General features: G+C 38.3%; 62 protein-coding genes and 1 tRNA gene (1 of these 63 running past the window's edge). 5 read left to right on the top strand and 58 right to left on the bottom strand.

Annotated features, from left to right (window positions below; genetic code table 11):
- Positions 1 to 36: 36 nt before the first annotated feature.
- The 27 genes from TH67_RS00005 to TH67_RS00135 all read right to left on the bottom strand — a co-directional run bounded on the left by TH67_RS00005 (position 37) and on the right by TH67_RS00135 (position 20,876).
- Positions 37 to 795: a tRNA 2-thiocytidine biosynthesis TtcA family protein gene (locus TH67_RS00005; RefSeq protein ID WP_021090654.1), complete on the bottom strand. Its 759-nt coding sequence runs from the start codon at positions 793 to 795 to the stop codon at positions 37 to 39.
- Positions 792 to 1,475 carry a 5'-methylthioadenosine/adenosylhomocysteine nucleosidase gene (locus TH67_RS00010; RefSeq protein WP_072593813.1) on the bottom strand — a complete coding sequence of 228 codons (684 nt, stop codon included), beginning with the start codon at positions 1,473 to 1,475 and terminating at the stop codon, positions 792 to 794. Before TH67_RS00010 ends, TH67_RS00005 begins: the two co-directional genes overlap by 4 nt.
- The gene (gene fabD / locus TH67_RS00015) at positions 1,472 to 2,401 is read right to left on the bottom strand and encodes an ACP S-malonyltransferase (RefSeq protein WP_072593814.1); all 930 of its coding nucleotides are present in this window, start codon (positions 2,399 to 2,401) and stop codon (positions 1,472 to 1,474) included. Before fabD ends, TH67_RS00010 begins: the two co-directional genes overlap by 4 nt.
- Positions 2,402 to 2,410: 9 nt before the next feature.
- Complete coding sequence (locus TH67_RS00020) at positions 2,411 to 3,001, bottom strand: FKBP-type peptidyl-prolyl cis-trans isomerase (protein ID WP_180371710.1); 591 nt, start codon at positions 2,999 to 3,001, stop codon at positions 2,411 to 2,413.
- A gap of 56 nt (positions 3,002 to 3,057) precedes the next feature.
- Positions 3,058 to 3,900 carry a tetratricopeptide repeat protein gene (locus TH67_RS00025; RefSeq protein ID WP_072593816.1) on the bottom strand — a complete coding sequence of 281 codons (843 nt, stop codon included), beginning with the start codon at positions 3,898 to 3,900 and terminating at the stop codon, positions 3,058 to 3,060.
- Between the two features lie 17 nt (positions 3,901 to 3,917).
- Positions 3,918 to 4,424 (bottom strand): OmpA family protein, encoded by a 507-nt coding sequence (locus TH67_RS00030; protein WP_021090913.1) that lies wholly within the window; start codon positions 4,422 to 4,424, stop codon positions 3,918 to 3,920.
- Between the two features lie 64 nt (positions 4,425 to 4,488).
- Positions 4,489 to 5,745 (bottom strand): Tol-Pal system protein TolB, encoded by a 1,257-nt coding sequence (gene tolB, locus TH67_RS00035; RefSeq protein ID WP_072593817.1) that lies wholly within the window; start codon positions 5,743 to 5,745, stop codon positions 4,489 to 4,491.
- 24 nt (positions 5,746 to 5,769) lie between these two features.
- Positions 5,770 to 6,717: a TonB C-terminal domain-containing protein gene (locus tag TH67_RS00040; RefSeq protein WP_072593818.1), complete on the bottom strand. Its 948-nt coding sequence runs from the start codon at positions 6,715 to 6,717 to the stop codon at positions 5,770 to 5,772.
- 1 nt (position 6,718) lies between these two features.
- The gene (locus TH67_RS00045) at positions 6,719 to 7,117 is read right to left on the bottom strand and encodes a biopolymer transporter ExbD (RefSeq protein WP_072593819.1); all 399 of its coding nucleotides are present in this window, start codon (positions 7,115 to 7,117) and stop codon (positions 6,719 to 6,721) included.
- Positions 7,118 to 7,702 (bottom strand): MotA/TolQ/ExbB proton channel family protein, encoded by a 585-nt coding sequence (locus TH67_RS00050; protein ID WP_051288435.1) that lies wholly within the window; start codon positions 7,700 to 7,702, stop codon positions 7,118 to 7,120. It abuts the gene before it with no gap.
- Complete coding sequence (gene atpC / locus TH67_RS00055; RefSeq protein WP_072593820.1) at positions 7,703 to 8,092, bottom strand: ATP synthase F1 subunit epsilon; 390 nt, start codon at positions 8,090 to 8,092, stop codon at positions 7,703 to 7,705.
- A gap of 18 nt (positions 8,093 to 8,110) precedes the next feature.
- A complete protein-coding gene (atpD, locus tag TH67_RS00060) occupies positions 8,111 to 9,508 on the bottom strand; it encodes a F0F1 ATP synthase subunit beta (protein WP_072593821.1) in 1,398 nt (465 codons plus the stop codon).
- Between the two features lie 11 nt (positions 9,509 to 9,519).
- The gene (gene atpG, locus TH67_RS00065) at positions 9,520 to 10,407 is read right to left on the bottom strand and encodes an ATP synthase F1 subunit gamma (RefSeq protein WP_072593822.1); all 888 of its coding nucleotides are present in this window, start codon (positions 10,405 to 10,407) and stop codon (positions 9,520 to 9,522) included.
- 9 nt (positions 10,408 to 10,416) lie between these two features.
- A complete protein-coding gene (gene atpA / locus TH67_RS00070) occupies positions 10,417 to 11,934 on the bottom strand; it encodes a F0F1 ATP synthase subunit alpha (RefSeq protein ID WP_072593823.1) in 1,518 nt (505 codons plus the stop codon).
- Between the two features lie 14 nt (positions 11,935 to 11,948).
- Positions 11,949 to 12,488: a F0F1 ATP synthase subunit delta gene (locus TH67_RS00075; protein WP_072593824.1), complete on the bottom strand. Its 540-nt coding sequence runs from the start codon at positions 12,486 to 12,488 to the stop codon at positions 11,949 to 11,951.
- A complete protein-coding gene (locus tag TH67_RS00080; RefSeq protein ID WP_072593825.1) occupies positions 12,488 to 13,000 on the bottom strand; it encodes a F0F1 ATP synthase subunit B in 513 nt (170 codons plus the stop codon). Before TH67_RS00080 ends, TH67_RS00075 begins: the two co-directional genes overlap by 1 nt.
- Before the next feature lie 9 nt (positions 13,001 to 13,009).
- Positions 13,010 to 13,432 (bottom strand): FoF1 ATP synthase subunit B', encoded by a 423-nt coding sequence (locus TH67_RS00085; protein ID WP_072593826.1) that lies wholly within the window; start codon positions 13,430 to 13,432, stop codon positions 13,010 to 13,012.
- Between the two features lie 95 nt (positions 13,433 to 13,527).
- Entirely contained in the window at positions 13,528 to 14,388 is an 861-nt protein-coding gene (locus tag TH67_RS00090) for a ParB/RepB/Spo0J family partition protein (protein ID WP_072593827.1), read from the bottom strand.
- Positions 14,389 to 14,403: 15 nt separating this feature from the next.
- Positions 14,404 to 15,186 (bottom strand): ParA family protein, encoded by a 783-nt coding sequence (locus tag TH67_RS00095; protein WP_021090449.1) that lies wholly within the window; start codon positions 15,184 to 15,186, stop codon positions 14,404 to 14,406.
- Entirely contained in the window at positions 15,183 to 15,818 is a 636-nt protein-coding gene (locus TH67_RS00100) for a biotin--[acetyl-CoA-carboxylase] ligase (protein WP_072593828.1), read from the bottom strand. Before TH67_RS00100 ends, TH67_RS00095 begins: the two co-directional genes overlap by 4 nt.
- Position 15,819: 1 nt before the next feature.
- A complete protein-coding gene (gene thiD / locus TH67_RS00105; RefSeq protein WP_072593829.1) occupies positions 15,820 to 16,608 on the bottom strand; it encodes a bifunctional hydroxymethylpyrimidine kinase/phosphomethylpyrimidine kinase in 789 nt (262 codons plus the stop codon).
- 24 nt (positions 16,609 to 16,632) lie between these two features.
- Complete coding sequence (gene fmt / locus TH67_RS00110; protein ID WP_072593830.1) at positions 16,633 to 17,538, bottom strand: methionyl-tRNA formyltransferase; 906 nt, start codon at positions 17,536 to 17,538, stop codon at positions 16,633 to 16,635.
- Positions 17,539 to 17,554: 16 nt separating this feature from the next.
- Complete coding sequence (locus TH67_RS00115; RefSeq protein WP_072593831.1) at positions 17,555 to 17,890, bottom strand: GDP-mannose dehydrogenase; 336 nt, start codon at positions 17,888 to 17,890, stop codon at positions 17,555 to 17,557.
- 46 nt (positions 17,891 to 17,936) lie between these two features.
- Positions 17,937 to 18,995 (bottom strand): GTPase ObgE, encoded by a 1,059-nt coding sequence (gene obgE / locus TH67_RS00120; RefSeq protein WP_072593832.1) that lies wholly within the window; start codon positions 18,993 to 18,995, stop codon positions 17,937 to 17,939.
- A gap of 225 nt (positions 18,996 to 19,220) precedes the next feature.
- On the bottom strand, positions 19,221 to 19,478 hold the full coding sequence (gene rpmA, locus TH67_RS00125) for a 50S ribosomal protein L27 (RefSeq protein ID WP_002942569.1): 258 nt from the start codon (positions 19,476 to 19,478) through the stop codon (positions 19,221 to 19,223).
- An 11-nt stretch (positions 19,479 to 19,489) separates the two neighbouring features.
- Positions 19,490 to 19,804 (bottom strand): 50S ribosomal protein L21, encoded by a 315-nt coding sequence (gene rplU, locus TH67_RS00130; protein ID WP_021090648.1) that lies wholly within the window; start codon positions 19,802 to 19,804, stop codon positions 19,490 to 19,492.
- Between the two features lie 109 nt (positions 19,805 to 19,913).
- Positions 19,914 to 20,876 (bottom strand): hypothetical protein, encoded by a 963-nt coding sequence (locus tag TH67_RS00135; RefSeq protein WP_072593833.1) that lies wholly within the window; start codon positions 20,874 to 20,876, stop codon positions 19,914 to 19,916.
- A gap of 132 nt (positions 20,877 to 21,008) precedes the next feature.
- Here TH67_RS00135 and flhB point away from each other — a divergent pair, with 132 nt between their 5' ends.
- On the top strand, positions 21,009 to 22,082 hold the full coding sequence (gene flhB, locus TH67_RS00140; protein ID WP_072594085.1) for a flagellar biosynthesis protein FlhB: 1,074 nt from the start codon (positions 21,009 to 21,011) through the stop codon (positions 22,080 to 22,082).
- 51 nt (positions 22,083 to 22,133) lie between these two features.
- Here flhB and TH67_RS00145 read toward each other — a convergent pair whose 3' ends face one another.
- From TH67_RS00145 to TH67_RS00175, 7 genes are all read right to left on the bottom strand, one after another.
- Positions 22,134 to 23,801, bottom strand: a complete 1,668-nt coding sequence (locus TH67_RS00145; protein WP_072593834.1) for an anaerobic C4-dicarboxylate transporter — start codon at positions 23,799 to 23,801, stop codon at positions 22,134 to 22,136.
- Between the two features lie 335 nt (positions 23,802 to 24,136).
- A tRNA-Phe gene (locus TH67_RS00150) sits at positions 24,137 to 24,212 on the bottom strand.
- A gap of 162 nt (positions 24,213 to 24,374) precedes the next feature.
- Entirely contained in the window at positions 24,375 to 25,151 is a 777-nt protein-coding gene (locus TH67_RS00155) for an energy transducer TonB (RefSeq protein WP_072593835.1), read from the bottom strand.
- Positions 25,126 to 25,509 carry a TonB system transport protein ExbD gene (exbD, locus tag TH67_RS00160; protein ID WP_072593836.1) on the bottom strand — a complete coding sequence of 128 codons (384 nt, stop codon included), beginning with the start codon at positions 25,507 to 25,509 and terminating at the stop codon, positions 25,126 to 25,128. Before exbD ends, TH67_RS00155 begins: the two co-directional genes overlap by 26 nt.
- Positions 25,496 to 25,924 carry a TonB-system energizer ExbB gene (gene exbB / locus TH67_RS00165; RefSeq protein WP_021090579.1) on the bottom strand — a complete coding sequence of 143 codons (429 nt, stop codon included), beginning with the start codon at positions 25,922 to 25,924 and terminating at the stop codon, positions 25,496 to 25,498. Before exbB ends, exbD begins: the two co-directional genes overlap by 14 nt.
- 135 nt (positions 25,925 to 26,059) lie before the next feature.
- A complete protein-coding gene (gene waaF / locus TH67_RS00170; protein ID WP_072593837.1) occupies positions 26,060 to 27,004 on the bottom strand; it encodes a lipopolysaccharide heptosyltransferase II in 945 nt (314 codons plus the stop codon).
- Positions 27,001 to 28,044, bottom strand: a complete 1,044-nt coding sequence (locus TH67_RS00175; protein WP_072593838.1) for a glycosyltransferase family 4 protein — start codon at positions 28,042 to 28,044, stop codon at positions 27,001 to 27,003. Before TH67_RS00175 ends, waaF begins: the two co-directional genes overlap by 4 nt.
- A 119-nt stretch (positions 28,045 to 28,163) precedes the next feature.
- Here TH67_RS00175 and polA point away from each other — a divergent pair, with 119 nt between their 5' ends.
- Entirely contained in the window at positions 28,164 to 30,800 is a 2,637-nt protein-coding gene (gene polA / locus TH67_RS00180) for a DNA polymerase I (RefSeq protein WP_072593839.1), read from the top strand.
- A gap of 76 nt (positions 30,801 to 30,876) precedes the next feature.
- Here polA and TH67_RS00185 read toward each other — a convergent pair whose 3' ends face one another.
- The 14 genes from TH67_RS00185 to ileS form a co-directional block, all read right to left on the bottom strand.
- Complete coding sequence (locus TH67_RS00185) at positions 30,877 to 31,176, bottom strand: ribosomal maturation YjgA family protein (RefSeq protein ID WP_257637992.1); 300 nt, start codon at positions 31,174 to 31,176, stop codon at positions 30,877 to 30,879.
- Between the two features lie 477 nt (positions 31,177 to 31,653).
- Positions 31,654 to 32,742 (bottom strand): succinyl-diaminopimelate desuccinylase, encoded by a 1,089-nt coding sequence (gene dapE / locus TH67_RS00190; protein ID WP_072593841.1) that lies wholly within the window; start codon positions 32,740 to 32,742, stop codon positions 31,654 to 31,656.
- A gap of 8 nt (positions 32,743 to 32,750) precedes the next feature.
- Entirely contained in the window at positions 32,751 to 34,490 is a 1,740-nt protein-coding gene (locus tag TH67_RS00195) for an EAL domain-containing protein (RefSeq protein WP_257637993.1), read from the bottom strand.
- A 249-nt stretch (positions 34,491 to 34,739) separates the two neighbouring features.
- Positions 34,740 to 36,944: an endonuclease MutS2 gene (locus tag TH67_RS00200; RefSeq protein WP_072593843.1), complete on the bottom strand. Its 2,205-nt coding sequence runs from the start codon at positions 36,942 to 36,944 to the stop codon at positions 34,740 to 34,742.
- Positions 36,941 to 37,285 (bottom strand): hypothetical protein, encoded by a 345-nt coding sequence (locus TH67_RS00205; protein ID WP_072593844.1) that lies wholly within the window; start codon positions 37,283 to 37,285, stop codon positions 36,941 to 36,943. The genes TH67_RS00200 and TH67_RS00205 overlap by 4 nt, the downstream gene beginning before the upstream one ends.
- On the bottom strand, positions 37,279 to 37,596 hold the full coding sequence (locus tag TH67_RS00210; protein WP_072593845.1) for a hypothetical protein: 318 nt from the start codon (positions 37,594 to 37,596) through the stop codon (positions 37,279 to 37,281). The genes TH67_RS00205 and TH67_RS00210 overlap by 7 nt, the downstream gene beginning before the upstream one ends.
- Positions 37,596 to 38,903: a UDP-N-acetylmuramate--L-alanine ligase gene (murC, locus tag TH67_RS00215; RefSeq protein ID WP_072594086.1), complete on the bottom strand. Its 1,308-nt coding sequence runs from the start codon at positions 38,901 to 38,903 to the stop codon at positions 37,596 to 37,598. Before murC ends, TH67_RS00210 begins: the two co-directional genes overlap by 1 nt.
- Before the next feature lie 87 nt (positions 38,904 to 38,990).
- Positions 38,991 to 39,344, bottom strand: a complete 354-nt coding sequence (locus tag TH67_RS00220; RefSeq protein WP_072593846.1) for an MmcQ/YjbR family DNA-binding protein — start codon at positions 39,342 to 39,344, stop codon at positions 38,991 to 38,993.
- 119 nt (positions 39,345 to 39,463) lie between these two features.
- On the bottom strand, positions 39,464 to 40,258 hold the full coding sequence (locus TH67_RS00225) for a carbon-nitrogen hydrolase family protein (protein WP_072594087.1): 795 nt from the start codon (positions 40,256 to 40,258) through the stop codon (positions 39,464 to 39,466).
- On the bottom strand, positions 40,251 to 40,442 hold the full coding sequence (gene xseB / locus TH67_RS00230; RefSeq protein ID WP_004317712.1) for an exodeoxyribonuclease VII small subunit: 192 nt from the start codon (positions 40,440 to 40,442) through the stop codon (positions 40,251 to 40,253). The genes TH67_RS00225 and xseB overlap by 8 nt, the downstream gene beginning before the upstream one ends.
- Before the next feature lie 3 nt (positions 40,443 to 40,445).
- Positions 40,446 to 41,552, bottom strand: coding sequence for a homoserine O-acetyltransferase MetX (metX, locus tag TH67_RS00235; RefSeq protein WP_072593847.1), 1,107 nt, complete (start codon positions 41,550 to 41,552; stop codon positions 40,446 to 40,448).
- The gene (guaB, locus tag TH67_RS00240; RefSeq protein WP_072593848.1) at positions 41,552 to 43,000 is read right to left on the bottom strand and encodes an IMP dehydrogenase; all 1,449 of its coding nucleotides are present in this window, start codon (positions 42,998 to 43,000) and stop codon (positions 41,552 to 41,554) included. The genes metX and guaB overlap by 1 nt, the downstream gene beginning before the upstream one ends.
- Positions 43,001 to 43,004: 4 nt before the next feature.
- On the bottom strand, positions 43,005 to 44,363 hold the full coding sequence (gatA, locus tag TH67_RS00245) for an Asp-tRNA(Asn)/Glu-tRNA(Gln) amidotransferase subunit GatA (protein WP_072593849.1): 1,359 nt from the start codon (positions 44,361 to 44,363) through the stop codon (positions 43,005 to 43,007).
- 99 nt (positions 44,364 to 44,462) lie between these two features.
- Positions 44,463 to 47,219 carry an isoleucine--tRNA ligase gene (gene ileS, locus TH67_RS00250; protein ID WP_072593850.1) on the bottom strand — a complete coding sequence of 919 codons (2,757 nt, stop codon included), beginning with the start codon at positions 47,217 to 47,219 and terminating at the stop codon, positions 44,463 to 44,465.
- A gap of 95 nt (positions 47,220 to 47,314) precedes the next feature.
- Here ileS and TH67_RS00255 point away from each other — a divergent pair, with 95 nt between their 5' ends.
- The 3 genes from TH67_RS00255 to TH67_RS10490 all read left to right on the top strand — a co-directional run bounded on the left by TH67_RS00255 (position 47,315) and on the right by TH67_RS10490 (position 48,867).
- Positions 47,315 to 48,412, top strand: coding sequence for a CinA family protein (locus TH67_RS00255; protein WP_072593851.1), 1,098 nt, complete (start codon positions 47,315 to 47,317; stop codon positions 48,410 to 48,412).
- 90 nt (positions 48,413 to 48,502) lie between these two features.
- Entirely contained in the window at positions 48,503 to 48,730 is a 228-nt protein-coding gene (locus TH67_RS10485) for a hypothetical protein (protein ID WP_234401513.1), read from the top strand.
- Positions 48,715 to 48,867 carry a hypothetical protein gene (locus TH67_RS10490; protein ID WP_257637994.1) on the top strand — a complete coding sequence of 51 codons (153 nt, stop codon included), beginning with the start codon at positions 48,715 to 48,717 and terminating at the stop codon, positions 48,865 to 48,867. Before TH67_RS10485 ends, TH67_RS10490 begins: the two co-directional genes overlap by 16 nt.
- Positions 48,868 to 49,088: 221 nt before the next feature.
- Here the strand turns inward: TH67_RS10490 and TH67_RS00265 are convergent, their stop codons facing one another.
- From TH67_RS00265 to TH67_RS00310, 10 genes are all read right to left on the bottom strand, one after another.
- Complete coding sequence (locus tag TH67_RS00265) at positions 49,089 to 51,317, bottom strand: hypothetical protein (RefSeq protein WP_072593852.1); 2,229 nt, start codon at positions 51,315 to 51,317, stop codon at positions 49,089 to 49,091.
- Positions 51,314 to 51,832 carry a LolA family protein gene (locus TH67_RS00270; protein WP_072593853.1) on the bottom strand — a complete coding sequence of 173 codons (519 nt, stop codon included), beginning with the start codon at positions 51,830 to 51,832 and terminating at the stop codon, positions 51,314 to 51,316. The genes TH67_RS00265 and TH67_RS00270 overlap by 4 nt, the downstream gene beginning before the upstream one ends.
- Positions 51,829 to 52,251, bottom strand: a complete 423-nt coding sequence (locus TH67_RS00275; RefSeq protein ID WP_072593854.1) for an acyl-CoA thioesterase — start codon at positions 52,249 to 52,251, stop codon at positions 51,829 to 51,831. Before TH67_RS00275 ends, TH67_RS00270 begins: the two co-directional genes overlap by 4 nt.
- Positions 52,252 to 52,253: 2 nt before the next feature.
- Positions 52,254 to 53,864 (bottom strand): glycosyltransferase family 2 protein, encoded by a 1,611-nt coding sequence (locus TH67_RS00280; RefSeq protein WP_072593855.1) that lies wholly within the window; start codon positions 53,862 to 53,864, stop codon positions 52,254 to 52,256.
- Entirely contained in the window at positions 53,861 to 55,417 is a 1,557-nt protein-coding gene (locus TH67_RS00285; protein WP_072593856.1) for an AMP-binding protein, read from the bottom strand. The genes TH67_RS00280 and TH67_RS00285 overlap by 4 nt, the downstream gene beginning before the upstream one ends.
- Positions 55,407 to 55,844: a DNA gyrase subunit B gene (locus TH67_RS00290; protein ID WP_257637995.1), complete on the bottom strand. Its 438-nt coding sequence runs from the start codon at positions 55,842 to 55,844 to the stop codon at positions 55,407 to 55,409. The genes TH67_RS00285 and TH67_RS00290 overlap by 11 nt, the downstream gene beginning before the upstream one ends.
- A 97-nt stretch (positions 55,845 to 55,941) precedes the next feature.
- Complete coding sequence (locus TH67_RS00295) at positions 55,942 to 56,187, bottom strand: acyl carrier protein (protein ID WP_021090641.1); 246 nt, start codon at positions 56,185 to 56,187, stop codon at positions 55,942 to 55,944.
- A gap of 2 nt (positions 56,188 to 56,189) precedes the next feature.
- A complete protein-coding gene (locus tag TH67_RS00300; protein ID WP_021090881.1) occupies positions 56,190 to 56,447 on the bottom strand; it encodes a phosphopantetheine-binding protein in 258 nt (85 codons plus the stop codon).
- The gene (locus tag TH67_RS00305; protein WP_072593858.1) at positions 56,431 to 57,177 is read right to left on the bottom strand and encodes a lysophospholipid acyltransferase family protein; all 747 of its coding nucleotides are present in this window, start codon (positions 57,175 to 57,177) and stop codon (positions 56,431 to 56,433) included. The genes TH67_RS00300 and TH67_RS00305 overlap by 17 nt, the downstream gene beginning before the upstream one ends.
- Positions 57,167 to 57,671, bottom strand: partial view of a beta-ketoacyl synthase chain length factor gene (locus TH67_RS00310; RefSeq protein ID WP_072593859.1) — the 3' portion only. The gene runs 164 nt beyond the window's last position; only the last 505 of its 669 coding nucleotides appear in the window; the start codon falls outside the window, past its right edge — the gene reads right to left on this strand; the stop codon is at positions 57,167 to 57,169. Before TH67_RS00310 ends, TH67_RS00305 begins: the two co-directional genes overlap by 11 nt.

Here is a 57,671-nt window from a genome sequence, read left to right on the forward strand (position 1 = left end):
GCTTTTTGGGACTAGTCCCAAAAAGCAAGTAAAATTTTACTCTTCACTACTGCTATTGAGAGCAAAAAAAGTATCAGTATGGATATTTTCAAATGCTGCTTTTAGCGAAGTAAAAAGCTTTGGATTTTCTTTTTCTAATGTTGCTAAAAGCTGTTTGGTTTCATATCTAGCATGCGGCATCTTCACGTCAAATCTCATTGCAGGGCATGCTTCATCGCCAATGACTCTTAATTCATTTTTGATAGCATTTTCGCGAAGCTGTCTCTCGCGAACGAAGATAAATGGCCTAATAACCGTGATTCCATTTTTTGCAGTATATTTTGGAGCAAGCGTCCTTAGTGCACCATTATATGTAAAGTTCATAAAAAAGCTCTCCGCTGCATCGTCTAAATGATGAGCAATCGCGAGTTTATTAAAACCATGTTTTAAGGCGTAAGTATAAAGATAACCTCTTCTCATACGAGAAAAGAAACTACAAAAACTGGAATTCTTACGGATTTTCTCTTTTGAAATCTCAAAGATTGAGCTATCTATCACTTCATGCTCTATTCCGTGCTCATTGCAATGCTTCGTAAGATAAGCGTAGTCCTCACCCATGCCGTAGCTTAGTGTTACTGCTTTAAACTCAAATTTCTCAGGTGTAACGTTTTGGATATGCTTTAGTACGTGAGCTAGTGCGAGGCTATCTTTACCACCGCTAAGACCAAGCAAGATCTTATCTCCGCCCTCTATCATCTTGTATCTGGCATTTGTCTGACCAACTTGCCTAAGAAGCCTTTTGCTAAGCTCTATCATAAATTTTCTACCATTTCAAGTATAAATTTTGCACTAACACTTGCTGAATCTTGCAAAAATTTATCAAAGTCAAACTCTGCTGCATCACCAGCTCCATCGCTGATAGCTCTTAGTATAAAAAATGGCACACCAAGTGTTTCGCAAACTAGTGCAACGCTAGCACCTTCCATCTCGGTAGCGCTCGCATTAAATATCTTTTTAATCCAAGCTTTCTTTTCATTATCGCAGATAAACTGATCTCCAGTCGCAATAATACCAGCACTTAAGCTCATATCTTTTTTATCGGCTATCTTTTTTGCCAGTTCGTTTAGTCCTTCATCGCTTTTGACAAATATACTTGTGCCTGGCACATAGCCATAAGGATGTCCAAAAGCCGTAATATCAAGATCATGCTGCACTAAGCTAGTAGCATAAAGCATATCGCCTATTTTTAGGCTCTCATCGAGTGAGCCAGCTACGCCAGTAAAGAGCAATTTTGAGGCCTTAAATTTTTCTATCATTAAAGTTGCTGTTATAGCTGCATTTACTTTGCCTATCTTTGAATAGGCAATGACTAGCTCTTTTCCTTTATAGTTTGCTAAGTAAAATTTATTATTTGCATATTGAACAGTTTTATATTCACCAACCATTTCAAGGATCGGTGTTATCTCCTCTTGCATAGCTCCAAGTATCGCTATCATCTCTTCTCCAAAATTTTCACAACTTCTTCAAGACTTGCCATATCAGTAATACTATAAGTTGGCTTTTCGGTAATTTTTTTATTGATACCCTTTAGCGTCGCAGCACCAAGCTCGATAAAACAATCAACATCATTTTCATGGTTTTTAATGCTTTGTTTATAGCAAACTGGTTTTATTAGCTGCTCTTTTAGCAGGACTAGCGCTTCACTTTTATCGGTATAAATTTTAGCATTTACATTTGAGACAACAGGAGAAAATTTGGCAGCCAAAGTACTCTCAAGCTCGCTTGCTAGTCTAACACTAGCTGGTTCAAGTATCGGACAATGGCTTGCTACTGACATATTTAAAAGCATTGCTCTTTTTGCGCCAGCTTCTTTAAATTTTGCTTCATAGCTAGCAAGATCGGCTCTTACACCAGCAACAACGATTTGTCCATCGCAGTTGTAGTTTGCAGCATAAATTTGTAAGCCTTCTTCTCTTGCTTTTTTACAAATTTCTTCAACCACTTCATCACTAAGTCCAAGAACTACCATCATGCCAGCATCTTTGCCAACGCAGGCTTCTTGCATAAATTTACCACGCAAATTTACAAGCCTAATCGCATCAATAAAATTAAATGCTCCACTAACTGCAAGAGCAGTAAATTCTCCAAGTGAGTGCCCAAGGCTAAATTCTGGTTTTTCTTTAATAAAATTTGAAAAAGCCAAATAAGTCATTAGTGAGTTTAAAACGATAGCTGGCTGAGTAAATTCTGTTTTATCCAACTTATCGTTTTGTGTAAATAAAAGCTCTTTGTAATCAATGCCAGTATCATTACAAGCATCATTTAAAAGTAATTTAGCAGTAGAAAAATTTTCGTAAAAGTCTTTTCCCATACCAATACTTTGCGAGCCTTGGCCCGCAAAAACAAAAGCAAATTTTTTCATTTTAGCTTCTTAGTGATGGTGATGTCCGTGTCCACCGCAACCGCAACCGCCATCCTCATGTCCGTATCCATGACCTCCGCAGCACTCATGTTCATGCTCATGATCGTGACCACCGCAACCGCAAGTATGAGCCCCAGCTACCATGCCTGTTGCTTTTTCATCTTCTGTCGCATCTCTAACTTCTAAAACTTCAACATTAAATAACAAATCTTTACCAGCATATGGGTGATTAAAATCAACTGTTACTTCGTCATCTTTGATCTCTTTAACAATAACACGAACGCTTGAGCCATCCTCATTTTGACCAAAAAGTTCCATTCCTTCATGTAAATCTATACCAGCAAACTGCTCTTTTGGTAACGACTGAATGGCTTCGTTATTATATTCACCACAACCCTCTGCTGCCTTTACGCTTATAGTTGCTCTTTCGCCTGATTTTAATTTGCTTACTTCTTTTTCAAGCTTTTCTATAATATGGCCATGCCCTGTTATAAACGAAATTTGGCCACCTTCTTGCATGTTTGACTCTAAAATTTCACCAGTATTGACATCTTTTAGTTCGTAAAACATAGTTATAACTTGATCTTTACTCACAATAATCTCCTTAGATTTGGTTTTTTGATTAATGTGGGATTATATCTAAAAAAGATTAAAATTTAGTTTCTATTGGGAGAGGCTTTGGCTTCTTTACTATCTGGATAACCGACTTTTAAAGCCTTATAAAATCTATTTGCACTTTGCGTGTCACCTATCTTATCAAAGCTTATAGCTGTGTGATATAGAAGTTTTGGTGTATAGTCAGCCTTATCTTCGTTCTGTATGCTTTTTTTATAGTATTGTATAGCTGTACTGTATGATTTTTGACTGTAAGCAACTTCACCTAAATAATAATTTGTTGCACCAGTTTTATAGCCTTTTTTATTTAAATATTCAAAATATTCAGCTGCTTCTGTGCTATTGCCAGAATTTAGAAGTTTAATGCCATCAGCCAAAATATCTTTATCGCTTTTTCCACTAAAATTTGAAGTTGGCTTACTTTGTTGTTTTGGATTTGCATTTTGCTTTGGTTGAGCAGCATTTTTATCCATTATTGCACCTAATTTATTTAAGGCAGCAGTAATATTTTTGTAGTTTTTGTCTTGTATATCTCTAGTTTCATCAACATAAGCCTTCAATGATGTCAAACTTACACCAGAATCACTTATGCCGCCATTTACCTTCGTTTCTATATCATTTATTCTTTGCTCAAGCTTATTCATTCTAGCACTCATGCTCTCAATCAAGCTTTGCAAACCTTGAAGTTGTTCTAAAACATTATTCATATTCTCTTCAATATTTTGAACGCTTCGCTTATTATTTAAGGTAACTTTTTCATTATCAGTTAGACCATATGGATTCGCACTATCCATATTGCCTGCATCAAAAGCTGAAATCTCTTGGCCAGAGGTAATGGAGATAGTGGCTCCAATCAGAGCCACTATAATTAATTTTTTGTTCATTATTATTTAATTATAAATTATGGAAGTACTTTGAAATCTGCACGTCTATTTTGAGCATCGCAAGCTTTTGTTTTATCTGTGCAAACTGGATTGCTTTCACCAAAGCTAACTACAGCGATTCTATCAGCACTAACGCCATTTCTTACAAGAGCATCTTTAGCGCTTTTAGCACGTTTTAAACCAAGAGCATAGTTATACTCATCTGTACCCCACTCATCGCAGTTACCTTCTACTTTTATAGAAAGAGCTTGAGCGTCAGCTTGGTTAAATACTGATGCATTTGAGCTAACAACGCCTTGTTGATCAGCTTTGATATTAAATTTATCAAAGTCAAAGTATACACTTTTAACTTGACTCTCGATGTTAGCAATAAGAGCTGCTAATCTATCAGCATCGCTCATGCTACCTGAATTGTCTGCAGATTGATTTGAATTTGAATTCATATCAACTTCAGGGTTTTTTGAGCTACAACCGCTCAACAATAAAGTTGCAACTGCAACACTTGCTAGAACTACTTTTTTCATTCCTTATCCTTTTTTAGAAATTTGGTCGAATTATATCACAAAAATCTTAAATTTTATCAGAATATTACCAATCTATAGATTGAATTTTTCCTACTTTTAAAGGAAACTGAAAACTTCTGTTTTCATTTAGCCTAACAACACCTAGTGAACTTTGACCGCCAAGCTCTTTTATAAAGACAACACTTTGCCCGTCGCTTGAGAATCTTGGATAGTTATTTTTACCATTTGCTGTAAGCTGACGTATAAAATCAGTCTGAGTTGAAATTAGATATATATTAAAGCTACCACTTGCTTCTCTACTTGAATAAACAACATAATTTTCAAATGTGCTTACAGAGTTATTATTTTTACCATGAAATACCATTTGTTCAACGCTTCCGCCAGAAATCGCAGGGGTTGCAAAAACATTAGGATAGCCAAGCCTATCTGAAACGAAAACTATCTTGCTGTCATTATCAACAAAATTTCCATTTACATCTATGCCTGGATAATTAGTAATCTGCGTCAAACTTTTACTATTTGTATTATAGATAAAGATATCTGGTTGATCTTTTGGTGCCATGGTTAATAGAATTTTACTTCCATCTTTACTAACATCTGAGGCTATAAGCATGCCAATGCTATCAATTATCTTTGTTTTTGTGCCAGAATTTAGATCATATCTAAATAAAGTTGGCTTATTGTTTACATAAGATGTATAGTAAAATTTACTTTGATCAGCTCCAGCCCATTTAGGGAAAATATTTAGCCCGCCACTTACTATAGTCTTTTGATATGTAAGTGTATAATCAGCAACTATGATAGAGCTTTGGCGAGCTGAAGTATATTTTGAAAGAATAATAAATTTTTCCATCCAGCCAACTGGTGGTAAATTTAGTTCATTAGTAAGCTCAACTATACTTTTATGCGCCAAAAACGGATACTTTGCGCCGTCTGGCATAGCATAAACCTTCTCATATCTTGTAGTTGCTGTCTTAGCGTTTATCAGTTTTACTCTCAAAGTAAGAGGAGAGCCCATAGAGCCTTCAAGAGCATATCTAAAGATAAGCTCGACGCCTTTATCACTCATTGTATTAGTAGTCGCATCTCCTTCATAGGTAGAAGGCACATGATCTTCGATTACTTCAAAATCGGAACTAACCTTTAGATCTCCTAGCATGATTTTAAAGAATTTATCTTTAAACCCCGCATCGCTAACAGCAGTTGTTGCATCTTGCAAAGCTATCTTTGGCAAAGCAACACCTTGGTTTACAACAGATATGGTCGCATCAGCAGCATAAAGCCCTAGAGCAACACATAAAAAAAGAAAAATTTTCTTCATCTCTACTCCATAATTTTATAAATTTTAGTTTATTTTATCTTCTAAATTTAAATTAAAAGTAGTGCTTTTGTCTGGATTGAATGGAAATTTCTCCGTTGTAAGTTTTTCTAAGCACTCTCTTACTTTTGCGTTAAATTCTTCATTATATGATAGCTCTAAAATTTCATAGCTAAAATTTCCGCTCTGATCTATCATAACTTTAACTTTAGCTAAATTTGCAGAATCAGCCTTATAACTTTGCCATCTTCTTTGAATTTGTTTTGTTATCGCACCCATTAGTGGATCGTAAGTACCGGTAGATTGTGATTTTGGAGCAGTTGGATTTTGATCTATCTTTAAACTCTTTATTATATCACTAGCTTCTTTTGCGGCTTTTGAACTAGAAGCTTCGCTTTTTTTACGGCTTTGCACTTTATTTTCGGCCTTTTTTATACCATCATCTTTTTTAAGTTTCGTAGAATCTATGTCACTAAAAAGGTCTTTTATATTTGGTTCTTTTGGTTTTGGCTTTTCAACTGGCTTTGGTGTAGGCTTAGGCTCAGGTTTTGGTTCTGGCTTAATATCTTCTTTAGGCTCTTCACTTGGTTTTAAAATTTCTGGTTTTGGTTCTGGTTTTTTAGGCTCAGGCTTTGGCTCTTCTTTTGGAGGAGTTGGCAAGCTTGGGGTAGGTAATGGTTCATCTGGTACAACAGGCTTATTTGTAGTCTCTTGTTTATCTTCTTCAGATTCCTTTTTAGGTTCAGGCTTTGTCTCTTTAACTACTTCATCTGCTTGTTTTGGGGCTTTAATGGTTTGATCAACCTCTCTATCAACCATAACCACATCCATAATAGCATCTTTATCATCAGTATATTTTTTAGGAGGTTCTGCAAAAAAAGTAAGCTTTATAAACAAAATAAGTATAATAATAACGTAAATACAAGACGCTACAAGAAACGAACTAAGCGTTGGGAATTTAACTTTATTTGACATTTTAACCGTTTGTCTCTAAAGCTACTTTATTAAAACCAGCACCTTTCAAAGTCTTTAATACAAACATAACATCATCGTATTTTAAATTTTTGTCAGCTTTTATATAGATAGGCGAGGTTTTATCGTATTTCGTACTCATTAATGCAATATTATCAGGAAACTCAGCAAGGCTCATAGTACTCTGATCAATTCTAACTTGTCCTTGCGAATTTATAGATACTATAAGGTCTTTTTGCTTAGATGTTGAAGTTTTCGCCTTTGAACCATCCGGAAGAGTAATATCCTCTTGATATGTTATAGTTGGCATAGTAACCATTAAAATGGCTAGTAAAACAAGCATAATATCAACAAGAGGAGTTATATTTAGCTCTGGTGTCTCATCGGTAAATTTAACGGCCATTTATAGTATCTCATCATCTTTTTTAAGTGCTATCATTACATCAGCCTGACGCTCGATAACGCTCATTAATTCATAAGCTTTTCTTTTTATGAGTAAGTTAAATGTATATGCTGGGATGGCAACAAAAATTCCACAACCAGTTGCAACAAGTGCCTCTGAAATAGCTGGAGCGATAATACCAAGTGATGAACCTCCACCATTTCCAAGCTGTGAAAATGTCTCTAAAATAGAAACAACGGTTCCAAAAAGACCAATAAAAGGCGAAGTAGATGCTATTACACTTAGCCACGTTAACCCACTTGTAGCATTTTTCTCGGCTATGCTTATACATACATTTAGTTTTTCTCTTGAGATTCTTCCATTTGCACATTTTCTCAAAGACGAATCATTTGGAATATTTTTAGCACCCATAAGCAGTGCTTCAAGTGCATTTTGCTCACGTTTTTGCCAAGCTCCAATACCAGCCATTCTTGAAAAAAGAATTGTGAAACTAACTATAAAATATATTGACAACCAAGTTAAAACAATAATTGTAATAAAACTACTTCTTTGAATGTAATTTAAAAATAAATCTATGCCGCCCACTTATCTAGTTCTCACTACATTTTCCATTTTAGATATAGTTGCTGCAAAAGCATTTGTATCACTACTCATGCTCTCTATCAAATTTCTAGCAGCTTCCAATGAATTTGCAAGCTCACTTTCACTATCGCCAGAGACGTAAACCGCGCCGTCAGCAAGTATTACTACCTTACCTTCGTCAATCTTTGCATAGCCCCAGTTAATCGCAACAACATCATGTTTTTTATTTTTATGTTCTATATCTATAATACCTGCTTTTAAAAGAGATATTAATGAGGCATGGCTTGGTAAAACACCAAACTCACCCTCGCTACCTGGAAGCACTACACTGCTCACGTCATCATTAAATATCTGACCTTGAGGAGTTACGATCTCTAAATGCAATTTATCCATTACGCTTCCTTTTTAAATTTAAGCCTTAAGTTTCTCAGCTTTAGCTAAAGCCTCATCTATATTTCCAACCATATAAAATGCTGCTTCTGGTAAATGATCATATTTACCATCTAAAATTCCCTTAAAGCCAGCTATATTTTCGTCAAGACTTACATATTTACCAGGGCTACCTGTAAATACTTCAGCAACGAAGAATGGCTGAGATAAAAATCTCTCTATTTTTCTTGCTCTATCAACTGTTAGCTTATCTTCTTCGCTAAGCTCGTCCATACCAAGGATCGCAATGATATCTTGAAGATCTTTATATTTTTGAAGCACAGCTTGAACGCCGCGAGCTACCTTATAGTGATCTGCTCCTAAAATTTGAGGATCGAGCATTCTTGATGTTGAATCAAGCGGATCAACAGCTGGATAGATACCTTTTTCTGCAATAGATCTATTAAGAACTGTCGTAGCATCAAGGTGCGCAAAAACGGTTGCAGGAGCTGGGTCTGTAAGGTCGTCAGCTGGAACGTAAACGGCTTGAACAGATGTGATTGAACCTTTTTTAGTTGATGTGATTCTCTCTTGGAATTTACCCATCTCACTTGCAAGAGTTGGCTGATAACCAACAGCTGATGGGATACGTCCAAGTAGAGCTGACATCTCTGCACCTGATTGAGAGAAACGGAAGATATTATCGATAAACATCAAAACATCAAGCCCCATCTCATCACGGAAGTACTCAGCCATTGTAAGACCAGTTAGTGCGATACGGTTTCTTGCTCCTGGTGGCTCATTCATTTGACCATAGCACAAGGCAACTTTATCCAAAACATTACTTTCTTTCATTTCATGATAAAGGTCGTTTCCTTCACGAGTTCTCTCTCCAACACCAGCAAATACAGAATAACCGCTGTGCTTAAACGCAACGTTGTGGATAAGCTCCATAATAATAACCGTTTTACCAACGCCAGCACCACCAAATAGGCCTACTTTACCACCCTTTGCGTAAGGAGCTAGAAGGTCGACTACCTTGATACCAGTTTCAAAAATTTCACTTTTTGTGCTTTGCTCTTCAAATGGAGGAGGATCGCGGTGGATAGACCAGTGCTTATCAAAATTTATACCCTCACCCTCGTCGATCAAATCGCCAACTACGTTAAAAATTCTACCCAAAACTTTTTCACCAACTGGCACACTAATAGGTGCACCAAGCGCTTTAGCTTCAAGGCCACGAGTCAAGCCCTCACTCATATCCATAGCAATAGTTCTGACTCTATTATCACCTAGGTGAGCAGCAACTTCTAATATTAGTTTATGTTTCTTGCCCTCAACCTCAAAGAAAACTTCGATAGCTTCATTGATCTTCGGCAAGTAGTCATTAAAGTCAACATCGACCACAGGGCCCATAACTTGACTAATAACACCCTTCATTCATACTCCTTTTATTTCATTGATTCAACACCACTGATGATCTCAATAAGCTCAGTGGTAATAGACTCTTGTCTTGCTTTATTGTAAGCAAGATTTAACTGTTTAACGCGTTGTTTAGCATTGTTTGTTGCATTATCCATAGCTTGCATTCTGGCGCTGTGCTCAGCCGCCAAAGAGTCAACCAAGGCATAATACATACTATACTCAAAATATTTATTGAGCAATTCATCCATAATCTTAGTATAGTTATCTTCTGGCTCAAATTCCATCAAAGAATTTGTCTCAACAGCAACTATCTTAGACGGCTCAATAGGCACAATATCATTTACTCTAATCTCTTGAGAAATCATATTTTTATAACCATTGTGTATTAACACGACTTTATCAGTTATACCATTTGTAAAGTCATCAATAGCGTCTTTTATGATATTTTGAGCTTTTTCATATGTAGGAGAAGAGCTAGCTCCGACATAAGTCTCAAGTAGTTCAACGCCTTGGAAATTGAAAAATTCTATACCTTTTTTACCAACAGCTCTTAGTCTGACTTTGATCTTTTTGGCTTTTAGCTCATCAATCATGCGCCTAACTGTCTTTATAGTTTGGACATTAAAGCCACCGCAAAGCCCTTTATCAGCGGTAACAAATATAATATCAACCTTTTCTACGCTCTTTGTTGTGTTAAAAAATTTACTCTCAGTCATAACTGAAGCGTATTGATTGATTTTATAAGCTATCTCTGATAAAACCTCATTGATCTTAAGTGCATAAACTCTAGAGTATCGAGCAGCCTCTTCAGCTTTGCGAAGCTTTGCTGTTGATACAAGCTTCATCGCACGCGTCGTCTTTTGAGTGTTCTGGACGCTCTTAATCTTTCGTTTTATATCTTTTAAATTTGACATATCTTAGCCCTAGTTAGCGGCAAAAGTCGCTTTAAAATCTTTCAACGCTTTATGTAAAATTTCTTCTACTTCTTTATCAAGAACCTTTTTAGTTCTGATTTGCTCAAAAATTTCAGGGTATTTTGCCTCAATATATGGATATAACTCAGCCTCAAATTTTGTTACATTTGCAGTTGCAACATCATCTAAATAACCCTTAGCACCAGCAAATATTATAACTACTTGATTCTCAACTGGAAGTGGAGAATATGGAGGTTGTTTTAGTACTTCAACCATCTTCTGACCACGCTCTAGTTGTCTTCTGGAGCTCTCATCAAGGTCGCTTGCAAATTGAGCAAACGCTTGTAGTTCGCGATACTGAGCAAGGTCTAGTCTTAGTGTACCAGAAACTTGTTTGATAGCTTTGATCTGAGCTGCACCACCAACACGAGAAACAGAAAGACCAACGTTGATCGCTGGGCGGATACCTGAGTTAAATAGGTCACTTTCAAGGAAAATTTGACCATCTGTAATAGAAATAACATTTGTTGGAATATAAGCTGAAACGTCGCCTGCTTGAGTTTCGATGATAGGTAGAGCTGTTAAAGATCCAGCACCTAGTGCGTCATTTAGCTTACTTGCTCTTTCTAGAAGTCTTGAGTGGAGATAGAAAACGTCGCCCGGATAAGCTTCACGGCCCGGTGGTCTTCTTAAGATCAAAGACATCTCACGGTAAGCAACCGCGTGTTTTGACAAGTCATCATAGATGATTAGCGCGTGGCGAGAGTTATCTCTAAAATATTCACCCATTGTTACACCAGCGTATGGGGCAAGGTATTGAAGCGCGGCTGCGTCACTAGCACCAGCATTTACAACTATTGTATAGTCCATAGCGCCATACTCTTCAAGTTTTTTAACGACTTGAGCAACAGTTGATTGTTTTTGACCGATAGCTACATAGATACAAATAACATCTTGACCTTTTTGGTTGATAATAGTATCGATAGCAACTGTTGTTTTTCCAGTTTGGCGGTCGCCGATGATTAGTTCTCTTTGTCCTCTACCGATTGGCACAAGTGCGTCAATCGCTTTGATACCTGTTTGAAGTGGCTCATGAACGCTCTTTCTAGCCATAATACCTTTTGCTTTTTCTTCAACAAAGCGAGATTCAGTAGCTTCAATTGGACCTTTTGCATCGATTGGCTCACCTAGTGAATTTACAACACGGCCGATCAATGCGTCGCCAACTGGTACACGTAGAAGTTTTTTTAGTCTTTTTACAGAGCTTCCTTCTGTGATACCACTAGTTTTTCCAAGGATAACTATACCAACACTGCTCTCTTCAAGGTTAAGAGCCATACCCTTTTCGCCGCTTTCAAATTCAACCATCTCACCTGCCATAACGTTTTTCAAACCATAAACGTTAGCAACGCCATCAGCGACTGAGATGACTTTACCGGTCTCTTCCACATCAACACTTAAATCAAAATTTTCAATACGCTCTTTGATTATCGTGCTAATTTCGTCAGCTTTAATTTTTGCACTCACGCTTTCACTCCTTTTTAAATTGCTTTTAATATATATTCACTCATTTGACTTTTTAGTCTGTCGATAGAGAAATTTACCTCGATACCCAAATCATCTAACTCAACTTTTACACCGTTGTATTCACTCTTTGAGCCATTAAGCTTGATCTTAGAGTCAAATTTCTTAGAGAAATTCTCTTCCAAAGCTTTAAGCTGCTCAGCGCTTAGGTCAAAATTTCCAATAACCTCGCCACGATATGTATTTTCAAGCAAAGATTGCTCTATCTTCATCTCGTTTAAGATCGCTGGGATAAGCTCCAGTCTTTTATTTGCGCCAAGAAGCTTAATAAAATTTGCAAATTTGACATCTTGACTTTTAACCAAAGATAGTACAAAATCAACCTTTTGTGAAGCCTTTAGTGTCGGCAAACTTATAATGCTTTTAAATTTATCGCTAGCAAAAGCTGCTGCCAGCTCTGATAAATTTTCAACAAACACATTAAGTTCATCTGATTTTACGTCTTTTACGTCGCTTAAGATCGCTTTTACGTATTTTTTAGCTACTACTTCATTCATTAGCTAACCTTTTTAAGTATTATATTTACAAGCTCTTTTTGATCGACTTTTAGGCTATCGCTTGAGAAAATATCGCTCAAAATTTCATTTACAACGCTTTTTGTCATCTTGCGCTCTTCAAATTCTTTTTGCTCTTTGTAGCTCTTTTGAAGATTTATTATATCATTTTGAGTATCACTTTTAACCTTAGCAGCTAAATTTAAAGCCTCTTTTTTAGCAGTTTCGACTAGGGAATTTGCATTTTGTTTAGATTCCTCAACACGTTTTAGAGCATCATCTTTTTTGGCCTTAGAATCACGGAGTTTTTCTTGTATACTTTCAAGCTTGTTTGCGATCCTGTCAATTCTACTTTGATAAAGAGCTTTTAGTGGTTTAGCTGCAAAATATACCAAAATAGCAAAGAAAAGTAAGAAGTTTAGCGTTCTCTCTACTATATCGTAATTTGTTCCGCCATGCCCACTAGCATAAGCTAGAAATGGAAGTGCTAGAAAAAATAAAATTTTTATCTTCATAAAATTCCTTTAAATTTTAGAGAGCTTGGCATTTAAAGCCGCTCTAAGTTCAGGTAGTTTAGCTGATAGATCTGCCTTTAAGTTATCTTTCTGGGAGCTTAGAGCATTTAAAAATTCATTGTAATCAGCTTCTAAACTAGTTTTTACAGCATTTACTTCTTTTAAAGACTCTTCTTTTGCCAAATTTAAGGCTTCATGCCTTATTTTATTGGCCTCAGTCCTTGCGTTTAATATAATCTCTTCAATCTCTTTTTCATGAACACTTAGATCACTTGCATTTTTACTAGTACTCTCTTCATCATTTTTTATAGAAGCATTTCTGTCATCTATAAATTTGAGCATTGGCTTATAAAGCAAGGAATTCAAAATAGCGATCAATACCAAGAAAACGACAGCCGTTAAAAGCATCAATGGCACATCTATTTCTAACATCCACTCTCCTTATTTTATCATTAAGTTTTATTTAATATTCAAATTAAAGTCTGATTTTACAATAAATTACTAAAAATAAAAATAAATTTGTAATTCTATTTTAGCCTAGCAATAAATTCTTCCACCTGTGAAATATTATTAAATTCTAAAACTAGATTGCTAGATTTTACTTTTGCTTTTATCTTTAAATTTTTAAAAATTTCTTGTAAATTTGATAGTTTTTTACTCATTTCCTCAGAAATTTTTGGCTTTTTGTCTTTTATCTCTTCCTTATTTTTTATCTTTTTCACCAAGATTTCCGTATCTCTGACACTTAGCTTTTGACCAATTATCGTATCAACAACCATCTTTTCTTCTTCAGTACTAAGTCCTACTATGACTTTAGCGTGGCCTTGTGTGAGCTTATCTTCTTGTAAAAGTTTTTGCGTATAGTCACTAAGAAGTAAAAGCCTCATCGTATTTGTTATCTGAGTTCTGCTCTTATGGATGATGTTTGCTAGGCCATCTTGTGTGATCTTATACTCATTTATGAGCTCTTTATACGACTTTGCAAGTTCGATCGGATTTAAATTTTCACGTTGAATATTTTCAATAAGCGCAAGCTCTCTTAAATTTTGAGACTTGATATCAGCGATGATTGCCTTTATCTTGCTTGCTCCAAGCATCTTTGTGGCGCGGTATCTGCGCTCACCAGCTATTAGCATATAGCCGTCATCTTTCTTGATGACGATTATTGGCTGGATCAGTCCATGCCTTTTAATACTGGCACTTAGCTCTTTTAAGGCCTCTTCATCAAAATGTGTTCTTGGCTGGTATGGGTTTGGTAAAATTTCATCTATATTTATCTCTTCGACTATCTCAGAGTCGTTTAAATTTGCGATCTCTTTACTGTAGGCTTGCTCTACATCTTCAAGTATCGCGCTAAGCCCTCGCCCTAATCCACCTTTTTTAGCCATTTTTTTCCTTATTTTTTAGTTTAAAATACAATATGCCAAATTTTGATATGCGATCGAGCCAGGCGATTTTATATCATAAAGTATGACTGGCTTGCCAAAACTTGGGCTTTCAGCAAGTTTTACGTTTCTTGGAACGACCACAAATTCCTCTTTGCTGTCCTTACTCTTAAAGAGCTTATTTTCAAAATGTTGCTTTAAATTTGCAATGGTCTCTTTTGAGAGATTATTTTGCGAACTAAACATAGTCGGTAAAAAGCCCTTTATGTTAAGCTTTGGATTTATTGTCTTCTTAATAATCTTAACCGTATTTAAAATTTGAGCCAAGCCTTCAAGTGCGTAAAATTCACATTGAATCGGGATGATAACACTATCACTTGCACTAAGAGCATTTATCGTGATGCTGCCAAGTGCTGGAGGACTATCAATTATAATAAAATCATAATCGTTTACAACTTCTGAAATTTTATTTTTAAGGATTAGTTTATAGTCCTTATTTTGGTCGTTAAATTCTTGCTCGATACCGACAAGTCCTATATTTGACGGGGCCAAAAAAAGTGTTGGGATCTCAGTTTTTAATACGATTTGCGAGAGTTTTTTTCTATCTGTTAAGACGTGATAGATGTTAAACTCATAGTCACTTCTGCTAAAACCAAGTCCGGTTGTCGCGTTTGCCTGCGGATCGATGTCTATTAATAATACTTTTTTTTCAGCAACCGCCAGTGATGCGGCTAAATTTACGGCTGTTGTGGTCTTGCCAACGCCGCCTTTTTGATTAGCTATTGTTATTATCTCGCTCATCTTAAAGAATATACCTTTTCCCCATTTAGTAAGATCGCTCCATCATCGCAAATTTCAGCATCCTGAAGCGAAATAGCTCTATTTGCAATATGCGTAATAAAACCTTTTGACTTGCAAAAGTCTATCCTAAATTTGCTAAAAATTGGCTTCCATAAAATCTTTTTATCAAGCATGCTAATAAAGCCCCGAACTAGCTCATCTACGCTAGTTTTTATATCCAAAATGCCCGCATTTTCAGGCGCGCTAGCTAAATTTATCCCCATGCCACAAATGTAAATTTCATCTACTTTATTTGTTAAAGTGCCACCTATCTTGCGCTCGTCCACATAAAAGTCATTTGGCCATTTTAACCAGCACTTTGAGCCAAGTTCGCTCAAGACTTCACGCATCAGCATAGAAAAATATATCGAGATCGAGGGCGGAGGTATGTCGCTTGGCAGCTCATCTTCACTTATACAAAACGACATAAATAAATTTCCACCAAGTCCCTCCCAGCTGTTGCCGCGGCTACCGACCCCTTTTGTTTGATTGTACGCCACGATCATGTGCGGAGGCTTTATCTCGCCGTTTTTTAGGGCGTCTATCAAAAATTCCTGTGTTGAAAGCAGACTTTGAAAAAACTCTACTTTCAAATCACACCTTAAATTTATAGAAGTGATTTACTGGATTTTGTCCACCACCGATGATGACCGCGTTTTTGATAGCGTTAAAGATATAATCATGCGCGTTTTTCACGCTTTCTTTTAGACTAAGCCCATTTGCTAAATTTGAAGCGATCGCGCTTGATAGCGAGCAGCCTGAGCCGTGAGTTGCGGTCGTTTTTATACGCTCATCGCTAAAAATTTCATATTCCTTGCCATCATAAAATATATCAAGCGACTTGCCTTCTATCTCGCCACACTTTAGATAGACGCTCTTTGTGCCAAATTTCAAAAGCTCCTTGCAAGCCTCTTTTAGCTCGCTCTCGCCTTTTAGCTCACGCTTTAAAATTTCGCGCGCCTCAAAGATATTTGGCGTGATCACGCTTGCAAGTGGGAAAAGCTCCTCCACGATCGCATCTTTTGCAGCGCCCTCTAGCCAGATGTCGCCGTTTTTACAGCTCATAACAGGATCAAGCACGACTGGCGGTAAATTTTTGATCTCTCTTAACGTTTTTGCGACACTTTCGATGATCTCAACGCTTGGGACAACGCCTATTTTTATCACATCAACTCTTATATCATCAAATATCGCCTTGATCTGATCCTCGATGAGCTTTGGCTCAACTAACTGCATGCCAAATATGCCCTTTGTATTTTGAGCAGTGACCGCTGTGATCGCTCCCATCGCATATACGCCGTGTGCTATAAATACCTTTATATCAGCTAAAACTCCAGCTCCGCCGCTTGGATCAACACCTGCTATACTTAGTGCATTTTTCATATTTTCTCCTATTAAATTTGATTATTACTCTATCTTGTCGCCAACACTAAGACGCTTACCATTTATATATGCTTTTGCGTTTGTTGGCTTTTTACTTGGCTCTTGAAGCTCGTAAATTTTGACCGCCCCACCCTTACAAGCAACCACAACGTGGTCCTTTTCTACGCTTAAAATTTCTCCGCTTTTGCCACTTTTTTCGCTTAGTTCAAGCGATAAAATTTTTAGCCCGCTTGCCAGATAAATCCCCGGCCAAGGTGTGAGCGCACGAAATTTATTATAAATTTGCCCCGCTTCTTCATCAAAGCTAAAAAGCCCGTCGCTCTTGCTTATCTTTTTGCAGTGCGAGGCCTTGCTCTCGTCTTGTTTTTGTGGCTTTAAATTTTCAAAATTTTTAAGCACTTTTACGATTAGCTCGCCGCCTAGCTCGCCTAGCTCACTAAAAAGCTCGCTTGACATCTTGCTCTCACAAGACGTGTAGATGAAGTCCAGCATATCGCCAGTATCAAGGCCAGCGTCCATTAGCATAGCTGTGACACCAGTTTGCTTCTCGCCAGCTAAGATCGCGCTTTGTATGGGGCTTGCACCTCTATATTTTGGCAAGATCGAAGCATGTAAATTTATACAAGTCGCCACATCAAGCACACGTTGTGGCAAAATTTTGCCGTAAGCTGCCACCACGATAAATTTAGGCTCAAACGCCTTTAGCTCGTTAACCACCGCCTCATCTTTTAGCGTATTTGGCGTAAAAACTGGCACGCCTACTAGCTCGTTTTGCGCGTAAATTTTGACCTCGCTTGGGGTTAAAATTTGCTTTCTGCCAACTGGCTTATCAGGCTGAGTAAAGACCGCTTTTATGTTAAAGCCAGCCTCTTTTAGGTGCCTAAGTATCCTAACGGCATAATCAGGCGTCCCCATAAAAACTACATTCATCACTTTCCTTTAAATTTCATCGACTTTTATTTTGATCTACGTTTTTACTGCCAGTCAGCCAAGAGGCGCATGGATCTTCTTGCCAGTCAATCTTTTGAAATATCAAACTTCCTAGCTCATTAATGCTAACTTTGCCACTACGATCAAGATCCAGCCTTTTAAATTCCTCACTAGTGCATAGATCTGGTGCTATTTTTAGTCCTGGTGGCACCTTGCAAGCCGTCCACTCATCTAAATTTAGCATGCCGTCACGATCTATGTCATTGTAATCCAAAAACATATACACCGGATCCGCTGGATCACAGCTATATGCGCTGAAGCAAAATAGCATAATGCAAAAAATTTTCTTCATTTTATACTCTCAGATTTCTAAGTTCAAAGCACTAAAAATTCGCAACTCAAAGCTCTTTTTTTAGCAGCTCAAGCAGTGCAAATTTAAGCTCGTCGATGTTCTCGTTTGTCGCTGAAGAGATCGACAAAACAAAGTATGGTTTTTTCGCGTCAAAGCTGTATAGGTCTTGCTTATAGATAAATTTACCAACTTCTTTTGGCTCTAAATTTATACTTTTCATAAATTCTTTTATATTTTCATCTAAATTTTCTGCCGCATCGACTCTGGTGATAGCGATAGCATAGTCCCTGCTAGCAAGCACACTTGAAAATTTAGCGACCTCCTCTTTTAACACGCTAAACTGCTCGCTCATGCTTCTGTAGTTTGCACTATCTATCATAAAAAGCAAAATTTTATTTCTCTCGATATGCTTTAAAAACTGCACGCCAAGGCCGCGTCCGTCGCTCGCTCCCTCGATGATACCAGGGATGTCAGCCATGACAAAGCCACTAAACTCATCGACTTCAACAAGTCCGAGCTTTGGCGTAAGCGTTGTAAATTCGTAGTTTGCTATCTGTGGTTTGGCGTTTGAAACGGCTGAGATGAGGGTTGATTTGCCGACATTTGGAAAGCCAACAAGTCCCACGTCAGCTATCAGCTTTAGCTCGAGCCTAACCTCTACGCTCTCTTCTGGCATGCCCTTTTGAGCGTACTCTGGGGCTTGGTTGATAGAGTTTTTAAAGTGAAAATTTCCAAGTCCGCCCTTACCACCTTTTAAAAATAGCGTCCTTTGCCCCTCTTCTACCATGTCGCAAAGTAGCTCGTTTGTCTGTGCGTCATAGACCGCCGTTCCTGGTGGTACGATAAGCTCTAGGCTCTCGCCCTTTTTGCCAGTCATTCTTTTGCCCATGCCTGCCTCGCCGTCGCTCGCTCTCATCGCCTTTTTGCCCTTGTAGTTTGCCAGTGTGTGGGTGTTGTTGTCGCAGACAAAATAGACATCTCCGCCGTCACCGCCGTCACCGCCGTCTGGGCCGCCTAAAATGACGTGTTTTTCACGGCGAAAACTCACAGCTCCAGCTCCACCATGCCCCGAACTTAGAGTCAATCTTGCACTATCTATAAACATTTTTTACCTTAAATTTTTTATTTGGATTATATCCAACTTTACTGAAATTAAATCGTGATATCTTGATTAAAATAAAGCAAATATAAGTACCATGAAGCTCGAAATATAGAGTTGTGATTGATTTTAAATTTCTCTCAAATAGCTATTTGAAAAATTCTAAACACTAAATAAAAATTTTGATTTTTGAATAATTTTAAGAAAGAAAAGGGGCGATTGCCCCTGGTATTATGCAGCTGGATAAACAGATACTTTTTTTCTGTTTTTATCAAGTCTTTCAAATTTTACAAAGCCATCGACTAATGCAAAAATAGTGTGATCTTTGCCAAGACCTACGTTATTTCCAGCGTGAGTTGCTGTTCCTCTTTGGCGGATGATTATATTTCCAGCACGAACGAACTCGCCACCAAATTTCTTAACACCTAATCGGCGTCCGATACTATCACGGTTATTTTGGGTTGAACCTTGACCTTTTTTGTGTGCCATATCTTATCTCCTTAAGCTGCGATACTTACGACTTTTACACGTGTAAATTGTCTTCTAAAGCCGCGTTTTAGTTTTGAGTCTTTACGTCTGCGTTTTTTGTAGATAACTACTTTTTTGTCTTTGCCTTCATTAACGACCTCAAGAACAACTTTTGCACCCTTCACAAATGGCGCACCTACCTTTACTTCGCCGTCATTTACAGCTAAAACTTCTGTAATCTCAACGGTTGATTTAGCTTCGGCACTAAAGTGATCTAGCTTAAGGTATTCGCCCTCGCTAACACGATACTGCTTACCACCATGCTTAAATATAGCGTATTTTGACATACTCTACCTTTCTAAATTTGGTAAGACCAAAAAGCGCTTTTGGATTTCAAAAGACTTGGGGAGCTTTGTTGGTTGTAAGATGTAAATATTAGCTAAAAGTTTATAAATTCTACTTTAATGCCCCTGATTTTATGATCTCGTCGGCTAAATTTCTTATCATAGAGCTATGATCCAGAAAAAATGTTTTGTCATTTGGTAAATAAGGCTGATATATCAGAGTTTTAGCTACTGGCGCACTTAAGATCACATTTATCAGTTCAAACTCAGGTGGAAAAGTAAAATAAAGTTTTGGCTTGGGAATTTCATTTTGAAAGAGCCTTTTAGCGTAAAATTTACTGAAATTTTCATTTTTTGGTAGCTTTATCTCTTTAAAGAGCTCAAGTGGCAAAAAGTAGTGCGCCAAAGCGTGAAGTCCGTGTGCGAAAATATAAAGCCTTTTTTCAAATTTAGGCGCATCTGTCCTGCCAAATGTAGAGCAAAATTTCTGCAAATGCTCACTCATAGCGGCCACATCTTTTTCATGCAAGGCAAGCACAAATTTAACTGCCTCTCTTTCGTTTGCTGGCTTTTTGGACTCTGCAAAAGCGCGTGCTTTTTCAAGAGCAGGGGTGAGTAAATTTTCATCTTGCCAAAGCATCGCCGTGAGCAAATCGTGCGTAACACATAGAAATTTATAGCCGTTTTTGCTAGGTGGTAGGCCTTTTGGAAAGATCCGTGTCATACCATCTGTGTCACCGCAAGCGATAGCAAAAAATGCCGGTATGAGCCTCTCGCACTGGTCATATCCACCGCTACATCCTGGGAGTAAATTTAGTTTAGCGTATTGAAAAATGAGATCATTTAGCCTCTCGGCATCGCCATCAGCTAGGCACTTTTCAAGGTAAATGTCGTAGCATCTAGCTCTTAAAAAAGAGAGTAATCGTATGAACTCACATAAAAAGTCGTATTCGTTTAAATTTTTCTCTTTTATTTGGCCGTAAATGCTTGCATACTCGTCTAAAAGTAGCTCTTCATCGCTTTTTGGTAGTTTTTTGGTTTTGAAAATGTTAAATAAGCCTTCTAAAAATGACATTTTGTGTCTCCTTATTTCTGCTAATTTTAGCCAAAAAGGCCTAATTTTCCACGTGCAAAAGGTAGCTTTAGTGGATAGTTTAACCGCATTTTGGCTATAATCGCCCCAAATTTAAGCAAGCTTAGGATAAAGATGGCAGGCGAAGATCAGGAAAAAACCGAAGAAGCGACCCCCAAAAAGATAGAGGATGCCAAAAAGGATGGTAACGTCCCCAAAAGTCAGGATCTAGCCGGGTTCGTGACCCTTGTCATCGCTATTGGCGTACTACTTGCAATGCTAAATTTTATGAAAGAACAGATCATCTCACTTTATATCTATTACTCAAAATTTATCGGTCAGCCACTTACCTTGCCAACTGTAAAAATGATCGTCGTAAATACCTTTGCAAGGTCGCTTCTTATGATACTTCCGGTTTGTATCTGTGTGGCGATCGCTGGTGTCATCGCAAATGTAATGCAGTTTGGATTTATCTTTACCACAAAACCTATAATGCCAAATTTTGGCAAGATAAACCCGCTAAAAGGGCTAAAAAATTTATTTTCGATGAAAAAAGTGATAGATAGCATTAAGATCGTGCTAAAAGTTAGCATCGTCTTTAGTGTTGGATTTTATTTTTTCTTGCAGTTTATAAAGGAGCTACCGCACACGCTCTTTTTTTCTATGTTTGATCAGCTTGCTTGGCTAAAAGAAAAGCTCATTATCCTAGTTAGCGTTATGCTTTTTATACTTTTCGTGATCGGACTTATCGACCTTCTCATCGTGCGTTTTCAATACTTTAAAGACCTTCGTATGAGCAAGCAAGAGATAAAAGATGAGTATAAGCAAATGGAAGGAGATCCTCAGGTAAAAGGCAGAATTCGTCAAGCGCAAATGCGTGCAGCCAAGCGTCGAATGATGCAAAATATCCCACAAGCTGACGTAGTCATCACAAACCCTACTCACTACGCAGTGGCAATAAGATATAATAAAAGTCGCGACGAGGCGCCGATAATACTTGCAAAAGGCGTTGATTTTTTAGCACTGCAAATCAAAAAAATAGCCGTTGAAAATGGTGTGCAAATTTATGAAAATCCACCACTCGCAAGAGAGCTTTATAAAATTTGTGAAGTCGATGATACGATACCAGCACATCTTTTTAGAGCCGTGGCCGAAGTGCTAAGCTTCGTTTATATGAGCAATAAACAAAAATTTAAAGATAAGCTTTGATAAATTCTACTCTTGCCACTAGAAATTACTAGCAGCAAGAGAATTTATCTATTATAGATATCCAAAAGCAGTTGCAAAAATATAGCCAAATATACAAGAGGATATAACGCCAATAAGACCTGGAATGATAAAGCTGTGATTGATAACAAATTTACCAATATGTGTCGTACCGCTTCTATCAAACTGGATAGCCGCAAGGTCGCTTGGATATGTTGGTAGGATGTAGTATCCGTAGCAAGCTGGCGCAAAAGCTAGAATGATAGCAGGATTAACATCGATATTTAAAGCTAATGGCACAAATGCAACCAAGGCTGCAGCTTGAGAATTTACAAATTTTGAGATAATCAAGAGCATAACCGCATAAGTCCAAGGGTGCTCTTTTACGATGCTTCCTAGCGCCTCTTTCATCATCGGAGTATGCACTGCAAACATAGTCTCAGCCATCCAAGAGATACCAAAAACTGCAACAAGAGCGATCATGCCTGATCTAAATATCTCGTTTTTACCGATCTTGCTAGCATCTGTTGGTGTAAAGATTAAAATGATAGCGCCTGTTAAAAGCATGAAAATTTGGATAACATGAACCATGCTTAGGCTTTTTGAAGATGCTTGTTTGTTACTTATATTGATGTAAGCACCTTGAAATTCTTCTTTTGCGCCTTTTTCATTTATATATGTTACTGCACCATCAGCTGTGCGAGTAAGAGTTTGATTTGCATCTTTACCGATGATTTTGACTGATTGAGCTTTTTGATTAGCATTTAGCTTATCGTTTGCTACTTTTAGCTCAGCCGCCTCTGTTTGGATGCTAGCATCTTTTATTTTTAAGGTTTTTAAGACTTTTTGCTCAGTTGGCAGATTGGCTATTACTTGAACGACTGTTGCATCTTTGTAAGTAGTCCAGCTTGGACGAAGATCTTTAAAATATCCAAGAAGCGCAACTACAAGAATAGAGCCTAAAAATATCCACATCGCAGCCCATTGATAGCCAGGAAGCTTTTTGCCTAAAAGTGTCGCACTATCGCCATAAACATATTTTTTAAACTCAGGATCTTGAAGCTTTGCTTGAAATACCTCGTCTTTGTCAAGATCTTTACCTCTAAACCAGCTAAAAATTCCTACCGCTAAAACACCGCAAAATGTTGATGGAATCGTAATCTTTAAAAGATCTAAATACCCATCAAAGCCAGCTAAGTGAGTTTTAGCATTAATAAGAAAGCTTGTAAGAGTTACAACAGCAACTGAAACTGGACTTGCTATGATACCCATTTGTGAAGCTATTGAGCTTGCTGCCATTGGTCGCTCTGGGCGGATACCATTTTTGATAGCGATATCATAAACGATAGGAAGCACGGTATAAACAACGTGTCCAGTACCGCATAAAATAGTAAGCGTACATGTTACAAATGGAGCCAAGATACTTACATATTTTGGATTTTTTCTAAGTATAGTTTCTGCTATTTGAAGCATAACATCAAGGCCACCGCTGGCTTGAAGCGTAGCACTTGCTACAACTACAGCGAGGATAGTTAGCATAACATCAATTGCTGGCTTACCAGGCTCGATATTAAATCCAAAAACGAGGACTATAAGACCGATACCGCCTAGCATACCAAGTGCGATACCGCCTTTTTTAGCTCCGTAGAACAAACAGATAAGGACGATGAGAAGCTGGATAGCAAACTGCATGCCTTCACTTAAATTCATGAGAAAATCCATGAAACCTCCTAAGTTAATATAAATTTAATCAAGATTATATCTCTTATGGATTTAGATTAAACTTATATTTTAAGGATAACTTGATATAAATATAATGTTTTGATTAAAAAGCTTATTTAGGATAAATTTTTACAAGATTGTATTTTACAAAAATTTTTATTTGATTTTGAAGATTTTATTTGTCTTAGAATATATAAAATGAAAATAGCATTGTTATATTTTAAATTTATTAATAATAAAAATTTATTTAAATTTTATAAATAACCTAGAAGTCTTGTAAATACGAAATTTAATAGAACCAAGAAAAAAATGATTGATGTTTAAGGAAAGGTTAATGGTGGTTAGAGGCAGAATCGAACTGCCGACACGCAGATTTTCAGTCTGCTGCTCTACCGACTGAGCTATCCAACCACTCGTTAAAGAAAGTCAGATTATACATGTTTAATATTTAAAACAAGTTTAAAATACACACTTTTTTAAATAAAATAAGTTATGTTTTTCTATTTTGACTTTAAATATAAAAGAAATTCTACAAAGCAGATAATAAATTACAAGCTTAAATAAGCTTGTAATTTATTTTAATGTATACGAAATAGGGAAACGAAGGTAACGATCTTGTTTAGGCTTTGGAAACTCAGAGCTTGCTCTTTGAATATTTTCTAAAGCACCATTATCAAGCGACTCAAAACCAGAGCTTTTACTAACTTTAAGTTCATCTATGCTGCCGTCTTGCTTAAGTAAAAACCTAACTTCTACAACTCCTTGATGTTTCATACGTCTAGCATTATTTGGGTAACTTTTATGCCTCTTAACTGCGATTATAACCTTCGTAAAATCTTCATCACCTTGTGAATTTGATAAATTTAGCTCAGGTGTTACATTTTGAACTGGAGCTGCAGCGATAGACTTGTTATTGGCTGGCAAATTTGTATTTGCACTAGCTGGCGGTACAATAGGCTGCACTGGCTGAGCAATTACCGGTTCAGGCTTAGGCTCTATTTTTTGCTCTTTTTTAGGCTCTACCTTTTTTATTTCACGCTTTGGTTTCTCCACCTTTTTAGGTTCAGGTTTTGGTTCTGGCTTTGGTTCAGGTTTTGGTGGCTCTGGTGGTGGCGGTGGAGCTGGTGGAGTTGGCTCTGGGATAAGCATTTGCTCCGCTATTTGAGGTGCTGAGACTTGTGGCACTGGAGTAAATGAATTAAGAGCTATTTTTATCGGTTTTTGCTCACCTATTTTTATCTCATCAAAATTATGTGAAAGCAAAAAATATACTGCTGCTCCATGCACTATAAGCGAAACAGCTAAGCCGCTGTAATTTGAAATTTTATTCAGAGATTGTTTGGATTGCAAAATTTTCGTGGCCCTTCTCTTTTAATATATCAATTACTTTAACAAAGCTATCAAATTTCGAATTTTTATCGCTTTTTAGTTCAATCAATGTCTTTATATCAACAGCATTTAGCTTATCTTTGAGTTCGTTCTCAGAAATTTCTACATCATCTATAAAAAATTTATTATCCTTATCAATTACTACGCTTACCTTTTTATCGTCCTCTTTGCTTTGCTCAGCACTGTTTGCACTTGGAAGATCAATAGCTATCTTGCCTTGAGCAATAAAAGTCGAAATGCTAAGCACGATAGCAAGCAAAACAAGCATAATATCAATAAATGGGACAATATTTAACCCATCTTTTTTATTTAGACGCATTTTCAGCCTTGTATCTATTTAGCATTACATCTACTTTTCTAACAAAGCCATTGTAGATCATAAGCGTTGGTATCGCCACAAGTAGTCCAAAAGCAGTTGCTTTTAGCGCAAGAGAGAGACCGACCATTATGCTTTTAGTATCGATTCCACCTGCCATACCCATATCATAAAATGTGATCATAATTCCAGCAACTGTACCAAGAAGTCCTACATATGGTGCATTTGAGTAGATAATGTAAAGCGTGGTTAAATTTTTGGTTAGTGCTTCTTCAAGCGCTTCGATACTTTTGTAGCCTTTTATATCAACGCGTGAATAAAAAATAATACGCTCAATCGTATACCAAAGTACAAAAAAACTCATAATGCCTAAAATCGCAATAATTACATGATCAATGTGATGTTTAATTAGCTCCATAATACCTTCTTAGTAAAAATTTTTGCGTGATTATAGCTATATTGATAACCAATGTCAAATATTTAGTAAAAATGTAATCAAATAAAAACTAAAATTTTTAATTTTGTATGTATATATTTAATTATGTTTAGAATTTCAAAAATTTAATTTTTTTCTTAGCAGCTCTATTTCAGTGATAACTATTTTTGGCGTAAGCTCCTTCATACAGGCATGTGTTTTTATAGGACACACTCGCTTCATACATGGCATACACTCTAAATTTAAATGCACTATCTTTGCACTTTCGTCTTGCCATGGACTAGTCTCTTTAAATTTAGTCGGTCCAAAAAGAGCCACAAGCGGCACTTTATAGGCAGCTGCGATATGCATAGGACCACTATCGTTTGTCAAAAAGATGCCATTTTTTATAGAGCCTATGACCTCGCAAAGCTCTTTTATGCTTGTTTTTCCAGCCAAATTTTCACATTTCATACCATTTTGTAAGAGTATTTGCTCTATTTCATTGCAAATCTCAAGCTCGGCTTTTGAGCCAGTGATCTTTACATCAAATTCATCTTTAAAGTGCAGTGCAACCTCTGCAAAATAGTGTGGATACCACCTTTTAGCACTTCCGTAGCTAGCACCTGGATTTAGTACGAGGAGCTTTTGCTCGCTTTTTTTAGCTTCATAATAAATTTTTAGTTCGTTTGAAATTTCTTTTAAATTTAGACTTTGCTTTATGAAATTTAGATATTTTTGCACCTGATGCAAGCTCTCGCTACTCTTTTTAAAGCAAAATTTTTGCGTTGCTTTTAGAAAAAATAGCAAAAATTTACTAGCAAACGAGCTTCTAAAACTAATAGCGATATCAAATTTTCCAAGCTTTCTAGCTGTTTTTATAAGGCTTAAATATCTTGAGTTTTGCTTTTTACTATTGTCAATAACTACTTTTTCGCACTTTGGATGTGATTTGTAAAGCTCACAGGCCACATAAGAGCCAAAAAATACAATATTTTTAGCATTTTTGCTTAAATTTTCTATCGCCGCACTCGCCATCACAGCGTCTCCAAGCCAAGTTGGAAGCTCTATAAACACTCTCACTTTTGCTCCAAATTTAGCACTTCGTTTATGATTTCAAGAGTTTTGCTTGCATTTTCTTCTATACTAAATTTTTGTGAAAGTAAAAATGACTTCTCTTGCAGCTCTCTCATCATCTCATTATCATTAAGCACCTGCTCCACTAGCTCCAGTATACTTTCATCATTTGGTTCACTCATGACAAAACGATTTTCTAAAATTTCAGCTGCCCCATTTTGAGCCGTTGTAAAGACAATATTTTTAAAGCTAAGTGCCTCTAGAACGACATTTGAAAATGGTTCGTAGTGCGTTGGAAATATAAAAATATCACTTGCTTCATAAAATTTTGCAGTCATTTTTTGCTCACCTGTAAAAAATGCCTTTATCTTTAGTTTTTTTGCTAGCTTCTTATATGAATTTAAATTTTTATCTTTGCCTACTATTAGCGCATTTACTGGCGTTTTTAGCTTTGAGACAAGAAGCAAAAAGTCCTTTGCTCCTTTTCTTTTAAAGCCGTTTCCAACAAAAAGCACAATTGGCAAATTGTAATCGAGTCCAAAATCTTCGCATACGCTAAGTTTTGCTTCTCCTTTTTCTACTTTTTGTGGCAAATTTATACCGTTGTAAATGGTAACGATCTTTGACTCATTGATACCGTAAGCTGAAATGATTTGCTCTTTTATGTAGTTTGAATTTGCGATTATCTTTTTAGAATTTTTAAAGCAACGTTTTTCTAGATATGGATAGACAAAATTTAGAGGATTAACCCACCAAAATGGCTTTGTGGCACGATAAATTTTATGCACGCCGTCCCCTGCTCTATAAATATCTGTGCAGCTCACTCGCTCCAAGCTAAAATATACCTCATCACTTTTTTTCTGACGTTTTACCTGTGCGTTAAATCTCAAAGCCTTTTTCCATGACGAGATCCTAGCCTCTCCTAGATATGAGCGTATAGATGTATCTATGCCTACGTCTTTTAGGGCTTTAGTAAGCCTTCTTAAATAGCGTTCGGCACCACCGACTGCATTTGGATTGATACGTAAAAAAACTATTTTTTTCATGACCTCAAAGCTTTTTGTTTTTGTGATTTTTTATTTGTAATGTCCGCCATAATATCAAAAAATTTTATAAATCAGCCTATTTTTTGCCTAAATTTCATAAAATTACACAAAGGATAAAAATGAAAACACTTACGATTATTGACACTTTTGGTTTCTTTTTTAGGCTCTACTACGCCATGAGCGGACTTAAAAACAGAGAAGGCAAGCCAAGCGGTATGATTAGTGGCTTTGCAAATTTTATAGCAAGCCTCAAGGATGAATACCAAAGCGACTACCTCATCTTCGCACTTGATAGCAAAGGCAAGACCTTACGTCACGAAATTTTAGGTGATTACAAAGCAAACAGGAGTGAGCCACCAGCTCAGCTAAAAGAACAGCTTCCAGTTTGCATAGATATGATAGAAAAAATGGGACTCTACAACCTTAGCCGCGAGGGCTACGAGGCCGATGACATCATCGCAAGTGCGGTTAAATTTTGCAAAGATAAAGATATATTTGTGCGAATAGTCACGCATGACAAGGACCTTTACCAGCTCATAGAGGACGGCAAAGTGAGCATCTACAGCCCACAAAGCAAGATCGATCATGATAGCGCAAGCTGCTTTGAAAAGTATGGAGTTTATCCGGCACAGGTAAGAGACTTTCTAGCGATCGCAGGCGATAGCTCGGATAACATCCCAGGAGTCAAAGGCATCGGTGCAGTGGGGGCTAAGAAGCTTTTGGCTGAGTATGGTAGCTTAGAGGGAATCTATGAAAATTTAGCCCTTCTTAGAAATGAGCGTACTAAAAATATGCTGGCAGCTGCAAAAGACGAAGCATTTTTGAGCAAAAAGCTAGCCACTCTATTTGATGACGCAGTTAGTTCATTTGATCTTGAGCACTCTAAATTTCCCGAGCAAAATCCTCTGATAAACATCTCAGAAATTTTAAAAGAGTACGATCTAAACAGACTTCTTAAGAGCTTGCAAAAAGAGGAAAATGCTGAATTTAAGCTTGGCTTTAAAGCAAATTTACTCCTTGATGAGGCTAGCATCGAAAAACTACTTTCTAACATCACGCCAGAGACCATCGTCGCCTTTGACACCGAGACCACAGGCGTTGATAGCAGGAGTGCAAAGATCGTTGGCTTTAGCTTTTGCTTTAACGATGAGGATGCCTACTACGTGCCAGTGGCTCACAACTACCTTGGTGTGCCACAGCAAATAAGTCTAAATTTTGCAACTTGGGCAGTAGGACAAATTTACAAAGGCTGCGTAATCGGACAAAATTTAAAGTATGACTTTGAAATAGTTAAAAATAACCTAGGTCTAAATCCTCCAGTAAATTTTAAAGACACGATGATACTTGCTTGGCTTAGCGATCCAAACTCTAGTGTCGGCATGGACGCACTGGCAAAGAGACTTTATGACTACGACACGATAAAATTTGAAGATATGGTCAAAAAGGGACAAACTTTTGGCGATGTGCCACTAGAAAATGCCGCCAAATACGCGAGCGAGGACGCTTGGATAACGCTTAAATTTTATAAAACTTTTTTAAACACTCTTGATAAAAATTTGCTAGCCCTTGCCGATACGCACGAGTTTCCTTTTATCCTCACGCTCTTTGACATGGAGCAAAACGGCATCAAGATAAATGAAGCTAAGATGCAAAAGCTCATCCTTGAAAACGACACCAAACTAAAGGCGCTAACAAGTGAAATTTACGAGCTAAGCAGCGAAAATTTCAACATAAACTCAGTAAAACAGCTTGGCGTCATACTTTTTGAGCATCTAAAACTCCCAACCAAAAAGAAGACAAAAACTGGATACAGCACCGATGAAAGCGTGCTAGCTGAGCTCATAGACGCTCATCCAGTGATTGAAAAAATTTTAGTCTACAGAGAGCTTTACAAACTGCAAAGCACCTACTGCGAGCCACTTTTAGCGCTTGCAAAAAAGGATGAGGGCTCACGAATTTACACGAGCTTTTTGCAAACTGGCACAAGCACTGGCAGGCTTTCAAGTAAAAATCCAAATTTACAAAATATCCCAGCTCGTGGCAGCCTTGCAAAGGATGTCAGAGAGTGCTTTGAAGCGCGCGAGGGATATAGCTTTGTGGGGCTTGACTACAGCCAGATCGAGCTTAGGCTGCTAGCTCACTTTAGCCAAGATCCTGCGCTTCTTGAGGCGTTTAAAAATGACGAGGATATCCACGCAAGGACGGCTATTAGCATATTTGGTAGCAGCGACGGGCAAAATAGAGCCGTGGCAAAGAGCATAAATTTTGGCCTCATTTATGGCATGGGCTCAAGCAAGCTGGCAAATCAAGTAAATATCACAAGAGCCGAGGCAAAAGAGTATATAGAGCGCTATTTTAAGGCATTTGCGACGATCAAAGATTTTTTAGAGAGCATAAAAATTTCAGCCAAAAACGATGGCTTTGTGCAGACGCTACTTGGCAGAAAGCGCTACTTTGACTTTAAAAGTGCCACACCTATGCAAATAGCTATGTTTGAGCGCGAAGCAGTAAATACGGTCTTTCAAGGCTCTGCGGCAGACCTAGTCAAGATGGCGATGGTAAAAGTTAGAGCAAATTTAGATGAAAACGCGAGAATGTTACTTCAGATCCACGACGAGCTGATTTTTGAAGTAAAAGACGAATTTGCGCAGGAATTTGGCAAGGCGACGCAAAAGACAATGGAGGAAATTTACACGCTAAATGTGCCGCTTAAAACATCGCTAAATATCGCTAAAAACTGGGGTGAGCTAAAATAGATAGATAAATTTTGCTGGAGCTTTTAAGATGATTAGCTCCTGCTTTATACTTAAAAAATAAAGTTGTGATTTATCACTATATATTTGGACTTTTATACTTTTGCAGAAAGTAAATGGCATCAGTCAAATAAGCCAGCAAGCAGCCCAATGCGTAACATACGATGTCGCTAACGTCAAATGTTCCGCCAAAGACTATGCGTATTATTAAATTATGAATATCTAAAATTTCAAGCACTTTAAAGTATTGTAAAATTTCTATAAATAGCGAGAAGATAAATATTTCAAATGCTAAAATTTTTGGTGCAGTTTTAAACACGGCTCGTCCAAATGCGTAAAGCATCACCGTAACTAGCACATCACCTAAATAATGTCGCACAAAGCCACCTTTAACAAAAGCTGCGATATAAATTTCAATTGTCAAAATCACGACTGCTACGGCCAAAAAGGACAATCTAGCTCGCAAGCCATGTCTCATTTTCTCGTATTGAAAAGATTTGTATATTTTTCGTTTTACTTGCATTTTTTACTTATTTGAAAATTTTACTTTTTTATAAATTAGAAATGATATCCATACCATCTTTAAAACTAGGATTGTACTGGATATATTTTTCGCCCACAAATGTATTTATAACTTCTACCATATGCTCGTCAAAAAGAGCATTCCATTAGGTTTTACTTGAAATGGCCAAAACCCGGTTATTCCATGAATTGTACAGATAATAGCAATATTGCCAAATAAAGAAAATTTCTTAATCTTAAAATTCTTTGACAAAAATATCAATCAAAATGGCTTTTGAAAATATTTTTTAGACACTTAATAACTTTTTTGTTTAAGGATAATAAAATTTATGGATTAAAATTTTTCTATCAAATCTTTAAAAATTTCATAAAGTTTATTTACCTCATCAACACTAACTCGCTCGTTTTTAGCATGTATGCGGTCGTTTATCACGCCAAATTCTATCGCATCTACGCCAAATTCAGAAAAGTGCCTTGCATCGCTCGTGCCGCCCTTTGTATTTAGAACCGGTGTAACGCCTGTGAACTTTGTGACAGAAGCCATTAATTTTTTTACGATTTTGCTATCTTTATTTGTTAAAAATCTCTTTGAGCTTTGCTTTATACTAAGCTCAAAATCAAGCCCTTTTAAAACCTCTCTAAGATAACTCTCGACGTCATTTACGTCAGTTAAATTTGAGTTTCTAACATTAAACATTATGCTAAGCTCGCTTGGCGTGACGTTGCAAACTTGCATGCCACCTCTAATATCAGTTATCACAATCTTGCTTGGACTAAAAAACTCGCTCCCAGCGTCCATATCGTGATCAGCTATTTTATTTAAAAGTGGAGCTATCAAATTTACCGGATTTACACACTTTTCAGGATATGCCACGTGCCCTTGAACGCCCTTTATCACGATCTTGCCATTTATTGAGCCACGTCTGCCAACTTTTATGCTATCGCCAAATTCTTTATCGCAAGTTGGCTCAGCCACTACGCAAAATTTTGGCAAATCATTTATTTCGCGCAAATATTCAAGTGCTAAAGGCGTGCCATATGTGCCATCGCCCTCTTCGTCGCTTGTTAAAATAAGACTTAGCTTACCATTAAATTTCGTATCTTTAGCAGCGCAAACAAAAGCAGCCACGCCACTTTTCATATCCTGTGCGCCTCTTGCGTAGATGTAGCCATCTTTTTCTAGTGGTGTAAATGGATCGCTATCCCAGCCCTCACCTGGAGGCACGACATCAACATGTCCTGCAAAAGCTAGATGCTCGCCATCACCATAAATTTTAGAGAGTATGAGGTTTTTGGTACCGTTTTTTTCTATAAATTTCGCCTCAAAATCAGGCAAAAATTTAGCGATAAATTCTAAGCTTCCAGCATCATTAGGTGTGATAGAGCGAAAGCTTAAAAGCTCTTTTAAAAAGCTAATTACCACTAAGTACCTTATGAGCCAGCACGCTCTGGTGCACCAAAATAAAAGCCCTGGAACTCATCTACGCCGATCTCTTTACAGATTTCAAATATCTCTTTTGAATGCACATATTCAGCAATAGTTTTTATACCAAGGTCTTTTGCGAATGCCACGATCGCACTTGCGATAGAGTGTGAATCTTTATTTATGTCTATATCTTTTATAATAGAGCCATCGATCTTCACGTAGTCAGGCTTGATCTTTATGATGTAAGAAAAATTTGAATATCCTGAGCCAAAATCATCGATAGCAATCTTTGCACCCATGCTTTTTACACGCTCGATAAAATTTGAAACTCTCTCTAAATTTTTAAGCTCTTCATCTTCAACGATCTCAAATACTACTCTGCCAGCAACATTGTGCTTATTTAATAAATTTAAAACAAGTGAGCTAACATCACCATCGATCATATCTCTACTGCTTAAATTTATAGAAAGTACTAAATTCTTATCCTCTACAAGCTGCTTAAAACACTTTTTAATGAGTTGTTTCTCAAGATCAGCATAACGCTTAATGCGCTTTGAGATATCTAAAAAGACATTTGGTGATATAACGTCGCCTCTATCTAAAAGTCTTATCAAACATTCATATTTTACAGGTACCTTTTGATCATTAACTATCGGCTGAAAATAAGGAACAATATTGTTATTTATAGTGGCGTATTGTATCAGTTTAGAGCGTTCTATTTGAGTTGCATATTCCTCTTTTTGATTTAGCCCTTTGAAATAACAAACATAGTCTTTATCTTGCTCTTTTGCTGTTTTTAATGCTATTGTTGCTTTTCTTAGTGTTTGGTCACTATCAAGAGCAAAGCCTATTGTACTATGTATCTCGATACCTTCTATCTCTCTACCATCTTCATCGACTATACTTAGCATACGGCCTTTAAAAATTTCTATCAAATCTTCAACCATATCTTCATATCTATCGATAAAGCTATCGCTATCTTCTACCAGAGCAAACCTATCTGCTTCTATACAGTAAGCTTTCATATTCTCATTTTTGGCAAATTCACTGATCAAATCAGCCATCTTGACCAAAATCTGGTCACATGCAAATTTACCGTAAAAGTCATTCATCTTGCCAAAATCGTCAATATCTATAAGCACTACTTTAGGATTTTCATAGCTATTAATATCACGCACCAATGCTGTTTTATTTAAAAGTCCAGTCATTGGGTCGATATAAAGCTTTTCTCCAAGCTCTTCTATCTGTTTTTTGGTATCTGTTTTTAATACGTTATAGTTATTTTTTTCTTTTATGTACTTGACCGCATACCATATACAAGTAGACAAAGCAACTATTGCACCAACGAGGCTTAAGATGAATGTTAAAGCCATATTATTTAAAAGCCACTCAAAAAAGTACTCATCATGCGTGCCAGTAATACGTTGATCGACCTTTCCTTTAAAGCCTAATATATACTCTCCAACTGGCACAAACATACAAACTTGAGCGGCATTTTCTGGCAAAATTTTTGTCCAAAAATAATCTTTTTGGAAATTATGAGTAAAGATATTTCCACAGCTTTTGTCATTAAATTCTTGATTTATTATTCTTTTATCTGAAGACGCTACGACCTTATATCCATTTTTATTATCATCCTTTAATAAAAGGACATCACCCATAGCACTATCGTTAATGTGAGATTGAAAATTTGTGACATCATATTTGCTGACATTTTTGAAATAATCAACATATTGATATGTCAAATAATCAACTTTCTTTCGAAGATTAAAACCATTTTCAGCAGAAGCATTATTAAATTTAAAATAAAAAACTGCCAGGTTTTCGACTAAAAAAATACTTCCCAAAACAAACACTAAACCTATAATCGTTTTAGTGATATTTAGATTTTTACCCGTTTGCTCGTCCTTGTTACTCAAAAGTTACTTCCCTTATTTTGTGTACTTGCCCTGATTATATCAACCTTAAAATAAATTTTAACTTTTAGGAAGAAGTTAAAGCCTGACTATTTTAGCTCCATATCCACCCTGATTTGCCGGTGCATCAAAAAACTCTTTCACGCTTGGATGCTCTTTTAAGAAATTTTTAACAGCAAAGGCGAGCTTGCCAGTGCCGATGCCGTGAAATACGCTAACCTCGTCAAATCCCATAACAAGACTATCTGAGATAAATTTATCAAGCTTTGCTATCGCCTCATCAGCTCTCATGCCATGCAGATCAAGCGAGAGCGAGGCCGTTTTTGGCTTATCTACATTTAGGCTAACGCCACCTTTTTTAGGTAGCTCTACTTCGTTGCCATTTTTTCTTAAAAGCTCGAGCGGCACGCGTAAATTTATGCCATTTGACTCGATCATTGCATCATTTTTAGAGATGCTTAAAACCGTACCTTTTATATTTTCATACTTCACTCTATCGCCTATTTTTAGGCTCTCGCGCTCAGTTTTTTTAGGCTTAACGATGGCAGCTTTTTTCTCATTTGCCACATTTAGCGCTCTTTGCTTGTCTTTGATATCTTTGAAATTTATAACAGCTTTTGCCGCATTTATCGCTTCATAATACTCTTTTTCAAGGCGCGAAATAGTCGCATTTAGCTTGATCTCATTTTTCTCTTTTAGCTCTTTTTGCTCTTCAAGTAAGCGCTCCAGTCGCTCCTCTTTTGCCGTAACCTCTTTTATCCCCACATCAAGCTTGGTTTGTAAATTTAGCGTCTTTGTGATGATCTCGTTTAAATTCTCTTTATCTTCGCCGTAAATTTTCTTAGCCTGAGCCACTAAATTTTGAGATATGCCGTATCTTGCCGCCGTTTCAAAGGCGTAAGACTTGCCAATAGTGCCCTTTAAAAACTCAAATTTAGGCCTTTGAGCCGCCTCGTCGTAAAGTGCCGCCACTAGCTCAACCTCTGGATTCTTAGCTAGCAACATCGCAAGGCGCTTGTGGTGGGTCGTGATGATCATTTTGATATCTTGAGTGATGAGGCGCTCTATCATGACGCCATACAAGCTCGCAGCCTCTTCAAAATCGGTGCCAAGCTCGATCTCGTCGATACCGATGATGATCGATCTTTTAGTAAAAAGCTTTGCAAAATGCACCATCCTGCCAGCAAAGGTCGAGATGTCGTTCTTCACACTTTGCGGATCTTCTATGATCGCGTCAAATTCTTTAAAAGAGCCGATCGTTGAGCGGTTTGCGTCGATACGCATAGGCAGCAGATACTTTGCAAGCAGCGTGGCTGAGATGATTGATTTTAAAAGCATCGACTTACCGCCAGCATTTACGCCGGTTATTAAAAGCACTTTTTTACTAAAATCCACACTCACGCTTTTTGGGTTTTTAAGCGCTGGATGGGCAAATTTCTCAAGCTTGATAACGTGCGAGCTATTTGGCAAAACAAACTCATAGTCACGTGATCTAGCCAAATTTACGCGCGCCTGATACGCGTCAAACTGATCAAAAGCGTTATTTATAAATTTCAAAAAGAGCAAGCTCTTGCTCATCTGCAGGCTAAATTTCTTGCAGTGTTCAAAAATAATCTCTTCTTTTCTATCAAGTAGCTCGCTTTGCTCCTTTTTTAGGCGCTCGGTGCTTGCAGGTGCGACATAGAAGTAGCCGCCCGAGCTTCTAGCGATCACGGTGCCTTTTAGGGCGTGATTAAAGCCGCCACGCACCAAAAGTACCTCTTGCGAGTTGATGTAGTGCGTCTGGGTATCGACTAAATAGGGCGTGATGTGCTTTGAGTAAATGAGCTTTTTAAGCTCAGTGTCAATCTGGCGCTTTTTCTCGCTAAAGGCCTGCTTTATCGCATAAAATCTCTCATCCACGCTGTCGCTAAACTCGCCATTTTCATCAAAGCTGTTTGCCATATGGCTCATCGCTTCAGGGATTTCAACTTTAGCGATCCACTCGCCAAGCCTACCTTCAAATTTTTGCTTTTTTAGATATGAAAAATACTTAATGATCTTTGCAAACTCGTAAATTTCGCTGATGTGAAGCACTGCTTGCTTGCTAAGTCTCATAAGTGCGTCATCAAGCTCTTTTATCTCGTCAGGCGCCTTAAAATCATACTTTGAAAGCTCGCTAATGTTTTCAAAGTGGATTTTGCTATCGCCTTGTAAAAATAGCGGTTTTTGCCTTGCTAAAAAGGAGTTAAATTTATCCAGATACTCGCCTAGATCGAGCTTTAAAAATATCTCTTCAGTCATTGCTCGCAACTTTTTATAGGCACGATGACGCCTGAGAGATCACTAAATTCTCGCTTTGGTAAAAATGACGCCGTGCCAAATTCGTAGTTAAATTTCTCAGCGCTCACGTTGTATTCGCCACATTTTAGCACTTTGCCCTGTTTAAAATCGCTAACTAGCTTTGAGATGGCATCCTCGTTTTTTGATAAATTCTGCTCGTAAAAATAGACACAAACAAGGATAGCTACAAGCACCGCGCTAACGAGCGCTTTTATGCCTTTGCTGATCTTTTCATCTTTTATCGCCCAGATCGCTCCAAAAAGTAGCATCACGCCAGCGATTATTATCAAATTTCTTACCATTTCACGCCTTTATACTTTGCGATGAGCTCTTTGTAAAGCTCAGCATGAGGCTCGATCTTTTCTAAAATTTCAGCCTTAACCTCACTGATATCTTGTTTTTCAACTAGCAAGCAAACAGCCATATAAGGGGCATTTGGCAGCATATCTTTTATCTGGACGCTATTTAGCTTTTGTGACCTTGCAAGGGCTATCAAGATATCTTTTTTACCTAAATTTATAAGGCTTGAAATTTCGTCTTCACCAAGCTCTTTTTCTTTTATCTCTTTTAAAATTTCATTTTCATCTTGAGGCTTAAAAGTGCTTAGATCCATTAATATCCGCCTCTTAGCTGCACGCTGATATCACCCGCTCCAAAGCCAACTACGATGCCATCACTTAGGCGGTTTTTCACGCCAAATTCATCTGTAAATTCTATGCCCTCTTCAACCCTCTCAACCTTGTCGGTAAAGATCGGGTTATACTCGCTAAATTCGCTCTTCATATCAACTTCGATCGGATTTTCTCCAGCTGCATAAACTGGCAAGATGACAAGCTCATCAACGCCCTTAAAGCACTCTTTAAAGCCAGCTAAATTTGTGCTAAGTCTTGTGTAGCGGTGCGGCTGAAATATCGCTGTGACGCTCTTAATACCTAAAATTTTGGCGTATTCAAAGACTGATTTTAGCGTCGCTTTTATCTCGGTTGGATGGTGCGCGTAGTCGTCGATTAGGACGAAATTTTTGTTTGCGCTAAGTATGTCAAAACGCTTTTTGATGCCTTTAAAATTTAGTAAATTTTCTCTGATATCTTTAAGCGGCGTCTCGTGCATCGCAGCAAGGATAGCCAAAGATGCGTCTATAGCGATGTGCTCGCCCATGCCAAAGGCTTCAAATTTGCCTAAATTTTTAAGGTTAAAGCTGGTGTATGGCTGATAGTCTCTTACCACCATCGTTAGCTCGGTGATGTCAGTGCTTGGATAAAGCCTGATCGCATCAAGCTTAAGCGTGCTTAAAAACTCATCCTCAGCGTTTATCACTCTAACCTTTGCGCGCTCCAAAAAGCCCTTGTAGGCTGCGTAAAATTTAGCTAAATCGTAGTCGTAGTGTTCCATGTGCTCTGGCTCTGCGTTTGTGACGATGGCTAGATATGGGTTTGAGTTTAGAAAGCTCGAATCGCTCTCATCAGCCTCAAATACGACGTTGTCACTCTTTGCATAGCGCATATTTGAGCCAAACTGCTTTGAGATGGCGCCGATGATGACTGAGCCTTCGATTAGGCTTGCTAGCATCGCTGAAGTCGTGCTCTTGCCGTGCGCACCAGCTACTGCAAAAACACACTTATCCTCAAGCACGTAAGGCAAAATTTCCTTTCTTGAAAAGCACTTTATGCCCTTTCTCCTAGCCTCCACTAGCTCGATATTGTCCTCTTTTATCGCAGCTGAGTAGACTACAAAGTCTTGGTCTTTTATCGCCTCTTTGCAGTGCGGCGTGATGACTTCGATACCTTCATCTTTTAGCTCTAGCGTCGTCTTACTCTCTTTGATGTCGCTGCCGCTTATCTTGTGGCCTTTTTCATGTAAAAATCTAGCGATAGCTGAGATACCGATGCCGCCAATGCCTATGAAATGGACTTTTTTGATCTCATTGTTTAGCTCTTGCAAATTTTATCCTTAAATTTTTTCGTGATTTTAACAAAAACTACTAAATTTAAGGCTGAAAAATGGCTTTTATTTGCTTAAGCTAAAGCTTTCATCTATCAGGTCAAAAACTGTTTTTTGTGAGATTTTGGAGTTTAAATTTACATTTATCCAGTGCTTTTTATTCATATGATATGCTTTAAAAATTTGCCTCTCATCAACTAGCACCATGGCTAGATCTGGGCTGCATTTTAGATTTAAAACCTCTATCATCTCGTCACTTTTAAGGCCTAGCTTGCTAGCGCTTATCTCCATAAGCAGTGCAAACCACTTCTCATTTTTCTTGTGACGAAAGGCGCTAAATTTTGGATATTTTGGGAAGATTTGCTCACCTAAAATGTCAAATTTCTCTTTTATATATATCTCAACGTCATCTCGTTTCAAATTTCACTCCAAAATTCCTTTAAAGAGCGCTCATTCTCGTAGTTGTGATGTCACATTACCCAACTCGTAATCGTGATAACTTTTACTAAATTTGCTCTTTTCTACCTAGGCACAGCGTTTTATCTTTTAAATTTAGCCTCTATCTGCATAAAGCCCCAAGTGTTTCTAGCCTCACTAAGCTCCTTTTTGCTAAGCTCATCGATCATCATCTCTTCATTTTTACCAAGCCTATTTTTAACTTCACCAAACGGATTAATAAGCATCGAGTCGCCGTAAAAACTCCACTGCGTATCATCGCTCTTGTGGCTCCCTACGCGGTTTACGCGCAGCACGTAGACGTTATTTGTAAAAGCTCTAACCTTTAAAAGCTCCTCCCAGCGCGCCTGCGAGAAAAATGTACAAGCCGTTGGCACGAGTACGATATCAACCTTTTTAGCGCTCATATACGCCCAGCACACATCAAAGTGCGCCTCGTAACCAAACATGACACCAACCTTAAATTTATTATATGTAAAGATAGGCAAATTTAGCTCATCACTTGTGTTATTAAAGAATTTCGCCTCATTCCAGTGAGCGTAAGGCATTAGAATTTGCTGATCATATAGCTTTACTTGTGTTGAGGTAAATTTAGCTAGACTTTTAAAAATTTCCTTGCCTTTTAGATTTACAATGGGTGCAACGATATTTAGATCATACTTTTTTGCCATTGCAAAAAGAGCCTCTTTTTTGCGCTCGCTTTGCTCTTTTATAAGGCTTTTTGGCATGCTAATGAGCTCTTTAAAAAAGCTATTTAGCACATATTCACCAAGCACAACCAGCCTTGCGTTTTCGTCAGCACAAATTTTTAGGTAATAATCAAGCCTTGCCTCACTTAAAGGCTGCGTTGGTAGCTGAAGAGCACAAATTCTACTCATCATCCACCTGCTTTATGCTAAGTTTTGCGTTTTCTAAAATTTCTCTTGCCTCATTTAGTAGCTTTTTGCCCTGTTCGTGCAGCTTTATGCTATTTTCTAAGCTCACATCATCTTTGTTTAGATCGTTTAAAATTTTATCTGCTAGGGCTAATTTTTCTTCAAAGCTTTGCTCTTTTTGCTCCATTCTCTATCCTTTTAATATATTTTTTATATATCCATCAAATTTTTCTATCTCGACCAAAAAGGCGTCGTGGCCGTAGTTGCTATCTATCTCTACAAAATTTGTCTTTGCCTCCCGCCCCATCTGGCAAAGTGCGTCATAAATTTCTCTCATGCAGCTTGGCGGAAAGAGCAGATCGCCTTTAAATGCGATAAGGTGCAAATTTGCTTTGATCGGCGCAAGGGCGTCTTTTAGGTTGTCATAGTGTCTTGTGCAGTCAAAGATATTCATCATCTTTACGATGTATAGGTAGCTTAGCGGATCAAACCTCTTTGGAAAGTTGTAGCCGTTGTACTCCATGTAGCGATCCACCTGAAAGCGCCCAGAAAGCTCGTAAAGGCCGTCAGTTTCTACGTAGTTTCGTCCAAATTTCTCATCCATGCTATCAGGGCTTAAGAAGCTGATATGCCCTGCCATCCTGCCGTAAGCCATGCCTTTTAGACCATTTTTTCTTATAAAATCCGCGTCGTATTCGCCGTTTTTGAAATTTTCATCGTTTAAAATGGCTTCAATGGCGATCTTGTTAAACGCTATCGCCCAAGGCTTAGTCTGATAGGTGCTTGCAAGCATTATGATATCTTGCGCAAATTCTGGAAACTCTATGGCGTAGCAAAGTGCCTGCATACCGCCAAGACTACCGCCTATCACGGCTCTTGCCCTTGTGATGCCAAGCTCGCTAAATAGCCTCATCTGCGCCTTTACCACGTCGCTTATGGCAAGGACAGGGAAATTTAGCCGATACTCTTTGCCACTACTTCTATCCACGCTTAGCGGCGAGGTCGAGCCAAAGCACGAGCCTAAGATATTTACACAGATAACGTAAAATTTATCGGTATCGACCGCCTTTTTGCTGCCTATTAGCCCGTCCCACCAGCCAGCTTTCTCATCGCCTGAGTAAGTGCCAGCTGCGTGGTGCGAGCCAGTTAAGGCGTGACAGATCACGATAACGTTGCTTTTATCGGCATTTAACGTGCCGTAAGTCTCATAAATAAGCTTGAAATTTGATAGCATACGGCCACTCTCAAGATAGAGTGGCTCGTTAAATTTAATAGTTCTAGTTTGCAGGTCTAACACTAATTAACTTTGTAGTTTGGTGCCTCGTGAGTGATAACTACGTCGTGGACGTGGCTCTCTTTTAGTCCTGCGCTTGTTATCTCGACAAATTCAGCTCTTTCTTGAAGAGTTGGGATGTCTTTTGCGCCAACATAGCCCATAGCACTTCTTAGGCCGCCTATTAGCTGATGGATCACATCTTTTATGCTGCCAGCAAATGGCACACGGCCTTCGATGCCTTCAGGCACAAGCTTGTCTTGAGCGGTGCCCTCTTGAAAGTAGCGGTCAGAGCTGCCCTTTGTCATAGCGCCTATTGAGCCCATGCCGCGATAGACTTTATACTGGCGACCTTGGAATGTTATAAGCTCGCCTGGACTCTCTTCACAACCTGCAAGTAAGCTACCAGCCATAACGCAAGCTGCACCTGCTGCAAGGGCTTTTGCCACGTCACCTGAGTATTTTAGACCGCCATCTGCGATAACTGGGATGCCATATTTCGCTGCTTCGCTTGCGCAGTCGTCAATCGCTGAAATTTGAGGCACACCAACGCCAGCAACGATCCTTGTGGTACAAATAGATCCTGGTCCGATGCCCACTTTTATGCCGTCCGCTCCTGCTTCTGCTAGGTCTTTTACAGCTGCTGGATTTGCGATATTGCCAGCTATGACATCGACATTAAAATTTGCTTTTACCTCTTTTAAAGTGTCGATGATGCCCTTTGAGTGGCCGTGAGCTGAGTCGATGACGATGACATCTACGCCAGCGTCAACTAGCGCTTTAGCGCGGTCTATCTGACCAACGCCAATAGCCGCAGCCACGCGAAGTCTGCCGTAGCTGTCTTTATTTGCATTTGGATACTCTTTGCGTTTTTTTAGATCTTTTATGGTGATAAGTCCGTCAAGTCTGCCGTCTTTATCGACGATAGGTAGCTTTTCAACCCTGTTTTGAGAGAAAATTTTCTCCGCATCATCAAGCGTGCAGCCCTTTGGTGCAGTGATAAGCGGTGCTTTTGTCATGCGGTCTTTTACCAAAGTGCTCATATTTGTCTCAAATCTCAAGTCGCGGTTTGTTAAAATTCCTATTAGTTTACGGTCCTTGTCGATGACTGGAACGCCTGAAATATGAAGATCTGACATAAGGCTTAGAGCTTCAGCCACGGTCGCTTCTGGATTTATAAAGATAGGATCGATGATGACGCCACTTTCGCTTTTTTTGACGCGTTTGACCTCTTTTGCTTGGCTTTCGATATCCATATTTTTGTGGATGACGCCGATACCGCCGAGCCTCGCCATCATAATAGCAGTTCTATGCTCAGTCACCGTATCCATCGCAGCAGAGACGATCGGGATATTTAGCGTGACATTTTTGCTGATCCTGGTTTTGACATCAACTTGCTTTGGCAAAATTTCAGAGTACTGCGGTACAAGAAGCACATCTTCAAACGTTAAAGCTCTCTTTACTATCTTCATATTTTTATCCTTTTATTAAATTTTCTAGGCTCTTAGCACCATTTATCAAGGTCTGTTCGTCCCACGCTTTCGCGATAAGCTGGGCGCTCACGTTTAAATTTTGACCATCTTTGCCAACTGGCACAGAGATAGCTGGTAGGCCTGCTAAATTTACGCTGATCGTGTAGATGTCGCTTAGATAGGCCTGAAGCGGATCGCTGTGTGCTCCAAATTTATAAGCTGTGCTTGGAGCAACTGGCATGAAGATAAGGTCATTTTCTTCTAAAATTTTCTCGTACTGAGCTTTTATATGCGCTCTTGCTTTTTGCGCTTTGATGTAATAAGCATCGTAGTATCCGCTACTTAATACAAATGTACCAAGCAAAATTCTTCTTTTTACCTCTTCGCCAAAGCCTTCTGAGCGTGAATTTACATATAGCTCTTTTAAATTTCTAGCATCCGCGCGTCTGCCGTATCTCACGCCATCGTAGCGGCTTAAATTTGCACTTGCTTCTGCAGTTGCTATTATGTAGTAGGTTGCGACGTCATATTTCGAGTCTTCAAAATTTGTGTAAGTTACGCTGTGGCCGTGTGATTTTAGTTTTTCTATAGCTAAATTTAAAGCGACTTTTGTCTGCTCGCTTGCGTTTTCGACGTAGTTTTTGATGACGCAAATTTTTAGTTTTTTGTTGCCGTCTATCTTGTCGCTAACGCTAACAAATGGCACATCTGCGCTCGTGCTATCCTTTGGATCATGTCCAGCGATCGCGTCATATAAAATGGCTGCGTCTTCTACGTTTTGAGCGATTGGGCCTATTTGATCAAGACTGCTTGAGTAAGCACCAAGGCCGTATCTACTCACTCTGCCGTAAGTTGGCTTAAGCCCTACGCATCCACAAAATGCCGCTGGTTGGCGGATCGAGCCACCAGTATCGCTACCAAGTGCAGCTACTGCAAGGCCTGCTGCGACTGCTGCTGCTGAGCCGCCACTACTGCCACCTGGGACGTGAGCGTGATTTAGTGGGTTTAGTGTTTTGCCGTAAAATGAGCTCTCAGTCGTGCTTCCCATCGCAAATTCGTCCATATTTGTGCGGCCAAATGGAGCTAAATTTTTGCTAAGTAGCTTCTCAATGACAGTTGCATTATATGGTGCCACATAGCCTTGCAAAATTTTTGAAGCACTTGTTACATTCCAGCCTTTTACTTGGATGTTGTCTTTTATAGCGATAGGCACGCCCTCGCCTAGTTTCGCGATCTCTAAATTTGCTAGCTGCTCGACATAAGCACCAAGCTCTTTTTCTTTTATGATCTTTGCCTCAAGCTCGGCTCTTAAATTTTTTATCTCTTCAGCTGAAAATTTTAAAGCTTCTTTCAAAGTTACCACTATTTTTATCCTTTAAATTTATTAACCAAAAATATGCCAAACAAGCTAACAACGACCACCGCAGCGATCGTTGCGACTATGATAGTTGCGCTTACTGGCTCACTTAGCACTTATGACCTCTTCACATCTTGGGCATAGCGCATCTTCTTTGCTAGCATTAAATTTCCAGCATCTTGGGCATTTGTGAAGGTTGCTTGCTATGATCTTAAATTTATCACCCTCAAGCTCAAACTCGGCTAGTGGCTCGCTATCATCATAAGCTCTAACCGAGCTTACCATGTAAAGATCGGCCACTTCGCGCTCGTCGTAGCTTGTGATGTTGTGGTTTGTGGTCTCTAGACTTAGCTCTAGGGTTGATTTTATCTTTTTGTCCTTCTTAAGAACGTCCACGATCTCGTTAAATTTCTCTCTGCTGGCAAAAAGCAGCTCATCTTCAAAGCTAAGGTCAAATTTGATTGGTTCATAGACTAGGTCAAACGCGTCTTTTGCCTCGCCTTTGATGATCTTTGGAGCATAGTCCATCACCTCATCAACGGTGTAAGTAAGCGTTGGAGCGATGAGTGGCAAAAGTGCCTTTGTGATGATCGCCATCGCACTTTGAGCTGATCTTCTTCTTGGGGCGTCTTTTGCATCGCAGTAAAGCCTATCTTTGCAAACGTCAAGATATACGCCACTAAGATCGGCTGATAGGAAATTTAAAAGGATGTTAAAGCCCTTTGAAAAGTCGTAGTTTTTAAAGCAAGCACTTGCCTCGTCAAAGACCTTTTTAGCGCGTGCTAGTATCCATTTATCAAGGATATTAAACTCTGTATTTAGGCTCTCAAGATCATTTACGTTTGCTAGCAAGAAGCGGATCGTGTTGCGGATTTTGCGGTATTGCTCGCTGATTTGTTTTAATATATCTTCACTTATCTTTAAATCGCTTGAATAATCACTCATGCCAACCCAAAGGCGTAAAATTTCCACGCCGTGAGTCTTAGCCACGTCTTGTGGAGCGATGACGTTGCCCTTGCTCTTGCTCATTTTCTCGCCCTTGGCATCGACAGTAAAGCCGTGAGTTAGGATGCTCTCATAAGGTGCGTGAGAATTTATAGCTGTGCTTACTAGAAGCGAGCTTTGAAACCAGCCGCGGTGCTGATCTGAGCCTTCTAGATACATGCTTGCAGGGTATTTGCCAGCGTCGTAGTTGTCGCTTTGTAAGACTGCATGCCATGTCGAGCCGCTATCAAACCAAACATCAAGGATGTCCATCACTTTTTCTAAATTTTCAGCCTTGTATTTTGTGCCCTTTGGCAAAAGCTCGTCTATACTTAGCGCCCACCACGCATCAGCGCCTTTTTCTTTGAAAATGCCTGCGATGTGGTCTAAAATTTCACTATCAAATATAACTTCTTTTGTCGCTTTATCTCTGAAAAACGCGATCGGCACGCCCCAGTCACGCTGACGAGAGATACACCAGTCTGGGCGATTTTCTATCATCGAGCCTATTCTTTTTATGCCCACGCTTGGGTAGAATTTAACCTTTTCAAGCTCTTTTAGCGCTGTTTGTCTAAGCGTTTTGCCACCAAGTTTAGCCTCGTCCATAGCTATAAACCACTGCTTTGTAGCTCTATAAATAACAGGCTTATGTGTTCTCCAGCAAAATGGATAAGAGTGTCTAAATTTAGAGACGCTAAGTAGATTTTTGCCAAGTAGCTCTAAAATTTTCTCATTTGCTTTAAAGATGTGCATACCGACAAACTCATCTACCACGTCACTTCTAAATAGTCCGTGATGTTTTAGGCTCTCATCATAGCAGCCGCCATCATCAACCGGCATCAAAATTTCACTAAAGCCATATTTCAAGCAAACGTAGTAGTCGTCCTCACCGTGTCCCGGAGCTGTGTGAACAAGTCCGGTACCACCATCCATCATGACGTGATCGCCTAGTAAAAATCGCGATTTTCTGCCGTTTAGTGGATTTATCGCGTGAGTGTTTTCAAGTAGGCTTGATTTAAACTCTTTTTTGACCTCGCCCTTGCTTAGACCGCTTTCCACAATACTCTCAAGTAGTGGCTTTGCAAAGATCAAATTTTCAGCCGTTAGGACGTAAATTTCATCTGGATTTAGGCTTATGGCTTGATTTGCTGGAAGTGTCCAAGGGGTGGTCGTCCAGATGACAGCGCTTGCCTCTTTTACGCCAAGCTTTTCTAGTGCATCTCCATCAAACTCAAACGCTACGTAAATAGAGTAGTCCTCTTTCTCCTCGTACTCAACCTCAGCTTCAGCTAGCGCCGATCTAGCCGCCCAGCTCCAATAAACTGGCTTGCTTCTTTCAACCAAAAGCCCTTTTTTAGCGATCTCGCAAAGTGCTTTGTAGATGTCAGCCTCAAACTCAAATTTCATCGTCATGTATGGATTTTCAAAGTCGCCGATGATGCCAAGGCTTTTAAATTCATTTCGCTGAATGTCTATAAATTCTCTCGCATGCTGCCTGCAAAGCTCCCTGATCTCGACCTTGCTAAGCTCTTTTTTCTTATCGCCAAGCTTTACTTCGACTTGCTGCTCGATCGGCAAGCCGTGGCAGTCCCAGCCTGGCACGTAGCGGACGTTTTCGCCGTAAAAATAGTGCGTTTTTGTGATGATATCTTTTAAAATTTTATTTAACGCGTGGCCGATGTGTAGGTGTCCGTTTGCATACGGAGGGCCGTCGTGGATGTTGAAGTTTTTAACCGCATTTTGGCGGTTTTTCTTCATTTTTTCGTAAACCTTGCGGTCTTCGTACCATGATTTTAGTCTTTGTGGTTCATTTTGTGGAAGATTTCCGCGCATCGGGAAATTTGTCTCTGGGAGTAAAAGTGTCTCTTTATAGTCCATTTTTTACCTTGATTTTAAAATTTGCTAATTTTACACCTGTGCTGGTTAAATCACACTGAAAAATAGTATAATGGGGCAAAAAAAGGAGCTTAAAAATGAGACAAAGTATCTTGATAATAGGCGAAGATCTTGAGATAAATAGAGAATTTCTAAACTACATTTTTCAAAGTTACGAGGATCATTTTGGCGAGCTTGGAGTGGTCATTTTTGCTCCAAAAAATAGCAAAGAGCTGCCTTTTATCATCGAAAATTTATCAAAAGATTACGACTTTGTAAGCATTTTTGGCTCGGATGAAAATTTTGCCATTGCCGCAAAGATCATAGCCACTCTAACTGGGGGCTCACTCGAGCTAAAAGATAGCACGACACTTGCACTTAAAGATAGCTTAGACTACTCAAAAAATAGCTTTTTAGCCAGCCTAAATAACGCTCAGATAAATCTCATAAAAGCTAATCCAAACGAAGAACTTGGCGAGTTTTTGATTGATTTCAAGCCTGATTTTAGCTACTTTCACCTCATTGACATAGATGCTGATAGTGCTAAAATCCTTATGATGCCACTTGCTAAAACTTACGAGGTCGATATCACTCTTGCGCAAATCCTACCAAATTTGATACTAATCAAAGCAAAAAGCAACAAATTTGGCCAGATCGAGAGCTTTTTGCAAGGGGTAAAAACGCTATTTTCACAAAAATTTATTCCACAAAAAGATGTGATTGCCTTCGTGGCAAACAAACTTATGCAAAAAGGGTTAAAAATTTCATTTGCCGAGTCTTGCACGGCTGGGCTGGCGGCAGCTAAATTTGCAAGATACAGTGGTGTTTCAGCTAGCTTTGATGGCTCCTTGGTAACCTACGCAAACCATATAAAGCACGAGTGGCTAGGCGTTGAGGATGAAATTTTAGATACTTACGGAGCCGTGAGCGAGCCTTGCGTAAAAGCGATGGTAAAAGGCGCACTAAGCGCGACAAATGCGGACTTTGCGCTTGCTATTAGCGGTATCGCAGGACCTGGTGGGGGCACAGCCAGCAAGCCAGTTGGCACGGTATATGTCGCAGCTGGCGATAGAAATGGCAACATCGAGGTTGAGAGGCTTCTTTTAAAAGGGGATCGCAACTACGTTAGAGAGCAAAGCGTGCTAAGTGCCTATCTATGCCTACTACGTCTAAAAAGTGAGATATTTTTTGCTTAAAATTTTATCTTTTTAAAAATAGCACTAAATTTAACGGCGACATTCGCAATAAAATATCAAAAATAAAAAGCCAAATTTAAAAAGCTAAAGATGTTTAAAAAGATATTGTTTCTAGCTATTTCTTCGTTATTTGCATTTGGTGCTATAGCTCAAGCAGGCGAGATAAAAGCAAGCGACTCGCCCTTTGGTTACGCTAGCATTGGTGCAGAGCAAAATTTTGGCAGATACGCCGATAAAGAGAGTAAAGAAGTTGTCACAAAAGATAGACAAGAGCTCATAAAATACGCGACTATGTCATCTATGTGGATGAGCTCATAGACCTTAGCGAAGGCAAGATTCCTCAAAATGGCAATAGCTTGGGGCTAGATAAATTTATAAGCGAGATTAGCAGTGGCGAGTTTAGCTCTTATGCAAGCTTACGGCGCCTCATGCCGTGCAAATTTAGTAATCCATAAGTGTATTTTTGAAAGCGAAAAATAAAGCTTTTAAAAAGGGCAGCGTTTGCAAAAAACTAGACAAATCGCTATTTAAGCCGCCATATAAATTTTATCCCAATAAAGATTCAAACATCTAGAATGAGGCAAATAAAATGCAGATAGTGGCAAACTAGCTGTTAATAAAAAATTTTTACCAAAGCCTCCAAGCTAGACAAAACGCTTGAAGCCAGGAGTTTAAGCTAAATTTTTATATTTTTACAAGATAAGATGCTGGCGATCAGCCCATATATCAGCACGCAAAGGCTAACACTTAACCCAAATACGCTAAGGGCAGCGGTCTGGCTAAAAGATAGCGTAAAAAACGAGATAAAGCTCGTTATAAATGCGCAAAATATCCCATAAATTCGCTCTTTTTCGCTAAGGCTATCATTTAGCGCAAATATCATGTAATCAATCCCCACAGCGCTTGCAAGTATGAGTCCAAAGACACCAAAAATGCTTAAATTTACGCCAAAAATGGCGAAGATAAAGAGCGTAAGAAGCACGCCAAAGATGATGATGCCCATCACAAGTGCCGAAATGATGGCACTAAAATAAAACCATAGCAGTAAAAACGCGATCACAAGCGCTGCTATTTTTAGCTTTAGAGCAAGCTCTTTTGCCTGTGTTAGACTCTCATTTAGTGAGTCAGCAAAATTTAGGCTAAAAGCTTTGTGGCGTTCCAGCACCTCATCACTTGCCGTCCCTTTTACAAAGCCGCTCACGTAAGATACACTCGTATTTTCATCAAGCATAAATTTCTTAAAATCCTTCATTGATTTTAGAGCCAAAATTTCACTCACGCCAAGCTCTTTTTCACCCAAAATTTTTAAAATTTCATCCCTTATCTCATCTTTGTTAAAGCCAAATTTCTCATAAATCACATAAATTTGCTCATCATCAAGCGCATTTTTAAAGGCCTCTTTTAGCTCATCCTGCTCGCTTTTACTTAAAAATATATCACTTAGCGAGCTCTCATCTTTTATCAAATTTCTCTTTTTTAGCTTGGCTAAAAGGCTCTTTTCAACTCCTAAAATGTCACCGCTAGATCTTGTCACGATCATCGTATTTTGGTTGTTGCCAGTTAAGCTTAATATATAAGAAGAGTCCGCTAGCAGGCTCTTTGGCATATTTGAGTAGTCTTTTACGTTTTCGCTTTTTGATAAATTTTTAAGATCAAATCCTAGAAAAATAGCTAGCAAAATAAGCGAAAAAGCTAGAAATTTAACCCCCAAATGCCTAGCAACTATGCTTGAGAGCTTGCAAAATTTAGTTAAAAACCTATCAAAAACCTTTGATCTATAAAATTTCACACCTTCAAAAACTAAAGGCATGAAAAAATAGCTAGCTAAAAACGCAGCAACTAGCGCAAATGCCGAAAATAGCGCCACTTCTTTAAGCAGCCTAAGATCAGAAAAAGTAAAAGCTAGATAGCCACTAAGCGTGATAAGAAGGCCTAGCAAGAAAATTTTTAGCATATTTTTTATGCTGCCAGCCCTGATCGCTGCGCCCTCGTTTTTGCTAAGCCAGTGCAAGACATAGTCAAACATGAGTCCAATGAGGCTTGTGCTTATTAAAATAGTAAGGATATTTAGCTCGCCAAGGCAGAGCAAAGTGCCTGCAAATGCCACGCTAAAGCCAAATACAGCGATAAATATCACATAAAAAATTCGCAAATTTCTAAAGGCAAGCATCAAAAATATAGCGGTTAAACTAAGTGAAAGCGCACTCATATAAAGGCTCTCGCTCTCGTTTTTTTGCTTTGAAAATGCCTGATAGAGGGCACTTGAGTGCACAAAAAGCTCGTTTCGTCCAACTTTTAGTGCATTTAGCTCGTTATAAAAATTTATTAACCCTTCGCTCGAAGCTCCCTTTTTTAGCTCGCCTTTTAGCAAAAAAAAGCTCTTCTCTCCGTCCTTTACCTCAAGCATGAGCTCGGCTAAATTTAAGCTCACATTGCCATTTTTTGCACTAAAACCACTACTTAGCGAGAAAAAATCATCTTTTACATTTAAAAGCTTAAAGCTAAAGCTACTAAAAATTTCCTCTGCGCGCTTTTTAAAAAAAGCATTTTTATCGTTTTTTAGAAGCTCTAGATCAGCTCTACTTAAAAGCGCGATCTTTGAGCGGTTGATGTCACTTTTTATATCGTTTAATTTTATATCTAAGTTCACCTCAAAGCTCTTAAAAAGCGAACTTTTAAGAGCTAAGCTTTGCACATTTTTGGCCAGCTCTTTAGAATTTACCAGCACTAAAAAATTTGACGCCATCTCATCTTGCACCTCTTTTAGCACCTTTGCCTCTTTGGCGTCCTTGAAATTTATCAGTGAAAAGATGTCGGTTTGGACGTTTTTTAGGCTCGCAAGCGAATATCCAAGCGAGGCTAAAAAAACAAAGACAAAAGCCAAGATCGTGGCTAGTTTTTTCATTTTAGACTAAACTCATTTATCGTTTTATCTCCGCTTACCTCGTCAAGCTCGATCTTTTTTACCGCCTCATCGCCGCTTATCTTTATGGATTTAAAAATTTGTTTAAAGAGTAAATTTTTAGGGCTTAGCTCTATGCTCCACTCTTTTAGGCTGCCACTTGTTTTTATATCAAATTCTTTCCTAAGCTCGTTTTCATCGAGGCTGATGATAGCAAGAAATAGCTTTTCGTCAAAATTTGCGCTCGTCTTTTCAAGCTCGCCATTTTCGTTTTTGAAAATGCCATCTTTATTTATAAAAACCTTTGAGACGACTGGCTCTAGAGTATCCCAGTAAAGACCGCCATTTTCTAGTCTAAACTCGCCCGAGCTTTTTATGTTTTTGTTAAAGCCAGCCAGGCTCTTTGTCTGCGTGAAATTTCCGCTTACGCCATCAGTCTTTACCATATTTTTAAGCTCACCCAGCTCATAGCCAAAGCAAGATATAAAAATGGCTAAAAAAAGAGCTATTTTTCTCATATTTTCTCCTTTTTATTATAAGCTTCGATCGCCTTTTTTAGGGCTTCAGGCATCTCAAAGTAAGTTTGCAAGCTCTTCATGTCGATGACTGCTTGGGCTGTATTTGCCTCGCTTAGTTTTTCGCCCCTTTCATTTTCTATAAGGTAGTGAAATTTCAAAAATGTTTCGCACTCACCAAGCGTCGTCGTAACCTTTATAACGTCGTTAAAAAAGGCTGGGCGGACGTACTTTACGTCAAGTTTTACGATAGGAAAGGCGTAGCCATCTTTTTTCATAGCGATGTAGTTGTACCCTAGCTTGTCAAGTAGTTCGCAGCGTGCCATTTCTAGGTACTTGACGTAGTTGCCATGCCACATCACCTCCATGCTATCAACATCAAAAAACGCCACTTTAAATGTGCTAACGTGTGAAATTTCCACTCTTATCTCCAAAAATTAAAAAAGTTAAACCACTGAGAAGGACTCTTGCAAGCTTGCTCCTCAAGCTGCCTTACATAGCTTTGCACGTATGGCTTGACGCTTGCCTTGCGGTCACGACCTAGTTTTATCTCATCGGCTATGTCGCTTAGTTCGATGCTAAATTTATCGCCATTTTTTACGCACCAAAGCGCGCTCATTTTTACTCCCAAAATGCCAGCTAGCAAGTATGGGCCGTAGTTAAATTTAGCCATCTTGCCAAGAAAGCTAACCTCAACAAATTTATCGCCATTTACCGGAGTTCTATCGCCCATTATGCCGATATTTACGCCATTTTCTACCGCCTCTTTTAGCTCAAGCATAGCTGCTGCATCGAGGTTTTCTACGCTTATTAGCTTGATCTGCCCCTTACTTATCTGCTCTAAAATTTTATAAAAATTTTCATTTCCCTTGCTATAAACCAAGATGATCATACGAAAACTTGGCGATCTAAGCGAAAGTGTCTTGCAAATTTCTACATTCCCTAGATGGCTTGTTAGCAAAATTCTGCCACGCTTTGATGCCTCAAACTCTTCTTTTATCCACATAAGTTCGTCAATATCTAGCTCATTTTCGAGTACACCATTTTGCCAGATGCGAAATTTATCGCAAATCGCAATACCAAATTCATAAAAATTTCTAAAAACACTAGTAGCTGGCTTTTTGCCACTAAATTTCTCTACATTTTGTAAAAATTCTCTTATATTTTTTCTCTCTATTTTTGAAAAAATATAATAAAAGCAAACGACGATCATAACGATAGGTTTTATAAGAAAAATAGGTAAATTTTTAGTTAAAAATAAGCTCACCCTTAAGAAAAATTCATTTGATCTTTCGCCTTTTTGCCACCATACGTATTTTTGTCCCCTAAAGGCTTTGCTCAGCAAAAATGGAACCAAACTAAAAAAATATTTTGCATGCATAAGGCTTATTAATACGTTATCTTTTAGCATTTTAAAGTGAGAAATTCCACCTTTTTCATATCTTACTTTTAGCGGTATCCATCTTAGTCTGATATCTGCTCTCACAGCATTTACAAGGATTTCCATGTCAAATTCCATCCTATTTGACCTGCTTTGAGATATCGCCCACTCGAGCTCTTTTAGCGGATAAATTCTAAAGCCACACATTGCATCTTTTATGTCGGTGCTTAATGTATTTACCTTGACCCAAAAATTTGTGATCTTTCTACCATAAAATCTCGACTTTGGCGCATCCTTGCCATAGATAGGATCAGCCATTATCATATCGTGTGGATACTTTTTGCTAAGCTCCAAAAACTCAGCTACCTCGCTTATGTCGTGCTGAAAGTCGGCGTCGATCTGAAATGCGTGCGTGTAGCCATTTTGCAAGGCATGTCTAAAGCCATCTTTTAGTGCAGCTCCCTTACCGCCGTTTTGGGCTCTTGTAAAAATTTCTACACCAAATTCGCTCAAATTTTGCAAAGTCTTTTTTGAAGCTTCGTTTGAGCCATCATCAACTATCAAAATGTGTAGATCATAGCTCGCAAGCGCCTCACAAAGGGCTTTGATCTTTTCTGGATGGTTGTAAAATGGTATGAGAAAGAGTGTCTTCATAAGCCCAGCTTTATCCTACCAGCAGCACTTCTAGTGCCATTACAAAATATCTCAAAATAAACCTTCTCATCTTTTTGCGAAATTTCTATGCGAAGCTCGTCATTTGGCCTTACAAATTTTAAAAATTTCAGATTCTCCACCACACACTGATCGCCTATTTCTGCACCAAGCTCTCTTGCAAATTTAAATACAAAATCAAGCTGCACAAAGCCAGGCAGTAGCGGTAAATTTGGAAAATGTTCAGTAAAGATACCAAGTGCTGGGCTAAGCTTTGTCTTAAATTTATAAATGTTGCCATCGCTATTTTTATCCCAGCTAGGATCTTCACTCTTTTCTAAAAGCTCTTTAAAATTTGCTTTTAAAAATTTCCCTTGTGCGTTTTTGCAAAGCGAGCTAACGATTTTAAAATACCTAACACTATTTTTAAACTCAGGCCTTAAAAGCTCATTTAATCTTGCTACAACGCCCTTTTTGCCGCTATCTCTAAAGAGCTTCACACCCTCTTCACTAAGCTCTAAAAGTGCGGCTAGGCGCTTAAATTTTGGATGTGTATCACAGTAGCAGTCTTTTAAAAGACCACTTTCAAACATCTTATTTTCGATACTTATTAGATTGACCCTTTTGTCATTTAGCTTGACTATCCTATCGATCCTACCTTTTAGCGTGAGCCTGTTGCCATTTATCTGTGCCCAGTCGCTAGTTTGAAAAAACTCACACCATGGTGAGCTCACATTTAGTGCCTCGTCCTCGCTAAGACCTGCCTTTACCTTGCTAAAAAGTAAAAGCTCTTCGCCTAAATTTCTAGCCACTACACCAGTTTCGGTGCTGCCATAAATATCGATGATGCGCGCACTGCTTAGTTTTGCTATGCTAGCTCTTAGCTCGCTCTTTAGGGCTGAGCCGGCACAGATGATGTTTTTTAGCCCTGAAATTTCAGCTGCTCTTGGGCTAGAAATTAGTGTTTGAAGCAAAACTGGGCTTGTTATGAAACTTAAATTTTCAAGATCAAGCTCAAAGATCGCCTCTGGGTAATTTAGCTCTTTACTAACAGCCCTTGCGGCAGAGATGATGGGCAAAAATACCTTAAAAGTAAGACCAAACATATGCTGATGCGAAACGCTTGAAAAAAATGTGTCACCTTCATTAAATCCAAGTTCTTCTTTTAAAAATAGCCCTTCTTCTATCATCGCACCAAGTCTTTTTGGGATATTTTTGCTATTGCCAGTAGAGCCTGATGTCTGAAGAAAAAAGGTAGAATTTATATCAAATTTTGGCTCTATATTTCTGGCTGGAGTCAAAAAATTCTTGAAATTTTTATCATTGATATTAAATTTATCACTACTAAAAATAGGCTTTGCAAGCAAAATCGGTCTCACGCCGATCGCAAGTGCTCCAAAAAAAGCCACACAAAAGTCAAAAGTTTCGCTCAGATAGATCTCTACTTCACTTGGGCCATACTCTTTTAAATTTGCCCCAAAAATAACAACTTGTGAGTATAAATTTTTATCAATATCAACAAATTTAAACTCTTTTAGACTATTTTCAAACTCCATTTTTCCTCTTTAAAATAAAAACTTTACGATATAAAATTTCTCCAAAAAACAAAAATCCCATCAAAATATAAGAGATAAAGGAGCAGTAAATACTCCAATAAAATTTATTTTCAAAGCACGATAAAACAAATGCAAAAACCGCATTAAACACAAAAAATAAGCACCAAATTTTTGTTAGCCCTCTTGTGTAGCTAACGACCTTTTCATCTATATTTTTCTCTTTCAATCTAGCGATTTTAGTTATAACAGCCTCATCCTTTAAGCTGTAAAAAAAGAGAGCCAAAAAGCCAAGGCTTACGATACTTGGATATAAAAGTGCTAAATTTATGCTTCTAAAAATAGCGCAAATGGCAAAAAATATCCCAGCCGCTAAGCAAACCTGTCTTTTTTTACCACTTTCAAAATAGGCTCTAAGCACCCAAAGCACACATAAAACACCAAATATTAAAGTGGCATTTTGTTGCCAAAAAAATAGTACTAAAGGGTAAGCAATGCTTGCTAAAATTAGTGCTAGGTTTACTATTTTATGCTTCAAATTTCTTTGCTACGGCTTTTACGATATCATCAAGCGTTTTTACGTTTTTAAAATCCTCTGGCATCAGCCTATGCCCGGTTTGACGTTTAATGTAATCAATCATATCAATAGCGTCGATACTATCAATCTGCAAATCCTCATATATCCTAGTCTCTGGCTTTATCTTGCTCTCATCTATCTCAAAAAGATCGATCAAGGCTTTCTTTAGAATTTCAAAAATTTCTTTTTCACTCATCGTTATTTCCTATTTTCGTAAATGTATTTTGCAAGAGAAGATACGCTAAAAAATATCTCTTTTAGATTTGCACTCTTTGAGTCAAGCACGAGGCCATATTTTTTCTGCACCGCAAGCCCAAGCTCTAAAGCATCGACGCTATCAAGCCCAAGACCATCATTAAAAAGTGGCGCATTCTCATCAATATCGCTTGGCTTCATATCCTCTAAATTTAAGCTTGTGATGATCAACTCTTTTATCTCATTAACTAGCTCTTTCACCAAATTCCTCCTTATAAATTTTACTTATCTCATCATGCATTGCCCTAGCCCTCACGGGGCTTGGCCTATCCTTTAAAAACATATCAACATCAAAAATTTTTATCTCTTTAAAATGATATTTTATCTTTTCATCTGGCGTTTTGTACCATGGTTCATTTTTTCTAAGGCTTCTTGGGTGCATATTGATACCGATGCAAACAATCTTTTTAGCGCCTTTTACACCCATGTAAGCTGCTGCCTTATGAAAAATAATTTCATCTTTCGTACGTGTGCCTTCTGGGAAAATTAATAAATTTTCACCGCTTTTTAAAACCTCTACGCTTTTTTGTAAAAATTCCTCGTTATTTGTGTTTGGTATGTAGTTGCAAGCCCTAATAGCCGCAAATAAAAATATATTTTTGCCAAGCTCGCCCTTTACGATGCAGTTTATTCTTTTAAATTTTGAAACCAAAAAGACCACATCAAGAAGCGAAGGGTGATTTGCTATGACTAAATTTGATCCGCCATTTAGCTCGCTAAGCTCAAATTTATAGTCCAAACGCCCACAATTTTTAGCAACTTTTATAAAAAATCCCCAAGAAATTCTAACTAGATCGCGGCATAAATTTTGTACAAATTTAAATTTATTTAGCCCCAAAAGCACCACTGGTACAAGCAGCAAATCTCCGCTTATGCAAATGATCGCAAAAAATAAAAAGAAAGATCCGGTTCTTAAAATTTTAAGGCTCATAGCTAAAATCCCAAGATGAAGAATAACTACAACTTTGCCAGCTTTTTGATATTTTTGGATCAAAATTTATAATAAAGCTTTGTAATAAATTCTCGCAAATTTCTTTTTCTTTTTTAGCTCTTTTTAGAGTTAACACTTTATCGTTTTTTGCCCTTGAGACAACAAGAGCGAGCATAAATGATGGCTTTTTCTCATCAAAATAACTCTGCTTTATCGACTCGTGATAGGCAAGTATTAGCACCTTTTCATATCCGTCATTTAGTCTTAAAAACGCGGCTTGCAGCGCATCTTCGACTGGGCTAAAAGAGGAAATGGCAAGAATTTCATTGTGATTTTTAGCTTCTATACTAAGAAGTGACGAGATGGCATTATGTACCGAAAGTGAAAACGATGTAGGCGAAACAGGCTCAGCCTTTGCCAGCGTAGTCTCTAGCTCAAAGCAGCGATTTATCTCTCCTTCATATGAGCTAAAAATAACTGGCATATTAAGCTCG

Source organism: Campylobacter concisus (assembly GCF_001891085.1).
Classification (GTDB): domain Bacteria; phylum Campylobacterota; class Campylobacteria; order Campylobacterales; family Campylobacteraceae; genus Campylobacter_A; species Campylobacter_A concisus_O.

Bases quoted from the DNA above. Each gene is read 5' to 3' on its own strand.
- TH67_RS00005 (WP_021090654.1), bottom strand. From the start codon at position 795: ATGATAGAGCTTAGCAAAAGGCTTCTTAGGCAAGTTGGTCAGACAAAT.
- TH67_RS00010 (WP_072593813.1), bottom strand. From the start codon at position 1,475: ATGATAGCGATACTTGGAGCTATGCAAGAGGAGATAACACCGATCCTT.
- fabD (WP_072593814.1), bottom strand. From the start codon at position 2,401: ATGAAAAAATTTGCTTTTGTTTTTGCGGGCCAAGGCTCGCAAAGTATT.
- TH67_RS00025 (WP_072593816.1), bottom strand. From the start codon at position 3,900: ATGAACAAAAAATTAATTATAGTGGCTCTGATTGGAGCCACTATCTCC.
- TH67_RS00030 (WP_021090913.1), bottom strand. From the start codon at position 4,424: ATGAAAAAAGTAGTTCTAGCAAGTGTTGCAGTTGCAACTTTATTGTTG.
- tolB (WP_072593817.1), bottom strand. From the start codon at position 5,745: ATGAAGAAAATTTTTCTTTTTTTATGTGTTGCTCTAGGGCTTTATGCT.
- TH67_RS00040 (WP_072593818.1), bottom strand. From the start codon at position 6,717: ATGTCAAATAAAGTTAAATTCCCAACGCTTAGTTCGTTTCTTGTAGCG.
- TH67_RS00045 (WP_072593819.1), bottom strand. From the start codon at position 7,117: ATGGCCGTTAAATTTACCGATGAGACACCAGAGCTAAATATAACTCCT.
- atpC (WP_072593820.1), bottom strand. From the start codon at position 8,092: ATGGATAAATTGCATTTAGAGATCGTAACTCCTCAAGGTCAGATATTT.
- atpD (WP_072593821.1), bottom strand. From the start codon at position 9,508: ATGAAGGGTGTTATTAGTCAAGTTATGGGCCCTGTGGTCGATGTTGAC.
- atpG (WP_072593822.1), bottom strand. From the start codon at position 10,407: ATGTCAAATTTAAAAGATATAAAACGAAAGATTAAGAGCGTCCAGAAC.
- TH67_RS00075 (WP_072593824.1), bottom strand. From the start codon at position 12,488: ATGAATGAAGTAGTAGCTAAAAAATACGTAAAAGCGATCTTAAGCGAC.
- TH67_RS00080 (WP_072593825.1), bottom strand. From the start codon at position 13,000: ATGAAGATAAAAATTTTATTTTTTCTAGCACTTCCATTTCTAGCTTAT.
- TH67_RS00085 (WP_072593826.1), bottom strand. From the start codon at position 13,432: ATGTTAGAAATAGATGTGCCATTGATGCTTTTAACGGCTGTCGTTTTC.
- TH67_RS00090 (WP_072593827.1), bottom strand. From the start codon at position 14,388: ATGGCTAAAAAAGGTGGATTAGGGCGAGGGCTTAGCGCGATACTTGAA.
- TH67_RS00095 (WP_021090449.1), bottom strand. From the start codon at position 15,186: ATGAGCGAGATAATAACAATAGCTAATCAAAAAGGCGGCGTTGGCAAG.
- thiD (WP_072593829.1), bottom strand. From the start codon at position 16,608: ATGAAAAATGCACTAAGTATAGCAGGTGTTGATCCAAGCGGCGGAGCT.
- fmt (WP_072593830.1), bottom strand. From the start codon at position 17,538: ATGAATGTAGTTTTTATGGGGACGCCTGATTATGCCGTTAGGATACTT.
- TH67_RS00115 (WP_072593831.1), bottom strand. From the start codon at position 17,890: ATGAAGAAAATTTTTTGCATTATGCTATTTTGCTTCAGCGCATATAGC.
- obgE (WP_072593832.1), bottom strand. From the start codon at position 18,995: ATGTTTATAGATAGTGCAAGATTGACTCTAAGTTCGGGGCATGGTGGA.
- rpmA (WP_002942569.1), bottom strand. From the start codon at position 19,478: ATGGCACACAAAAAAGGTCAAGGTTCAACCCAAAATAACCGTGATAGT.
- rplU (WP_021090648.1), bottom strand. From the start codon at position 19,804: ATGTCAAAATACGCTATATTTAAGCATGGTGGTAAGCAGTATCGTGTT.
- TH67_RS00135 (WP_072593833.1), bottom strand. From the start codon at position 20,876: ATGTCATTTTTAGAAGGCTTATTTAACATTTTCAAAACCAAAAAACTA.
- flhB (WP_072594085.1), top strand. From the start codon at position 21,009: ATGGCAGGCGAAGATCAGGAAAAAACCGAAGAAGCGACCCCCAAAAAG.
- TH67_RS00145 (WP_072593834.1), bottom strand. From the start codon at position 23,801: ATGGATTTTCTCATGAATTTAAGTGAAGGCATGCAGTTTGCTATCCAG.
- exbD (WP_072593836.1), bottom strand. From the start codon at position 25,509: ATGCGTCTAAATAAAAAAGATGGGTTAAATATTGTCCCATTTATTGAT.
- exbB (WP_021090579.1), bottom strand. From the start codon at position 25,924: ATGGAGCTAATTAAACATCACATTGATCATGTAATTATTGCGATTTTA.
- TH67_RS00175 (WP_072593838.1), bottom strand. From the start codon at position 28,044: ATGAAAAAAATAGTTTTTTTACGTATCAATCCAAATGCAGTCGGTGGT.
- polA (WP_072593839.1), top strand. From the start codon at position 28,164: ATGAAAACACTTACGATTATTGACACTTTTGGTTTCTTTTTTAGGCTC.
- TH67_RS00200 (WP_072593843.1), bottom strand. From the start codon at position 36,944: ATGACTGAAGAGATATTTTTAAAGCTCGATCTAGGCGAGTATCTGGAT.
- TH67_RS00205 (WP_072593844.1), bottom strand. From the start codon at position 37,285: ATGGTAAGAAATTTGATAATAATCGCTGGCGTGATGCTACTTTTTGGA.
- TH67_RS00210 (WP_072593845.1), bottom strand. From the start codon at position 37,596: ATGGATCTAAGCACTTTTAAGCCTCAAGATGAAAATGAAATTTTAAAA.
- TH67_RS00225 (WP_072594087.1), bottom strand. From the start codon at position 40,258: ATGAGTAGAATTTGTGCTCTTCAGCTACCAACGCAGCCTTTAAGTGAG.
- xseB (WP_004317712.1), bottom strand. From the start codon at position 40,442: ATGGAGCAAAAAGAGCAAAGCTTTGAAGAAAAATTAGCCCTAGCAGAT.
- guaB (WP_072593848.1), bottom strand. From the start codon at position 43,000: ATGAAGATAGTAAAGAGAGCTTTAACGTTTGAAGATGTGCTTCTTGTA.
- ileS (WP_072593850.1), bottom strand. From the start codon at position 47,219: ATGGACTATAAAGAGACACTTTTACTCCCAGAGACAAATTTCCCGATG.
- TH67_RS00255 (WP_072593851.1), top strand. From the start codon at position 47,315: ATGAGACAAAGTATCTTGATAATAGGCGAAGATCTTGAGATAAATAGA.
- TH67_RS10485 (WP_234401513.1), top strand. From the start codon at position 48,503: ATGTTTAAAAAGATATTGTTTCTAGCTATTTCTTCGTTATTTGCATTT.
- TH67_RS00265 (WP_072593852.1), bottom strand. From the start codon at position 51,317: ATGAAAAAACTAGCCACGATCTTGGCTTTTGTCTTTGTTTTTTTAGCC.
- TH67_RS00270 (WP_072593853.1), bottom strand. From the start codon at position 51,832: ATGAGAAAAATAGCTCTTTTTTTAGCCATTTTTATATCTTGCTTTGGC.
- TH67_RS00280 (WP_072593855.1), bottom strand. From the start codon at position 53,864: ATGAAGACACTCTTTCTCATACCATTTTACAACCATCCAGAAAAGATC.
- TH67_RS00285 (WP_072593856.1), bottom strand. From the start codon at position 55,417: ATGGAGTTTGAAAATAGTCTAAAAGAGTTTAAATTTGTTGATATTGAT.
- TH67_RS00295 (WP_021090641.1), bottom strand. From the start codon at position 56,187: ATGAGTGAAAAAGAAATTTTTGAAATTCTAAAGAAAGCCTTGATCGAT.
- TH67_RS00305 (WP_072593858.1), bottom strand. From the start codon at position 57,177: ATGAGCCTTAAAATTTTAAGAACCGGATCTTTCTTTTTATTTTTTGCG.